54 protein-coding genes (2 of these 54 running past the window's edge) are annotated in these 56,547 nt (G+C 70.4%); 15 read left to right on the forward strand and 39 right to left on the reverse strand.

The features are described 5' to 3' along the window. A protein-coding gene (pdxH, locus tag DPQ65_RS10660) for a pyridoxamine 5'-phosphate oxidase (RefSeq protein ID WP_238146786.1) crosses the window boundary here: on the reverse strand, window positions 1-153 show its start. 540 nt of this gene lie to the left of the window's left edge; only the first 153 of its 693 coding nucleotides appear in the window; the start codon lies at window positions 151-153; the stop codon falls past the left edge of the window. Window positions 154-214: 61 nt separating this feature from the next. Here pdxH and DPQ65_RS10665 point away from each other — a divergent pair, with 61 nt between their 5' ends. Continuing rightward, window positions 215-733 (forward strand): hypothetical protein, encoded by a 519-nt coding sequence (locus DPQ65_RS10665; protein WP_114907309.1) that lies wholly within the window; start codon window positions 215-217, stop codon window positions 731-733. Here DPQ65_RS10665 and DPQ65_RS10670 read toward each other — a convergent pair. The 5 genes from DPQ65_RS10670 to DPQ65_RS10690 form a co-directional block, all read right to left on the reverse strand. After that, window positions 702-2,120 carry an MFS transporter gene (locus tag DPQ65_RS10670; RefSeq protein ID WP_238146787.1) on the reverse strand — a complete coding sequence of 473 codons (1,419 nt, stop codon included), beginning with the start codon at window positions 2,118-2,120 and terminating at the stop codon, window positions 702-704. The genes DPQ65_RS10665 and DPQ65_RS10670 overlap by 32 nt on opposite strands. A gap of 136 nt (window positions 2,121-2,256) precedes the next feature. After that, window positions 2,257-4,104 (reverse strand): gamma-glutamyltransferase family protein, encoded by a 1,848-nt coding sequence (locus DPQ65_RS10675; RefSeq protein WP_114907310.1) that lies wholly within the window; start codon window positions 4,102-4,104, stop codon window positions 2,257-2,259. 90 nt (window positions 4,105-4,194) lie between these two features. Beyond that, window positions 4,195-5,469 carry an MFS transporter gene (locus DPQ65_RS10680; RefSeq protein WP_114907311.1) on the reverse strand — a complete coding sequence of 425 codons (1,275 nt, stop codon included), beginning with the start codon at window positions 5,467-5,469 and terminating at the stop codon, window positions 4,195-4,197. A gap of 5 nt (window positions 5,470-5,474) precedes the next feature. Further along, window positions 5,475-5,921: a MarR family winged helix-turn-helix transcriptional regulator gene (locus tag DPQ65_RS10685; RefSeq protein WP_238146788.1), complete on the reverse strand. Its 447-nt coding sequence runs from the start codon at window positions 5,919-5,921 to the stop codon at window positions 5,475-5,477. A 144-nt stretch (window positions 5,922-6,065) separates the two neighbouring features. Next, window positions 6,066-7,535 (reverse strand): NCS2 family permease, encoded by a 1,470-nt coding sequence (locus DPQ65_RS10690; protein ID WP_114907312.1) that lies wholly within the window; start codon window positions 7,533-7,535, stop codon window positions 6,066-6,068. 18 nt (window positions 7,536-7,553) lie between these two features. Here DPQ65_RS10690 and DPQ65_RS10695 point away from each other — a divergent pair, with 18 nt between their 5' ends. Beyond that, window positions 7,554-7,832, forward strand: a complete 279-nt coding sequence (locus DPQ65_RS10695; RefSeq protein ID WP_114907313.1) for a DUF2530 domain-containing protein — start codon at window positions 7,554-7,556, stop codon at window positions 7,830-7,832. Window positions 7,833-7,904: 72 nt separating this feature from the next. Here the strand turns inward: DPQ65_RS10695 and DPQ65_RS10700 are convergent, their stop codons facing one another. From DPQ65_RS10700 to DPQ65_RS10715, 4 genes are all read right to left on the reverse strand, one after another. Next, a complete protein-coding gene (locus DPQ65_RS10700) occupies window positions 7,905-8,648 on the reverse strand; it encodes a DUF3027 domain-containing protein (RefSeq protein ID WP_114907314.1) in 744 nt (247 codons plus the stop codon). Continuing rightward, complete coding sequence (locus tag DPQ65_RS10705) at window positions 8,648-9,049, reverse strand: cold-shock protein (protein ID WP_114907315.1); 402 nt, start codon at window positions 9,047-9,049, stop codon at window positions 8,648-8,650. Before DPQ65_RS10705 ends, DPQ65_RS10700 begins: the two co-directional genes overlap by 1 nt. Window positions 9,050-9,196: 147 nt before the next feature. After that, window positions 9,197-9,625, reverse strand: coding sequence for an iron chaperone (locus tag DPQ65_RS10710; RefSeq protein WP_114907316.1), 429 nt, complete (start codon window positions 9,623-9,625; stop codon window positions 9,197-9,199). 109 nt (window positions 9,626-9,734) lie between these two features. Then, the gene (locus DPQ65_RS10715) at window positions 9,735-11,600 is read right to left on the reverse strand and encodes an ABC transporter ATP-binding protein (RefSeq protein ID WP_114907317.1); all 1,866 of its coding nucleotides are present in this window, start codon (window positions 11,598-11,600) and stop codon (window positions 9,735-9,737) included. A 179-nt stretch (window positions 11,601-11,779) separates the two neighbouring features. Here DPQ65_RS10715 and DPQ65_RS16345 point away from each other — a divergent pair, with 179 nt between their 5' ends. Continuing rightward, a complete protein-coding gene (locus DPQ65_RS16345; RefSeq protein WP_114907318.1) occupies window positions 11,780-12,265 on the forward strand; it encodes a MarR family winged helix-turn-helix transcriptional regulator in 486 nt (161 codons plus the stop codon). Window positions 12,266-12,348: 83 nt separating this feature from the next. Here the strand turns inward: DPQ65_RS16345 and DPQ65_RS10725 are convergent, their stop codons facing one another. Together DPQ65_RS10725 and DPQ65_RS10730 are read right to left on the reverse strand one after the other, a co-directional pair. Further along, window positions 12,349-13,629 carry an ammonium transporter gene (locus tag DPQ65_RS10725; RefSeq protein WP_114907319.1) on the reverse strand — a complete coding sequence of 427 codons (1,281 nt, stop codon included), beginning with the start codon at window positions 13,627-13,629 and terminating at the stop codon, window positions 12,349-12,351. A 321-nt stretch (window positions 13,630-13,950) separates the two neighbouring features. Beyond that, window positions 13,951-14,946 carry an o-succinylbenzoate synthase gene (locus DPQ65_RS10730; RefSeq protein WP_420330091.1) on the reverse strand — a complete coding sequence of 332 codons (996 nt, stop codon included), beginning with the start codon at window positions 14,944-14,946 and terminating at the stop codon, window positions 13,951-13,953. An 84-nt stretch (window positions 14,947-15,030) separates the two neighbouring features. Here DPQ65_RS10730 and DPQ65_RS10735 point away from each other — a divergent pair, with 84 nt between their 5' ends. The 6 genes from DPQ65_RS10735 (at window position 15,031) to DPQ65_RS10760 (ending at window position 19,677) form a co-directional block, all read left to right on the forward strand. Then, window positions 15,031-15,444 (forward strand): VOC family protein, encoded by a 414-nt coding sequence (locus DPQ65_RS10735; RefSeq protein WP_114907321.1) that lies wholly within the window; start codon window positions 15,031-15,033, stop codon window positions 15,442-15,444. Window positions 15,445-15,510: 66 nt separating this feature from the next. Then, on the forward strand, window positions 15,511-16,440 hold the full coding sequence (locus DPQ65_RS10740) for a 1,4-dihydroxy-2-naphthoyl-CoA synthase (protein ID WP_114907322.1): 930 nt from the start codon (window positions 15,511-15,513) through the stop codon (window positions 16,438-16,440). A 195-nt stretch (window positions 16,441-16,635) separates the two neighbouring features. Beyond that, the gene (locus tag DPQ65_RS10745; protein WP_114907323.1) at window positions 16,636-17,304 is read left to right on the forward strand and encodes a hypothetical protein; all 669 of its coding nucleotides are present in this window, start codon (window positions 16,636-16,638) and stop codon (window positions 17,302-17,304) included. Between the two features lie 87 nt (window positions 17,305-17,391). Beyond that, window positions 17,392-18,516: an AMP-binding protein gene (locus DPQ65_RS10750; protein ID WP_114907324.1), complete on the forward strand. Its 1,125-nt coding sequence runs from the start codon at window positions 17,392-17,394 to the stop codon at window positions 18,514-18,516. A gap of 26 nt (window positions 18,517-18,542) precedes the next feature. Continuing rightward, window positions 18,543-18,797 carry a PLD nuclease N-terminal domain-containing protein gene (locus DPQ65_RS10755; RefSeq protein WP_337589686.1) on the forward strand — a complete coding sequence of 85 codons (255 nt, stop codon included), beginning with the start codon at window positions 18,543-18,545 and terminating at the stop codon, window positions 18,795-18,797. 4 nt (window positions 18,798-18,801) lie between these two features. Further along, on the forward strand, window positions 18,802-19,677 hold the full coding sequence (locus DPQ65_RS10760) for a 1,4-dihydroxy-2-naphthoate polyprenyltransferase (RefSeq protein WP_114907326.1): 876 nt from the start codon (window positions 18,802-18,804) through the stop codon (window positions 19,675-19,677). 220 nt (window positions 19,678-19,897) lie between these two features. Here the strand turns inward: DPQ65_RS10760 and DPQ65_RS10765 are convergent, their stop codons facing one another. The 8 genes from DPQ65_RS10765 to DPQ65_RS10800 all read right to left on the reverse strand — a co-directional run bounded on the left by DPQ65_RS10765 (window position 19,898) and on the right by DPQ65_RS10800 (window position 26,819). Beyond that, window positions 19,898-20,158 carry a DUF4229 domain-containing protein gene (locus DPQ65_RS10765; protein ID WP_114907327.1) on the reverse strand — a complete coding sequence of 87 codons (261 nt, stop codon included), beginning with the start codon at window positions 20,156-20,158 and terminating at the stop codon, window positions 19,898-19,900. Window positions 20,159-20,161: 3 nt separating this feature from the next. Next, a complete protein-coding gene (ccsB, locus tag DPQ65_RS10770) occupies window positions 20,162-21,130 on the reverse strand; it encodes a c-type cytochrome biogenesis protein CcsB (RefSeq protein ID WP_114907328.1) in 969 nt (322 codons plus the stop codon). Continuing rightward, window positions 21,127-22,734 (reverse strand): cytochrome c biogenesis protein ResB, encoded by a 1,608-nt coding sequence (resB, locus tag DPQ65_RS10775; protein WP_114907329.1) that lies wholly within the window; start codon window positions 22,732-22,734, stop codon window positions 21,127-21,129. Before resB ends, ccsB begins: the two co-directional genes overlap by 4 nt. Next, window positions 22,735-23,475, reverse strand: coding sequence for a cytochrome c biogenesis CcdA family protein (locus DPQ65_RS10780; RefSeq protein ID WP_114907330.1), 741 nt, complete (start codon window positions 23,473-23,475; stop codon window positions 22,735-22,737). Continuing rightward, window positions 23,472-24,089 (reverse strand): TlpA family protein disulfide reductase, encoded by a 618-nt coding sequence (locus tag DPQ65_RS10785; protein ID WP_202863085.1) that lies wholly within the window; start codon window positions 24,087-24,089, stop codon window positions 23,472-23,474. The genes DPQ65_RS10780 and DPQ65_RS10785 overlap by 4 nt, the downstream gene beginning before the upstream one ends. Then, a complete protein-coding gene (locus DPQ65_RS10790; RefSeq protein WP_114907331.1) occupies window positions 24,086-24,733 on the reverse strand; it encodes a histidine phosphatase family protein in 648 nt (215 codons plus the stop codon). Before DPQ65_RS10790 ends, DPQ65_RS10785 begins: the two co-directional genes overlap by 4 nt. A 302-nt stretch (window positions 24,734-25,035) precedes the next feature. Then, the gene (hemL, locus tag DPQ65_RS10795) at window positions 25,036-26,352 is read right to left on the reverse strand and encodes a glutamate-1-semialdehyde 2,1-aminomutase (RefSeq protein ID WP_238146789.1); all 1,317 of its coding nucleotides are present in this window, start codon (window positions 26,350-26,352) and stop codon (window positions 25,036-25,038) included. After that, a complete protein-coding gene (locus DPQ65_RS10800; protein WP_114907333.1) occupies window positions 26,349-26,819 on the reverse strand; it encodes a MarR family winged helix-turn-helix transcriptional regulator in 471 nt (156 codons plus the stop codon). Before DPQ65_RS10800 ends, hemL begins: the two co-directional genes overlap by 4 nt. A gap of 159 nt (window positions 26,820-26,978) precedes the next feature. Here DPQ65_RS10800 and DPQ65_RS10805 point away from each other — a divergent pair, with 159 nt between their 5' ends. Next, window positions 26,979-27,530: a YceI family protein gene (locus DPQ65_RS10805; protein ID WP_114907334.1), complete on the forward strand. Its 552-nt coding sequence runs from the start codon at window positions 26,979-26,981 to the stop codon at window positions 27,528-27,530. 232 nt (window positions 27,531-27,762) lie between these two features. Here the strand turns inward: DPQ65_RS10805 and hemB are convergent, their stop codons facing one another. The 11 genes from hemB to DPQ65_RS10860 form a co-directional block, all read right to left on the reverse strand. Beyond that, complete coding sequence (gene hemB / locus DPQ65_RS10810; protein ID WP_114907335.1) at window positions 27,763-28,755, reverse strand: porphobilinogen synthase; 993 nt, start codon at window positions 28,753-28,755, stop codon at window positions 27,763-27,765. Next, window positions 28,752-30,389 carry a bifunctional uroporphyrinogen-III C-methyltransferase/uroporphyrinogen-III synthase gene (locus DPQ65_RS10815; protein ID WP_114907336.1) on the reverse strand — a complete coding sequence of 546 codons (1,638 nt, stop codon included), beginning with the start codon at window positions 30,387-30,389 and terminating at the stop codon, window positions 28,752-28,754. Before DPQ65_RS10815 ends, hemB begins: the two co-directional genes overlap by 4 nt. Window positions 30,390-30,393: 4 nt before the next feature. Further along, the gene (gene hemC / locus DPQ65_RS10820; protein ID WP_114907337.1) at window positions 30,394-31,347 is read right to left on the reverse strand and encodes a hydroxymethylbilane synthase; all 954 of its coding nucleotides are present in this window, start codon (window positions 31,345-31,347) and stop codon (window positions 30,394-30,396) included. Continuing rightward, entirely contained in the window at window positions 31,344-32,675 is a 1,332-nt protein-coding gene (locus tag DPQ65_RS10825) for a glutamyl-tRNA reductase (RefSeq protein ID WP_114907338.1), read from the reverse strand. Before DPQ65_RS10825 ends, hemC begins: the two co-directional genes overlap by 4 nt. Beyond that, window positions 32,672-33,367: a redox-sensing transcriptional repressor Rex gene (locus tag DPQ65_RS10830; protein WP_420330087.1), complete on the reverse strand. Its 696-nt coding sequence runs from the start codon at window positions 33,365-33,367 to the stop codon at window positions 32,672-32,674. Before DPQ65_RS10830 ends, DPQ65_RS10825 begins: the two co-directional genes overlap by 4 nt. A gap of 163 nt (window positions 33,368-33,530) precedes the next feature. Beyond that, window positions 33,531-33,833 (reverse strand): glutaredoxin family protein, encoded by a 303-nt coding sequence (locus DPQ65_RS10835; protein ID WP_114907339.1) that lies wholly within the window; start codon window positions 33,831-33,833, stop codon window positions 33,531-33,533. Between the two features lie 22 nt (window positions 33,834-33,855). Then, entirely contained in the window at window positions 33,856-34,824 is a 969-nt protein-coding gene (locus DPQ65_RS10840; protein ID WP_238146790.1) for a lysophospholipid acyltransferase family protein, read from the reverse strand. Then, window positions 34,821-35,834 (reverse strand): NAD-dependent epimerase/dehydratase family protein, encoded by a 1,014-nt coding sequence (locus tag DPQ65_RS10845; protein WP_114907340.1) that lies wholly within the window; start codon window positions 35,832-35,834, stop codon window positions 34,821-34,823. Before DPQ65_RS10845 ends, DPQ65_RS10840 begins: the two co-directional genes overlap by 4 nt. A 61-nt stretch (window positions 35,835-35,895) precedes the next feature. Continuing rightward, window positions 35,896-35,994 (reverse strand): 30S ribosomal protein bS22, encoded by a 99-nt coding sequence (locus tag DPQ65_RS10850; protein WP_003792170.1) that lies wholly within the window; start codon window positions 35,992-35,994, stop codon window positions 35,896-35,898. Between the two features lie 120 nt (window positions 35,995-36,114). After that, window positions 36,115-36,315, reverse strand: coding sequence for a helix-turn-helix domain-containing protein (locus tag DPQ65_RS10855; protein ID WP_202863086.1), 201 nt, complete (start codon window positions 36,313-36,315; stop codon window positions 36,115-36,117). Window positions 36,316-36,643: 328 nt separating this feature from the next. Continuing rightward, the gene (locus DPQ65_RS10860; RefSeq protein WP_114907342.1) at window positions 36,644-37,831 is read right to left on the reverse strand and encodes an acetoin utilization protein AcuC; all 1,188 of its coding nucleotides are present in this window, start codon (window positions 37,829-37,831) and stop codon (window positions 36,644-36,646) included. On the opposite strand from DPQ65_RS10860, the gene DPQ65_RS10865 reads away from it, so the two are divergent. Further along, on the forward strand, window positions 37,830-38,546 hold the full coding sequence (locus DPQ65_RS10865; protein WP_238146791.1) for a potassium channel family protein: 717 nt from the start codon (window positions 37,830-37,832) through the stop codon (window positions 38,544-38,546). The two genes, DPQ65_RS10860 and DPQ65_RS10865, sit on opposite strands and share 2 nt — an antisense overlap. Before the next feature lie 415 nt (window positions 38,547-38,961). Here the strand turns inward: DPQ65_RS10865 and DPQ65_RS10870 are convergent, their stop codons facing one another. From DPQ65_RS10870 to DPQ65_RS10890, 5 genes are all read right to left on the reverse strand, one after another. Next, complete coding sequence (locus tag DPQ65_RS10870) at window positions 38,962-39,495, reverse strand: GNAT family N-acetyltransferase (RefSeq protein WP_114907343.1); 534 nt, start codon at window positions 39,493-39,495, stop codon at window positions 38,962-38,964. Window positions 39,496-39,566: 71 nt separating this feature from the next. Continuing rightward, a complete protein-coding gene (proC, locus tag DPQ65_RS10875; RefSeq protein WP_114907344.1) occupies window positions 39,567-40,370 on the reverse strand; it encodes a pyrroline-5-carboxylate reductase in 804 nt (267 codons plus the stop codon). A 3-nt stretch (window positions 40,371-40,373) separates the two neighbouring features. Continuing rightward, window positions 40,374-41,339, reverse strand: coding sequence for a proline dehydrogenase family protein (locus tag DPQ65_RS10880; protein WP_114907345.1), 966 nt, complete (start codon window positions 41,337-41,339; stop codon window positions 40,374-40,376). Between the two features lie 148 nt (window positions 41,340-41,487). Next, the gene (locus DPQ65_RS10885; protein WP_114907346.1) at window positions 41,488-42,276 is read right to left on the reverse strand and encodes a sugar phosphate isomerase/epimerase family protein; all 789 of its coding nucleotides are present in this window, start codon (window positions 42,274-42,276) and stop codon (window positions 41,488-41,490) included. After that, entirely contained in the window at window positions 42,276-43,202 is a 927-nt protein-coding gene (locus tag DPQ65_RS10890; RefSeq protein ID WP_114907347.1) for a Ppx/GppA family phosphatase, read from the reverse strand. The genes DPQ65_RS10885 and DPQ65_RS10890 overlap by 1 nt, the downstream gene beginning before the upstream one ends. A 59-nt stretch (window positions 43,203-43,261) precedes the next feature. Here DPQ65_RS10890 and DPQ65_RS10895 point away from each other — a divergent pair, with 59 nt between their 5' ends. Then, window positions 43,262-44,077, forward strand: coding sequence for a DUF3109 family protein (locus DPQ65_RS10895; RefSeq protein ID WP_114907348.1), 816 nt, complete (start codon window positions 43,262-43,264; stop codon window positions 44,075-44,077). Between the two features lie 87 nt (window positions 44,078-44,164). Here the strand turns inward: DPQ65_RS10895 and DPQ65_RS10900 are convergent, their stop codons facing one another. Then, window positions 44,165-47,932 carry a S8 family serine peptidase gene (locus DPQ65_RS10900; protein ID WP_114907349.1) on the reverse strand — a complete coding sequence of 1,256 codons (3,768 nt, stop codon included), beginning with the start codon at window positions 47,930-47,932 and terminating at the stop codon, window positions 44,165-44,167. A gap of 217 nt (window positions 47,933-48,149) precedes the next feature. On the opposite strand from DPQ65_RS10900, the gene radA reads away from it, so the two are divergent. From radA to DPQ65_RS10915, 3 genes are all read left to right on the forward strand, one after another. Then, window positions 48,150-49,520 (forward strand): DNA repair protein RadA, encoded by a 1,371-nt coding sequence (gene radA / locus DPQ65_RS10905; RefSeq protein WP_238146792.1) that lies wholly within the window; start codon window positions 48,150-48,152, stop codon window positions 49,518-49,520. Between the two features lie 173 nt (window positions 49,521-49,693). Beyond that, entirely contained in the window at window positions 49,694-50,770 is a 1,077-nt protein-coding gene (gene disA / locus DPQ65_RS10910; RefSeq protein ID WP_114907351.1) for a DNA integrity scanning diadenylate cyclase DisA, read from the forward strand. Continuing rightward, the gene (locus DPQ65_RS10915; RefSeq protein WP_272947647.1) at window positions 50,767-51,657 is read left to right on the forward strand and encodes an HhH-GPD family protein; all 891 of its coding nucleotides are present in this window, start codon (window positions 50,767-50,769) and stop codon (window positions 51,655-51,657) included. Before disA ends, DPQ65_RS10915 begins: the two co-directional genes overlap by 4 nt. Window positions 51,658-51,669: 12 nt before the next feature. On the opposite strand, the gene DPQ65_RS10920 is transcribed toward DPQ65_RS10915, so the two are convergent. Together DPQ65_RS10920 and DPQ65_RS10925 are read right to left on the reverse strand one after the other, a co-directional pair. After that, complete coding sequence (locus DPQ65_RS10920) at window positions 51,670-52,137, reverse strand: winged helix-turn-helix domain-containing protein (RefSeq protein ID WP_162802162.1); 468 nt, start codon at window positions 52,135-52,137, stop codon at window positions 51,670-51,672. Between the two features lie 344 nt (window positions 52,138-52,481). Then, window positions 52,482-56,547 carry the 3' portion of a S8 family serine peptidase gene (locus DPQ65_RS10925; protein WP_114907353.1) on the reverse strand. Its footprint extends 260 nt past the window's final position, so only the last 4,066 of its 4,326 coding nucleotides appear in the window; the start codon falls outside the window, past its right edge; the stop codon is at window positions 52,482-52,484.

Genomic DNA, 56,547 nt, shown 5'->3' on the forward strand with positions numbered 1-56,547 from the left:
TTCGGGCACGTCCCCCTGCTCCTGCTGGCGGGTCCGCGCCTCCTCGACCCACCGGCTGATCTGTTCGAAGGGCGTCGCCGCGAGCTGGTCCTCCCCCAGGCCGGTCCCCACATAGTCGACTCGCTGCATCTGTCCCTCCGCACCCGTCGCCATGCTCTGAGTATGCCGCCCGCTTAGGCTGGGTGGGCAAGGTCCAGTCCCAGGGAGGTGCACGATGGCAGGCAAGGGCAAGGCAGCGGGCCGGCTGATCAAGTACGGGCCGATCGCCGTCACTGCCGCGCAGCGGTGGGGCCCGGTCGTCTGGGAGCAGGTGAAGAACCAGCGCGAGCCGGCCGAGAAGTTCGTCCAGGACAAGGTGGCCAAGGGCAACCAGAGGAAGAAGGCGATGGCCCACGCGGCCACCGTGATCGACGGCTCGGTGCTGCAGGTCTTCCACCTCAACACGGCGCACTGGGTGGTCTTCTCCGGTGACGACCCGATCGCGGTCCATCCGCCGGCCCAGGCCTCCTTCGAGGAGCTGCTGGACCGTGCCGACCTGGGCAAGCGGGTGCGCCCAGCGGAGAGTTCCGTCACGATCAAGGTCCCCAGACCCCGGCGACGCGCCAGGGGAGCCACCGCCTGGGTGCCGCGCGAGGAGCCGGCGAGCGGTCCGCATACGGCTGACTCTCCGGTGGCCCCCGGCCGGGTGCTGCGGGGCGAGCTCAGCGACGGGCCGGACGAACAGCCGAGCTAGTCGGGTCCTCCCTGCGGTTGGGCGGCACCTTGATCAGCATGCTCAACACCGCACCGAGGGCAGCCAGCAGCATCGGATAGACACAGACATAGACCCGCCAGGCCGTGTCGGCCCGCGTGCCCGGATCGTCCCCCGAGTAGTAGCCGAACAGGGCGCCCAGCGAGGCCAGGGCAAGGCCCGCCACAGCGCCGGCGAGCCGACCGAAGAAGCCGAAGGCGGCCAGGAAGACGCCCTCCCGGTGTGCCCCGTGGACGGCCGTGTCCTCATCCAGGACCCGGGCGATGACCAGGTCGTTGCTGGCGAGCATGCCGCTGTAGCCCACCCCGACGCAGAGGCCCGCCAGGATCGCGGTGAGCAGGTCGTGGGCGAGATAGAGCGGGACGAATCCCGCGGCGAGCAGAACCAGGGACAGCCGCCAGGCAAACGGCGCACCCTTGGCCCGGACCACCGTCGCCCACCCGGCCAGGAACCCGACGGTGGCCAGGATGACCACCCCCTGCAGATAGAGGGCGTAGGCGACCTCCAGGCCCAGGGAGTAGCGCACGTAGAGCTGGACGCCGGTGAGCACGAGGCCCATCGCGCTGAGGTAGCAGGCGCTGACGACCCCGATCTGCCAGAACCGCGGGTTGGTGAGGATCGCGGTCACGGTCGGCAGGAAGGGCGGTCGGCGGGCGTGCACCGCCCTGGGGTCCTCGCGGACGCCGAGGCTCATGTAGAGGATGACGGCGCACGCCAGCACGCCGTAGAGGATCGCGGTGACCGTGAACCCCTCGGTCGTCTGCTCCGTCCCGAAGACCGAGGTCGTCAGCCACGGGGTGAGCGCCAGGGAGACGACGAGGGCGAGCAGTTGGAAGCCCTGGCGCAGTGCGTTGGCGACGGCCCGGCGGCGCTCGTGCGGGAACAGCTCGGGCAGCAGGGCCCCGTAGTTGGTGTTGATCATCGAGTCGCTGGCCTCGCACAGGATGGCGAAGGCCGCGAACCACACGACCAGGCCGGCACCCTCGAGCGACTCAGGCACCGAGAACAGCGCGATGGTGCCCAGCGCGAGGACCGGCGCGCCGACCAGGAGCCAGGGGCGCCGTCGCCCCCAGCGGGTGCGGGTGCGGTCGGACAGGTAACCCAGGACCGGGTTGTCGAGGGCGTCGATGATCGCGTAGGCCACCATCACGATCCCGTAGAGGCGCACATCGAGGCCGAGCAGGTCGACGTAGAACAGGATCAGCGAGCCCTTGATCATGTTGATCGGGATCGAGGTCCCGAACATGCCGACGGCATAGCGCGCCGGGTGGGTCGCGCGCGGACCGTCACTGGTGGGCTCCGGCGCCCGCGCGGAGTGCGCTTCGTGCGGTCCAACGGCCCCGCTGGTGGTGGGCTCCGGTCCGGTCACGTGGTCAGCCTGCCAGACACGCGCCGGGTGGCCGCACCGCTCGGCGTGAGAGTGACCCCGCTTTCGTAGTGTGGCCGCGCTTTTGTGTGCACGGGCACGCATTCCAGCGGCCAGACGCGGGGCGAATCCCGCGCGGTCAGCGCCCGACGGCGTAGCCCTGCATGCCGCGGGGATTGGCTCCGGCGCTGAGCAGCCCGCTCTCCGGGTCCTGGGCGACCGCGCACATCCGTCCCAGGCTCCACGGACCCTGCTCCAGCACGTCGTGCCCGCGCGAGCGCAGGTCGGCGCGCACCGTGTCGGACAGCCGGTCCTCGACCACGAGCACCCCCGGCTCCGTGATCCGGGGGTCGAAGGAGCCCGGGAAGCTGGTGGTGTGGAAAGCAGGGGCGTCGATCGCCTCCTGCAGCGTCGCTCCGTGCGCGAGGTGGCGCAGGAGGAACAGGGACTGCCACTGGTCCTGCTGGTCTCCGCCGGGTGAACCGCACGCCAGCACCGGCCGCCCCTCGCGCAGCACGAGGGTGGGCGTGAGGGTGGTGCGGGGGCGCCGACCGGGCCGCAGCGAGGAGGGCAGCCCCTGCTCGAGCCACATCATCTGCAGCCGGCTGCCCAGGGGGAAACCCAGCTCGGGGATGACCGGGGAACTCTGCAACCAGCCACCGCTCGGGGTGGCCGAGACGATGTTGCCCCAGCGGTCCACGACGTCGAGGTGGCAGGTGTCGCCGCGAGTCACCCCGTCGGGGCCGACGTCCGGCTCACCCTGCTCCTCCGGTGGCGCCTGGACAGGCTGCCGCGGCCGCTCCTCACGGGTCACCGTCGGCTCGCCGACGCCGGGAGCGCCGCCGACCACCTCGGTCAGCCCGGCGAAGGCGGCCATTCGTGGCGGGCGACCGCCCGGAGACCCGGGCCGCACGATGCGATCGGCGCGGTCACCGATGAGGCCTGCGCGCTCCACCAGGTAGGTCGGGTCGAGCAGGTCCTCGACCGGCACCGGCTCGTCGCCGGAGTCCCCGAACCAGGCCTCACGGTCGGCCATCGCCAGCTTCCACGCCTCCGCGATGACGTGCACTCCCTCGGCGGTGTCCGGGTCGGGTGCCTCCCCGAGGGCGTCGAGCAGGCCCAGCACCTGCAGCAGCGCCGGCCCCTGGCCCCAGGGCCCCGTCTTGGCGACGGTGTGCCCCTGCCACTCCCGGGTCAGCGCCGGCTCCCAGGTGGCGGAGTAGTCGGCGAGGTCCTGACCCGTGAGCACCCCGGGCAGCACCTGCCCGTTGGAGTGCCGGAAGGCCCGGCGGGCGAAGCGGTCCACGGCCTCGGCGACAAAGCCCTGCGACCAGGCGGCACGGACCGCGTCCACCTGGGCCTCGCGGTGGCCGGCACCCTCCCCCGCGGCCACCAGTCGGTCCAGGGTGTCGGCCCAGGTCGTGTTGCGGAACAGCTCACCTGGTCGCGGCGGCCGCCCGCCGGTGAGCCAGAGGTCGGCCGAGGTGGTCCAGTCCGACTCGAACAGCTCCTGGACCGCTGCGACCGTCGCGCCCACGCGGGCGACCAACGGGTGGCCGTGCCGCGCATAGTGGCGCGCTGGAGCCAGAACTGTCGCGATCGGCATACTGCCGTGGTCCCTCAGCAGGAGGAGCCAGGCGTCCACCGCTCCCGGAGTCGCCGCCGCCAGCGGCCCGGAGCCGGGCACCCGGTCCATCCCGTGCGCACGGAAGTGCTCGGCCGTCGCGGCCGCCGGCGCCGGGCCCTGGCCGCACAGCACCCGCGGCGTCGGGTCGTCGGCGGTGGCGATGATGGCGGGCAGGTCGCCGCCGGGGCCGTTGAGGTGCGGCTCGACCAGGTGCAGCACGAAGCCACCGGCGACCGCGGCGTCGAAGGCGTTGCCGCCCTGCTCGAGCATCGCCATCGCGGTCTGGGAGGCGATCCAGTGCGTGCTGGAGACCATCCCGAAGGTGCCGGTCAGCGTGGGGCGGGTGGTGAAGTCAGCCATGAGGTCAGTCCACCACGGCCGCGACGGCCGCCGCGACAATGAACAGGGCGAGCGCCACCAGGACGATGGCCCGACGCGAGCGTGGCGTCATCAGGTGACCTTCTCCGGCAGCGGTTCGGTCGTGCCGTACTGCACGCTGAGCCAGTTGCCCCGCTCGCGCTGCAGCCGGATCCTGATGTCATTGGTGCGCATGACATAGATGGTCGCAACAAGCACCGCGATCCCGCACGTCACGGTCGCGATCAGCACGGTCCAGCGGGCGCCGAACGTCTCCCCGATCCAACCGATGAAGGGTGACCCCAAGGGAGTCCCGCCCATGAAGACGGCCATGTACAACGCCATCACCCGACCCCGCACCTCGGGCGCGACACTGAGCTGGATCATCGAGTTGGCGGTGACCATGACGGTCAGCGCGGACAGCCCCGTCGGGATCAGCACCAGGGTGTAGAAGAGGAAGTTCGGGGCCAGTCCGACGAAGAGCGTGCACAGGGAGAACAACCCCATGGCCCCCAGCAGGTAGCGCAGCCGTGGCTTCTCCCGGCGCGCCGCCAGCAGTGCTCCGCCGAGGGAGCCGATCGCCATGACCGAGCCGACGATGCCGTACTCCTCCACTCCCTTGCCGAAGGCCTCGGTGGACATCAGGGCGTTGGTGAGCTGGAAGTTCATCCCGAAGGTGCCGTGGACGAAGACCAGCGCCATGATCAGGATGATGTCGGGGCGGTGCCGCACATAGGCGATCCCCTCGCGAATGCGGCCCTTGCCCTTGGCCACCGGCGCGGGGGTGAGTTGGTCCACGTCCATGAGGAGCAGGGCGCCGATCACGGCGACGAACGACAGGGCGTTGATCAGCAGGGTGGGGCCGGTCCCGACCCAGGCGATGAGCAGTCCCGCCAGCGCCGGGCCTATCAGGCGGCCGCTGTGGAAGGAGGCACTGTTGAGGCCCACCGCGTTGGTGATCTGCGTGGGCGGCACCATCTCGGACACGAAGGCCTGCCGAGCCGGGCCGTCGACGGCGGCCGAGCAGCCCTGGATGAAGGCCAGCAGGTAGATGTGCCACAGCTCGGCCACCCCGGTCAGCACGAGCACGGCCATGGTCAGCGCCGTGAGTGCCATGAGCGACTGGGTCACGATCATGACCTGGCGCTTGGCGAACCGGTCGCTGACGGCGCCGGCGATCGGCGCGAGCAGGAGCATCGGGAGGAACTGGAGGCCGGTGACGATGCCGAGGGCCTGGGCGGAGTTGTTGGTCAGCTCGGTGAGCACCAACCAGTCCTGGGCGACGCGGCCCATCCAGGTGCCGGTGTTGGAGACGATGCCGCCGGCGGCATAGATGCGGTAGTTCTTGATCGACAGTGAGCTGAACATCGCGCTCACTGGTCAACCACCCGGTTCAGCAGCTCGCTGGCACGCGCCAGAAGGTCCTGCTCCTCATCGGTCAGGCCGTCCAGGCGCTCGGTCATCCAGGCATCACGACGCGCGCGGTGCTCGTCGAGCTGCCGCTGCCCGGCGGGGGTGAGTGAGAGCCGGACCACCCGGCCGTCCTCGCTGTCGGAGGCGCGCTCCACCAGGCCGAGCTCGACCAGCTTGCCCACGGTTCGGCTCATGCTCGGCGCACTCACCCGCTCGATCGCGGCCAGCTCGCCGGACGTGCGGGAGGACTCGGCCAGGCGGATGATCACGCTCATCTGGTGAGGGGCGACACCGCCGGTGGTCGTCTCGAAGCGCACCCGTCGCGAGACGCGCATGCAGGCGATGCGCAGGTCGTGCGCGAGCCGGGCGATGCGCTCGGGCGAGGCAGGGTCTGGCTGAGCGGGCACGGCGGTCCTTGGCTGGTGGCAGGGGGAGTCTGGCCTTTACCTTAACTCATTACCTGTGCTAACCATTCCGCCGGCCCGACGGAGCGTGACCGCGTCGCCGAGGCGCTGACCCGGGTCAGGCGCCGAGCAGCAGGCTAACCCGGGTCAGGCGCCGAGCAGCTCGCGGATGGGCTCCAGGGTGAAGTAGATCAGGAAGAGCACCGCGATGAACCACATCAGCGGATGCACCGTGCTGGCCTTTCCCCGGACCAACTTCAGGAAGACGAACCCGAGGAAGCCTGCTCCGATGCCCGCCGTGATCGAGTAGGTGAACGGCATCAGCACGATCGTCAGGAAGGCGGGGAAGGCGATCTCCAGGTCGTCCCAGGAGATCTCCTTGACCTGACGCATCATCAGGTATCCGACGACGACCAGCGCCGGTGTCGCTGCCTCGTAGGGCACCATCGTCACCAGTGGTGAGAAGAACGTCGCGAGCAGGAAGAGGCACCCGGTCACGACGGAGGCGAGCCCGGTGCGCGCCCCCTCGCCCACGCCGGTGGCGGACTCGATGTAGGAGGTGTTGCTGCTGACGCTGGCCGCACCACCGGCGGCCGCGGCGATCGAGTCGACGATCAGGATGCGGCGGGTGTTGGGCGGGTTGCCCTCCTCGTCCAGCAGGTCACCCTCGGCGCCCACCGCCACCATGGTGCCCATCGTGTCGAAGAAGTCGGCCAGCATCAGACTGAAGACGAGCAGGATCACGGTGACGATGCCGATGCGCTCGATCGAGCCGAGCAGGTTGAACTCCCCGAGCAGCCCGAAGTTCGGCAGGGTGAGCCACTGGTCGGGCACCGCAGGGATGCTCAGGCCCCACCCGGTGGGGTTGGTGACCTCGCCCTCGGCATTGGTCTGACCGCCGATGTTGAGCGTGCTCTCCAGGATCACGGCCAGCAAGGTCGCGCCGATGATGCCGTAGAGGATCGCACCGCGGATCTTCCTGGCCTGCAGCACGAGGATCGTGCACAGCCCCAGGACGAAGACGAGCGTTGGCCAGCCCGCGAGTGAGCCGGCGATACCGAGCTCGACCGGCGGGGCGCCGGCGGGCTTGCGCACGATGCCGGCGTTCACCAGACCGACGATCGTGATGAACAGGCCGATGCCCACGCTGATCGCCATCTTGAGCTGGGTCGGCACCGCGCGGAAAACCGCCTCGCGGAATCCGGTGAGCACCAGCACCAGGATGATCAGGCCCTCCAGGACCACCAGGCCCATCGCGTCGGCCCAGGTCATGCCGGGCAGGCCCGCGATCCCGAAGGTCACCACGGCGTTCAGTCCGAGTCCCGCAGCCAGACCCAACGGATAGTTCGCCACGACACCCATCAGGATCGTCAGCACGCCGGCGACCAGGGCCGTGGTCGCGGCGATGACGGCGATGTCACCACCGGCGAGGAACTCGCCCGTGCTGTCGGGCACGCTGGTCAGGATGAGCGGGTTGAGCACGACGATGTAGGCCATCGTGAAGAAGGTCGCGATGCCACCGCGGACCTCAGCCCCGACGCTCGACCCCCGCTCCCGGATCCGGAAGTAGCGGTGCAGGCCGGACTCGTTCGACGCCTTTTCGGCGGTGACAGACATGCCGCATAGATTAGGCCCATGCCAGACCAGCGCAACAGCGAGGCTGTCGGACCCGGGGACGGCCTGCCGCCGGGCCAGGCGCCGGTCGTGGCACCGGAGGCACGGATGCCGACGATCCGGATCGTGCACTGGGGGATGGTGCTCTGGGCCATCGCCCTGCTGGTGGTGCTGCTGGTGCCCGCTCTGCACCAGGGCGACCGCGCCTGGTGGGTCTGGGTCCCCGTGGCCGGCTTCAGCCTGGGAGCCATCGGGCACATCTACCTGGCCAGGGGGCGCGGCAACGCCGCCGACGCCTGACCCTCCTGGTCGGGGCGACGCCAGAGCGACGCCCAGACGGTCGGGACGACGCCAGCGCGCCGGGCCCACGCGTCAGTGCTCGACGATCTCCAGCACGCTGTCGTCCAGGACCGGTGGGTCGATGCGCTCCGGCTCGGAGCGCTCCACGTCGACCTCGCTGTGAGCACCGCATCCGTGGTCCAGGCTGACGACGCTCCCGTCGCTGGGCGACCACTCGTTGGCGCACACACCGAAAACGCTCCGGAGAGCGCCGGCCATCGGCACGAAGTAGCCACACGAGCTGCACGGGGCCGGTGCCTTACGGGCGGTGTCGGTGTCCGGCCCGTGCTCCCCGTCATACCAGCGCTGCGCGGCGGCGTCGCGGCCCTCCGGGGACAGGACGCGGGGGCGTCCCAGGCCGAGCTCGAAGAAGCCGAGCTGGTCGACATCCTCCTCGCCGGTGGCCTCGAAGCCACCCTCCAGGAACGGGTCGTCGTCGTTCTTCGGGGTCACGTCGCCGGGGCCGATGTCCCCGGGAGCCAGCCGCTCGGCATACGGCACCCAGTGCGGCGACAGGAGCGCATCCTCCCCAGCAACCAGGTGAGTCTCACTGAGCAGGGCCGAACGACCCCGCGGCGGGCGGGTCAGGGTGATCGCCCAGCGCCACCCGGGATAGGCGACGGCGGTGCAGTCGAAGTAGTGCGTGCCGACGCGGTCCTCGTCCATGACGAAGCCCACGTGGTCACCGACAGTGCCGGGCTCGGCAATGGCGACGGCGGCCTCGCGGGCCGCCTCCTCGGCGGCGGCCAGCACGGCGTCCCGCTTGGGGGATGCCATCAGGCGCCCGCCTCAAACTGGTCGGCGACGGCGCGCAGGCTCTTGGCGAGCGCGGCAGACAACCGCTTGTCGGGATAGTGGCCGCGGCGCAGGCTGTTGGAGGAGTCGTCGAGCAGCTTGATCAGATCCTCGATGACCACGGCCATCTCATCAGCAGGCTTGCGGTCGCGGACCGCGATCGACCGGGAGACCGACGGCGAGGGTTCGAGCAGCCGGACGTGCAGCGCCTGGTCACCGCGTCGCCCCTGGGCGATGTCGAACTCGACCCGTGCGCCGCGTGGCAGCGTCGTGACGCCGGTCGGGAGGACCGAGGCGTGGACATAGACGTCCTGACCCTCGTCACTGGAGAGGAAGCCGAAGCCCTTCTCCTCGTCATAGAACCTGACCTTGCCCGTGGGCACTGTGCACCTCTTAGTTCGCGTTGCATGGGGGAAGCGCTCCCAGGTTATCGTCTCGCGGCCATAAGTCCCGCCTCGAAGCCACTCTGCTTCCGTCCATCGAGCGCGTGGGACCGGAGAACCAACACCTCGGGGCTGGCGAGGACCCGATCAGGTCACGGCTCTCCGGACCAGGTCGACGATCCGGTCCTCGACGTCGGGGGTGAGCTCGGTGATGGCGAAACCGGTGGGCCACATCGGGCCGTCGTCCAGATTGGCTCGGTCCTCGAAGCTGAGCGTGGAGTATCTCGTGTCGAACTTCGACGCGGCCTGGAACAGGATCACCGTCTTGCCGTCCCGGGCATAGGCGGGCATGCCATACATGGTCTTCGGGCCCAGTTCAGGTGCCACCTCCTTGACGATCGCGTGCACCCTCTTGGCGATGACCTGGTCGTCCTCGGACATGGCCGCGATCGCCTCCAGCACGGCCTGCTCGGCCGCGGCCCCCTTCTTGGCCGCCCGCAGCTCCCTGGCCCGGTCCTTGACCGCCTGGCGCTCCTCGGCGGACAGCTTCGTCGTGTCCTCGCCCCTGCCTGCCATGATGCTTCCTCTCGTGTGGTGGATGTGGTCCCTACGCTAGGGCGACCGACCGACGGCTGCTTCTCGGATCCTGATCGACCGCTCACGCGCGGGTGCGCGCCGGTCCACCTCAGGCGGCCAGCGCCGCGTCGAGCACGTTCTCGTCCACCCGCTCGCTGGCCCGCACCAGGGCCGCATAGGCACCCCCGGCAGCCATCAGCTCGTCGTGGGAGCCCCGTTCCTGGATCTCACCGTGGTCCAGCACCACGATCTGGTCGGCGGTCCGCACCGTCGAGAGGCGGTGGGCGATGGTGATGACCGTGCGCCCCTCCCCCAGCTCGTCCAGGGCCCGTTGCACCGCAAGCTCGGTGCGGGTGTCCAGGGCACTGGTCGCCTCGTCGAGGATCAGCACGCGCGGGTTGCGCAGCAGCGTGCGGGCCAGCGCCAGGCGCTGCTGCTCGCCACCGGAGAAGCGGTGCCCGCGAGCGCCGACCACCGTGTCGTAACCCCGGGGCAGGGCCTCGATCACCTCGTGGATCTGCGCGGCCCGCGCCGCCGCCTCCACCTGCTCGTCGGTCGCGTCCGGGTTGCCGAAGCGCAGGTTCTGCAGGACGGTGTCGTGCAGCAGATAGGTCTCCTGCGAGACCACCCCGACCACGCCCGCACGCTGCTCGGAGGTCAGGTCCCGCAGGTCGATGCCGTCCAGGGTCACCCGTCCCTCGGTCGGGTCATAGAGCCGGCTGACCAGGGAGGCGAGCGTGCTCTTGCCCGAGCCGGTGGCTCCGACGATCGCCAGGTGGGTGCCGGCTGGGACCGTGAGGTCGACGGCCCGCAGGGCGTCGTGATCCCCGTCCGTATGCCGAAAGGTCACCTTCTCGAGGCAGACCCGGCCCTCGGCATACTCCCGTGGGTAGTGCGCCGGCTCCGCCGGCTCGGGGACCTCGGCGGTGAGGTCCAGGTATTCGAAGATGCGGCTGAACAGGGCCATCGAGGCGGTCACCTGGACGCCCATGGTCAGCAGCCCCATGACTGGGCGGAAGATGCCGGCCTGCAGGGCGATGAAGGCGACCAGCGTGCCGATGGTGATGCCCTCTGAGGTGACCGGCAGGCCGGCGATCAGATAGATCAGTGCAGGGATGACCGCGAAGATGATGCCCATCGTCGCAGTGCGCCATCGGCCGGCGATCTGCGCGGCGACCTCCAGCTCGAGCAGGTCATCGGAGGCACGGAAGAAGCGGTCGGCGAGGGCGGGTCCGGCACCGAGGGTCTTGCTCAGGCGGGCGCCGCTGACCGACAGTGACTCCTCGACCTGGCCGTGCAGGCCGGCGAGCGCCTTCTGCCGCTGCTCCGTGGCCCGACGGCGCAGCCTGGCCACGGAGCGGCTGAGCAGCACCGCGGGCGGGATGACCACGAGGGAGAGCAACGCAAGCTGCCAGCTGAGGGCGACCATCGCGATGAGCGTGCCCACGACGGTGGCGATATTGCCGGCCAGGTTGGTGGCGGTCGAGGTGACCACGCCCTGCAGCCCGGAGATGTCGTGGGTCAGGCGCGACTGCACCTCTCCCCCACGGGTGCGGGTGAAGAAGGACAGTGACTGCTGCTGCAGGTTCCTGAACACCGCGGTGCGCAGGCTGTGCATGATCCGCTGGCCGACGGTCGTGGACATCCAGGTCTGCACGACACCGAGCACGGCGTTCACGGCTGCCACCCCGATCATCGCGGCGACCAGGACGAGCAGCAGCCGGACGTCCTGGTGCGGGATGGCGTCATCGACCAGGGCCTTGGCCAGGAACGGGGTGGCCAGGCCCAGGACGGAGCTGGTCACGATGATCGCCAGCACGGTCAGCAGGGTGAGGCGGTGCGGGCGGAAGAGGGTGAGGACCCGGGCGGCGCTCACCGGGTGGGCGGCCAGCTGGGCGGTGTCCTTGGGGTCGCGGCGGGCGCCGCCGTGGCGGCCTCCCCCGGTGCGGGGTGCGGAGTCAAAGGTGGCGTCCATGGGCACCCCTCCTTTCATCTCTGGTGGCCGGTCATCGGTGCCGGCCCGGTCGTAGACAGATGATGAGGTTACCACATTATATGTCTGCCTCAGAACTCTGCTAGGGTTCTCGGTGGCGCCGACCCTGGCGTGCGGCCGGGCCGGGCGCCCAGCCACGGGCCCGCAGAAGGAAGACACAGATGCGTCACCACGAGAGCAACCCGATCGACCCGGAGGCCTCCGAGCTGGAGCTGATCCAGCACCTGGCCCGCCACCTGCGCCGCGGGTCCGCGGTGGAGACCGCACCTTGGGGCCTGTCCCCGCACCAGGCGCGGGCGCTGGGCGTGATCGCCCGCACTGAGGGCCGGCGGCGCCGATCGCCCGAGGGCGACCAGGGGCGCGGCCTGCGCCTGGGCGCCCTGGCGGAGTGGTTGCACATCGCGCCCCGCTCGGCGACCGAGGTCGTGGACGCACTGGAGGAGCTCGGCCTGGCCCTGCGGGCTCCGGACCCCGCGGACCGACGGGCGGTGCTCGTCGGGCTGACCGACCGCGGCCGCCAGGTCGCCCACGAGATCCGGGCCGCCCGCAGGGCCCAGACCGAGACGATCCTGGACGAGCTCAGCGCGCAGGACCGCGCTCAGTTGCGTGCCTCACTCCTCACCCTGCTCGAGGCGGCCACCCGCTGACCGGAACCCGCGCGCGACGGCCGAGTGACGGCATACGGCCTGGGCCCCGCACCCCGATCGGTGCGGGGCCTCGCGCTCGACCCTCAGACGCCGACCTCGTCCTTGGACACGGCGCGGTCACCGTCCGCGCTCAGCCCGCCGAGCGGGCCGAACTCGTAGGCCAGCTCCGAGTGCTCCGACAGGTCAACCCCGCGCTCCTCGTCCTCGGCGGAGACGCGGAAGCCGACCGTCCGGGCGATGGCCAGGGCGATCAGGAGCGTCATGACACCGGTGAAGGCGACGGTGAACACGGTCGCCACCACCTGGGCGGTCAGCTGCTCGATCCCGCCGCCATAGAACAGCCCACCACCGACGCCGTCGACCGGCATGGCCAGGAAGCCGATCCCGACCGTGCCGATGAGTCCGGCGACCAGGTGCACACCGACCACGTCCAGCGCGTCGTCATAGCCGAAGCGGTACTTCAGACCCACGGCGAGGGCCGCTCCCGCGCCCGCGACAGCACCGAGGGCGAGCGAGCCCAGCGGGCTCAATGAGGCACACGCCGGGGTGATCGCGACCAGACCGGCGACGACACCGGAGGCGGCGCCCAGCGAGGTCGGGCGACCGTCGCGCACCCGCTCCACCAGGAGCCAGCCGAGCATCGCCGCAGCGGGGGCGACCAGCGTGTTGACCCAGATCAGGGCGGCCTCCCCCGTCGAGCCGGCAGCCCCGCCGTTGAAGCCGAACCAGCCGAACCAGAGCAGCGCGGCACCGATCATCACCAGCGGCACGTTGTGCGGGCGGTGGAAACCCCGGGCCCAGCCGGCCCGGCGTCCGAGCACGTAGACCAGGACCAGCGCCGCCACGCCGGCGTTGATGTGCACCACGGTGCCGCCGGCGAAGTCGATCGCCTCCCCGAACCTCCGGCCGATCGCGCCGTCGGCCGAGAGCAGGCCACCTCCCCACACCATGTAGGCCAGCGGGCAGTAGACCAGCGTCACCCAGACGGGGACGAAGGCGACCCAGGCGCTGAACCGGGTCCGGTCGGCCACCGCGCCCGAGATCAGGGCGACGGTGATGATCGCGAACGTGGCGGCATACCCGATGCCGATCAGGTCGCCCGTGCCGACGTGCTCAGACAGGCCGAGGTCGGCCGTCGGGTCGCCGACCAAGCCGCCGAGGATCTCCGGGGCGGAGGTCATGCCGAAGCCCCACAGGACCCACACCACCCCGACGAGCCCGATCGAGACGAAGCTCATCATCATCATGTTGAGGGCGGCCTTGGCCCGCGCCATGCCGCCGTAGAAGAACGCGAGCCCGGGCGTCATCAGCAGCACGAGCGCCGCGGACACCATCACCCAGACGTCTGTCGCCGTCAGTTCCATGTCGTGCCTCCAGATCCGGGGCGCGACCTGGAGCCGCGCCGGTGGAGGCAGTCAACGGCCTCGGTGTTTCCGCCGCGCGGCGATCCTGTTTCGGCCGTGTGTCGATCGTTACGGCCGTGTGAACGCCTCGGGCGCCCCTGCGCTCGGTCAACAAGAAACGCGGGTCACCGTGCGCTCGGTCACCGACAAACTCGGGTCACCGTGCGCTCGGTCAACAAGAAACGCGGGTCACCGTGCGCTCGGTCACCGACAAACTCGGGTCACCGTGCGCTCGGTCAACAAGAAACGCGGGTCACCGTGCGCCCGGTCGGGTGGGAGTGGTCAGGAGAGGAGGGCGTGGCAGCGGGTGAGGCGGTCCAACCACCAGTCGCGCCGTTCACCGGTGAGTTCTCGCCCCGCCAGCCCAGGCTGCTCGTCGGCGCGGACCATCGCGAGGGCGTCCGCGACGGTGATCACCCCGCCCGACGGCAGGAGCGGGCGCTCGGCGACGTCCGCGTCAAGGAGGCCGACGGTGCCGAGCCCGCAGGCAAAGTCCAGCTCGGGCAGTGCCGCGGCCAGCGCCACGCCGGCAGCGATCCCGACCGAGCTGTCGATCGCGCTGGACACGACCGCGGGCAGTCCGCACTGAGCCACGATCTGCAGGGCGGAGGCCACCCCGCCCAGCGGCGCGACCTTGACCACGACCAGGTCGGCCGCGCCCTCGCGCGCCACCCGGAGCGGGTCCTCGGCCTTGCGGACGGACTCGTCGGCGGCGATCGGCACGTCCACCCCGTCGCGGGCCAGCAGCAGCCGCAGCTCCGCGAGCTCGCTCACCTCGGCGCAGGGCTGCTCCGCATACTGCAGGTCGTATGCCGACAGTCGGCTCAGTGCCTCCCTCGCCTGGTCCACCGTCCAGGCCGCGTTGGCATCCACCCGGATGTGTGCCGACGGCCCCAGCTGGGCTCGCACCTCAGCGACCCGGGCGACATCGTCGTCCACGCTCTGCCCGCGCTCGGCGACCTTGACCTTGGCCGTCCGGCAGCCGTCGAAACCAGCGAGCACCTCCGCCACCCGCTCCGGCGGCACGGCGGGCACGGTGGCGTTGACCTCGACCCGGTCCCGAACCGGCTCCGGCCAGGCCTCCCAGGCCGACTCCAGGCCTGCGGCGAGCCACCTGCGGGCCTCGGCGTCGGCATACTCCGGGAACGGTCCGAACTCGCCCCAGCCGCTCGGCCCCCGGAACAGGACGGTCTCCCGCACCTCGATGCCCCGGAAACGGACGCGCATCGGGAGGGCCACCGGTGTCGCGACAGCAAGCAGCTCGGGCAGGTCAGGGATCACGCACACAGCGTAGGACCGGCGATCGGGGACGGGTGTCGGTGGTCCCTGCCAGCCTGGTGGGCACCAACGAGAGGTGAGGACATGGCACTGAAGTGGTACACAACCGTGATCGACTGCGCAGACCACCGGGCACAGGGCCGCTGGTGGGCGCAGGTCCTGGACTGGGTGATCGCCTTCGACTCCGAGGACGAGGTCGTGCTCGTCCCCCAGCACGCGCTCGAGGAGCCGGCCGCGGTCCCCGACCTGGCGAGCTGGATGCGGCGCGGACAGGGGCTGGTCTTCGTCCCGGTGCCGGAGGGCAAGCAGGTCAAGAACCGTCTGCACCTGGACCTGGCGCCGCACTCCAGCCAGGATCGGGACGCCGAGATCCAGCGGCTTCTCGACCTGGGCGCGCAGACGGTCGAGGTCGGGCAGGACACTAGCGAGGTCACCTGGACCGTGCTCGCAGACCCCGAGGGCAACGAGTTCTGCGTCCTGTCCAGCCGCGACCAGTGAGGGCGTGCGGGGTCATGGCGCGAGCCAGGTGCCCGCCGGTTTGCCGCGCTGGCTAACCTGAGCCGCGTGAGCGAGCAGACGAGCCAGCCAGCCGACGCGTTCGACCCGACCCGGTGGGAGGTCGTCGAGGGCTTCGAGTTCACCGACATCACCTACCACCGAGCCCGCGAGGTCGGGGCGGTGCGCATCGCCTTCGACCGGCCGGAGGTGCGCAACGCCTTCCGGCCGCACACGGTGGACGAGCTCTACCGTGCGCTGGACCACGCCCGGATGACCCCGGACGTCGGCGTCGTGCTCCTCACCGGCAACGGGCCGAGCCCGAAGGACGGCGGGCACGCGTTCTGCTCCGGAGGGGACCAGCGGATCCGTGGTCGCTCGGGTTATCAGTATGCCGAGGGAGACACTGCGGACACCGTGGACCAGGCGCGGGTCAAGGCTGCCGGGGGGCGTCTGCACATCCTGGAGGTGCAACGGCTGATCCGCACCATGCCGAAGGTCGTCGTCGCCGTCGTCAATGGGTGGGCCGCCGGTGGCGGGCACTCGCTGCACGTCGTCTGTGACCTCACCATCGCCTCGCGCGAGCACGCGCGTTTCAAGCAGACCGACGCCGACGTGGGCAGCTTCGACGCCGGCTACGGCTCGGCCTACCTCGCGCGGATGGTGGGCCAGAAGTTCGCCCGGGAGATCTTCTTCATGGGTCGCACCTACGACGCCGAGCAGATGCACCAGATGGGTGCGGTCAACCTGGTCGTGGACCACGCCGACCTGGAGCAGGAGGCGCTCACGGTCGCCAGGGAGGTCATGGGCAAGTCGCCGACGGCGCAGCGGATGCTGAAGTTCGCGTTCAACCAGATCGACGACGGCCTGATGGGGCAGCAGGTGTTCGCCGGCGAGGCGACCCGACTGGCCTACATGACCGATGAGGCCGTCGAGGGCCGGGACGCCTTCCTCGAGCGCCGGGATCCGCAGTGGGGCCCGTTCCCGTGGTACTTCTGAGCCGCCGGTCACCGATGGTGATCTGTCCGGTCGCCGATGGTGGCCGGTCCCGTCGCCGACCGATGGGCAAACCCAGGGAACGTTTCCGCAGCTGATGAGGTTTTGAGGGCTGGTGGGATCTGTCATCGGCCGTGCGTCGTGGGACAATCCTGGATAAGGAACCCGTTTTTTCATCGTTTGGGGAGGAACCCGATCATGCGCCGTGCCCTTGTGACCGCCCTGGCTGTCCCGGTCCTGCTGCTGTCCGCGTGCGGCAGCGATGAGCCCGAGGTCGAGGACGCCACGACCTCGGAGACCGAGGAGGTCACGGAGGAGGCTCCGGCCACCGAGGAGCCCGCGGAAGAGACCACCGATGCGGCTCCCACGACCGAGGAGCCGACCGATGCGGCTCCCACGACCGAGGAGCCGGCCGAGGACAGCGAGACGACTGAGGCTCCCGGCGACGACGCCGAGACCACGCAGGCCCCCGGTGCCGGCGGCGAGGGTGAGGGCGGTGCCGACGGTCAGGCCGCAGCGGACCGTGCCAAGGAGTGGCTGGTCGCGTTCGTCAACGCCGAGGAGTCGGTCTGCGACATGATGATGGACCTCGACAGTGAGGGCCCGATGGTGGACAACCAAGCGCACTATGACGTGTGCGTCTCGACCTTCCCCTCCCAGGCCGGAGAGCTGTTCGGTGACACCCCGGAGCTCGCCGGCATCATCGAGTCGATGGAGATCAAGGGTGCCGATGTGCAGGGCGACACCGCGGTCATTGACAAGGACAACTTCTCCCAGCTCTTCGCCGAGGGCATGGGCAACCAGGTCATCACCCTGCAGAAGTTCGACGGCGAGTGGCTGATCGACATGAACGAGAGCTTCAACTGATCTGCTGACACCAGTTGATCGGCGCGCTGTGAGCCGGACCTCCGTGCGGGATCCGGCTCACTGCTGCGTGATGCGTAATCTGGCCACGTGACTCCCCTGTCCCCCGCACCACCCCCTGCACCTCGTGGTGCTCTCCCCGACCTGCTGCAGTCCGTTGAGCAGTCGCTAGCCGGAGCCGGGGTGACCCTGACCACGTCCGGGTCCACGGGCCACCCCAAGCGGGTCGCGATCTCCGCGGAGGCCCTGCACGCCTCGGCCCTGGCCACCGCTGAGCGGGTCGGCGGGCACGGTCACTGGCTGCTGGCGCTGCCGACCGACCACATCGCTGGCTGGCAGGTCGTGGCCCGTTCGGTCCTGGCGGGCACGGTGCCGGCGCGGTTGGACGGTCCGTTCACGGTCGAGGCGTTCATCTCGGCGGCGGCCGGCGTCACCGGTGCCCCGCGCCTGGTGTCGCTCGTGCCCACCCAGCTGCTCCGACTCCTGGATGATCCGGCGGGCCGGTCCGCCGTGGCCGACTTCGACGCCGTGCTGGTCGGAGGAGCCGCGCTGCCCACCCCGGTGCTGCAGCGCGCCGAGGCTGCCGGGGTCTCGATCCACCGGACCTACGGCATGACCGAGACCTCGGGTGGGTGTGTGTATGACGAGACTCCCCTGAGCGGGGTGCAGGTCACCCTGGACGAGGGCCGGGTGCTGTTGGGCGGTCCGGTTCTGGCCCGTGAGTATCTCGGCGACCCCACCCTCACCGCGGAGCGCTTCACCACCGACAGTTCCGGACAGCGCTGGTTCCGGACCGACGACGTGGGCGAGCTCGACGTGAGCGGCCGGCTCCGACTGCTGGGCCGGGCCGATGACGTCATCAACACCGGAGGCCTCAAGGTCGCGCCCCGCCCCGTGGAGGACGCCCTGACCGGCCTGTCCGAGGTCCGGGAAGCGCTGGTGCTCGGCGTCCCGGACCCGGAGTGGGGCCAGCGGGTGGCGGCCGTGCTCGTCCCCCAGCTGCCGTCGGCTCCTGCCAGGCGACCGAGCACCGAGGCGGTCCGTGACCTGCTGCGTGACCAGTTGCCGACACACGCGCTTCCGCGGCAGGTGGTGTGGCTGGAGCAGCTTCCGGTGCTGCCCTCCGGCAAGCCCGACCGGGGGGCGCTGAGGACGTTATGTGCAGGTGAGAGTGGCACAATGGGCCCCTACCGCGGTTCCGCGGGCGTGAACTGAATCCGGAGGGAGACCCGTTGCTCAGGGTGGCGTTGTCCGTGGCCGTGCTGGCCTTCACCGTCTACTGCGTCGTGGACGCTGTGCAGACGGAGGAGGACAAGGTGCGGGGACTGCCCAAGCTCGTGTGGGTCGTGATCACGCTGCTGGTGCCGGTCGCCGGTGGACTCAGCTGGCTCATCGCAGGCCGGCCACGCGGCATACTGCAGCCCCGGTCGGGCAACAGCGGGCCGCGCGGCCCCCGTGGGCCGGACGACGACCCCGACTTCCTGCGGGGCATCTGAGCCGGTGGCGAGTTACGCACAGTGGGCCGCCGGATCGCGGCCCCGGACCTTCCCTGCCGCCGTTGCCCCGGTCGTCGTCGGCACCGGCTCGGCGCACGCGCTCGGCCACTCAGACCTGGGTCTGGCGCTGCTCGCGCTGCTGGTCTCACTGAGCCTGCAGATCGGCGTCAACTACGCCAACGACTACTCCGACGGCATCCGCGGCACCGACGAGTCCCGGGTGGGACCCATCCGCCTGGTCGGGCAGCGCCTGGCCGATCCTGCCAATGTCAAGCTCATGGCGTTCCTGTGGTTCGGCGTCGCGGCCGTGTGCGGGCTGGCGCTGGTCGCGCTGTCCACCACGTGGGTGCTGCTGCTGGTCGGCGCGCTGGCGATCGTGGCAGCCTGGCGCTACACCGGTGGTTCGAAGCCCTATGGCTATCGCGGGCTGGGCGAGGTGATGGTCTTCATCTTCTTCGGGCTGGTCGCGGTGCTGGGCACCACCTGGACCCAGGTCAAGGACCTCGACCTCGCCTCGTGGGCGGCTGCGACCGGGGTCGGCGCGATCACCTGCGCGATCCTGGTGGCCAACAACCTGCGTGACATCCCCGGCGACACCGCCGCGGGCAAGCGCACGCTGGCGGTCCGACTCGGCGATGGCCGCACCCGGGTGCTCTATGTCGTGCTGATCACGCTGCCGCTGCTGGCCACCGCCGCGGCGGCCCTGGTCCACCCCTGGACCCTCTTGGCCCTGGCGGCTGCACCGCTGGCCTACCTGACGGTCCGGCCGGTGCTGCAGGGGGCCCGGGGCCGTGCCCTAGTGCCGGCGATCGGCCGCACCGGGCTCTACCAGATGGGCTTCTCCACGCTGCTCACGATCGGTCTGGCCCTCTCCGCCTGACCGGGCACTGCATCGCCTGCTCGCGTCAGCGGCCGCCCTTTTGCGTGCCGCGGCACTCATTTCAGCGGCCCCCCTCGCGTCAGCCACCAGCCGCCTCACTCAGCGCCCCCCTCGCGTCAGCCACCAGCCGCCTCACTCAGCGGGCCCCTCGCGTCAGCGGCCGCGCTTTTGCGTGCCATGGCACTCATCTGGGCGGCCAGGGCCTCTGCCGGCGGGGTCCTCAGCGGTGGTCCTCGTCCTCGGCCTCTTCGTCGGTGCGTTCGTCGTCCAGCTTGCGGGCCTTGCGGGCACGGTTCTCCTCGACCCTGGCCTCGATCTTTCGGGCGGCCTCCTCACGGGGGCCGGCCAGGACGAAGAACGAGGTCACCATCGAGATCATCGCGGCGCCCACGGCGGCCAGGATCGGATCGAGGCCAACCAGGACCAGGATCAGCATCACGACCAGGAACAGGCCGAGGCGGTAGATCGAGTACTTGAGCACGGCTCAGATCCCCGAGTAGGAGTGCCAGCCGACGAAGAAGGTGTTGACGATCGTGTAGTTGATCAGGATGCAGCCAGCACCGGCGACGGCCAGCCAGGTGGCCTTGCGCGGGTGCCAGCCGGACGTGGCCCGAGCGTGCAGGTAGGCGGCGTAGACCACCCAGATCACGAAGGTCCACACCTCCTTGGGGTCCCAGCCCCAGTAGCGGCCCCAGGCCTGCTCGGCCCAGATCGCACCGGCGATGAGCGTGAAGGTCCACAGCGGGAAGGCCACGATGTGGATGCCGTAGGTGATCCGCTCCAGCGAGGGCGAGGAGGGCAGGGCGGCGAGCCAGCCGGGGACCTCGCCCTTGTGCTCGGCGCGGTCCTTGGCCAGGTAGAGCAGCGCCAGCGCACAGCCGATGACGCACAGCGCGACGGACAGGGTGGCGACGGAGACATGGATGACCAGCCAGATCGAGTTGAGCGAGGGCATCAGCTGGGAGGCCTCGGTGTACCAGCTCAGCTTCGCCGCGCCCAGGATCAGCAGGACCGGCAGCGTGACGAAGAGCCCCAGCCACAGCCGATCCTTGCGCAGCGCCCACGCCGAGTAGACGACGAGCGTGAACATCGCCGCAGCCACCGCGAACTCGTACATGTTGCCCAGCGGCGCGCGGCTCACCGACAGTCCACGCAGGGCGATCCCGGCGATGAGAGCGAAGGTCGCCAGCCAGGTCACCTGCAGCCCGATGACGCCCCAGCGGCGCGATGGCGCCGGCTCCACCTCGGGCGGAGTCAGGACCGCGACGGATCCGCTCTGCTCGGCGGATCCGACCGCGGAGTCCGCCGTTGCCTGGGCGTCGGTGGACCGGCTCCGGGCACGTGTGCCGGTCACGGCGAGGTGGCCGGCGAACGCCAGCATCGCCACAGTGAGGAGCACCATGCTCGCCCACACGGCGATGTCGGAGGCCTGCGCCAGGGTCTGGTTGGTCATGCGGTGTCCTTCGTCGCAACAGCTGTTTCGATGTCCTCGACGATACGGTCGAGATAGTCCTGCAGGTTGGGGTCGGAGCCCTTGGCCAGGCCCGCGATCGTCAGTCCAGTATGCCGCTCGCCGGGCCCCCCGCCGCCCTCACCCGGGCGGGTGACTCGCACGAAGACGCGGCGGCGCTTGACGGTGAGCATGGTGATCAGTCCGCCCAGGAGCACGATCGAGCTGATCAGCACCGGGATACGCCCGGGATCGTGGCGCACCACCAGGCCTCCCCAACGGATCACATCCTCGAAGACGATGGTGCCGCGATCGCCGGGCAGTTCCATGGTGTCGCCGGGCCGCAGCAGGAGGCGGGAGAGCTCGTCCTCCTCGGTCACCAGCTGTTCCATCTGGGCGGTGTCCAGGGTGTAGACCGACTGCGGCCGCCCGCCCGGGAACAACGTCCCCTCGTAGACGCCGAGCAGCAGGGCGGGGTCGACCAGTCCGGGGAAGTCCGACACCGGTCCCGCGTCGGCGAACCGCAGGGTCGGGAGGAAGACACCGTAGAACCCGAGCTGCGGGTCGGCGGCCGGGATCTTGATCGCGCCGGTGGAGGCGTAGTTGTCGTCCTGGGGCAGGAAGGGGGTGGTGAAGGTGCCGAGCGAGGTGCCCTCCCCGTCCGTGACCGAGGTGACGGTGGCATAGCCGTTGCCGAGCAGGTAGACCGAGGTGCCCCCGAAGTGCAACGGGTTGTTGACCCCGAAGACCCGCTCCTGCTCGGGGGCGCCGGGCTCGGCCGTCGTCGTCGCCGTTGCCTCGAAGAGGCGGGGTGCACCGAACTGGGCGCCTCCGGCATCGGTCTCGAACTCCACGTCGAGCCGGTCGATCCGCAGTGAGAACGGGTCGATCGATCCCTCGTCCACCCAGGGCCCGGTCTGCAGGGTGTCGTAGCGCCCGGCCTGGCTGGTGAACGTCTCACCCTCGGGGAGGATCACCTCCGCGCGCCAGCCCCACAGGTGCCCGACCGCCACCGAGACGATCACGGCGAGCAGGGAGATGTGGAAGACCAGGTTGCCGGTCTCCTTGAGATAGCCGCCCTCGCTGGCCACCTCGCGCTCTCGGCCCTCCTCTGGCCTGCGTATGCGGAGGCGCCGCCTGCTTAGCACCGCGCGGGTGGCTGCCAGCACCACCTCGGGGTCTGCTGACAGTTCGGTGGTGGCGTGGGCCTCCAGCCGGGTCAGGTTGCGGGGTGCCCGCGGCGGGAGGGCACGCATCGCGCGCCAGTGCACCCCGGCCCGCGGGATGATGCAGCCGATGAGCGAGACCATCAGCAGCAGGTAGATCGCGGCGAACCAGGGCGATGAGTAGACGTCGAAGAAGCCGAACCGGTCCAGCCACTCCCCCAGGGTCGGGTTGTTGCGGATGAACTCGTTGACGCGGGGCGGGTCGACGCTGCGCTGCGGCCAGATCGAACCGGGGACGGCAGCGACCGCGAGCAGCATGAGCAGCATCAGCGCCGTGCGCATGCTGGTCAACTGCCGCCACATCCAGCGCAGCCAGCCCACCAGGCCGAGCCTCGGCTGGGTGATCGGCTCGTGGGCCGGTCCCCTCTTGGTCTGGGTCACCTACAGCACCGTCCGGAAGTCACTGATGAGTCTGGTCTGGATCCAGGTGGTGATGCCGTCCCAGACACCCGTGACCATGAGCAGCCCGAGAACGATCAGGATCGCGCCGCCCACGGTGGAGATGAGACGGTGCCGGTCCCGCAACCAGCGGGACAGCCGGCTGACCCACCCGAGGCCGGCGGCGACCAGCAGGAACGGGATCCCCAACCCGAGGCAGTAGGCGATAGCGAGCACCGTGCCACGCAGGATCGTGGCGCCGTCGGGCGCCAACGAGCCGCCCAGGGTCTGGATGGCCGCGAGCGCCGGGCCCGTGCAGGCCGTGAACCCGAGGCCGAAGACGACACCCAGCAGGGGCGCCCCGGCCAGACCTGCTGTGGGCCGCCAGCGCGGGCCGAGCGAGGTGCTGGGGTTGAGCACCATCACCAGGCCCAGCACGATCACCAGGGCACCTCCGACCCGCAGCAGCAGGTTCTGGTGCTGCTGCAGGCTCAGCGCGAGGCCGGAGATCACCACGCTCATGACGATGAAGACCGCGCTGAAGCCGGCCACGAACAGCGCCGCACCGAGCAGCAGACGACCGCGCCCGCCCCGCTCGGTGGCTTCGGGTGACATGCCGCCCAGGTAGCCCAGGAACCCTGGGACCAGGGGCAGCACACAGGGCGAGGCAAAACTGACCAGGCCGGCGAGCGCCGCCACGGCCAGCGCGGCCAGGAGCGGGCCGCTGAGGACGAGTTCGCTCACGAGTCGAGCACGTCCTCAACCAGCCCCTGCAGGGTGGCCTCGTTGACCTGGCCGGCGACCCGGGCCGCAACTCTTCCCTCGGCATCGAGCACCAGCGTCGTCGGCCGGGGATTGGCCATCCCCTGCAGGTCGAGCAGTGTCTGGCCGCCGTCGTCGGCCAGTGAGGGGTAGGGCATCTCGTAGGTGCGCTCGAAGGCCAGCGCAGCGCTCGCGGAGTCGCGGTCGTTTACGCCTATGAACTGCACCGGGGCACCCGCCTCCTCGAAGTGGGCGTGGGCGGCCTTCAGGTCGGGGACCTCGGCCACGCAGGGCGGGCACCACGAGCCCCACACGTTGATGACCAGGACGTCACCGCGGGCCTCCGTGGACGACCACGGCTCGAGCTGCACCTCCCCGGTCTCTGGGTCGGTCCCGGTGATCAGGTCTCCCTCGAGCTCGATCGTCATCGTCCGGTCCTCCGGCGCCACCTGCTCGACGGTGCCGTCGCCGGAGACGTAGCCCTCCTGGTTGCCGTCCCGCGCCTGCGCGCTGATGGTGTTGCCACCCTCACTGCAGCCCGCGGCGACCAGGGAGAGGGCGAGCAGGGCACCAGCCAGTCGGGTCGCCCGCCTCACGTCCCCGCCCCCGGGGCCGCGACGCTCAGCAGGTCACTAGCCGGCTCGGCGTAGTCGATCGCCGTCGGCTCGTCGTCCACATAGGTGAAGGTGGTGACCGAGGCGAGGGTGCACTGCCGCTGCCGCGGGTTGTGCCACAGCCGGCGGCCCTCGACGGCACGGCGCAACGTCTCGATGGGGAGCTGGTGGCTGACCAGCACCGCCTCGTGGCCACTAGCCGCCCGCCGAGCGGCCTCGACTGCAGCGAGCATGCGCGAGGCGATGTCGCGATAGGGCTCGCCCCAGGACGGCTTCATCGGGTTGGTCAGGCGGCGCAGGTTCTGCCAGCGCACCAACTGTCGCGGGTCGGAGCCGACCGTGCTGCCCTCGAAGGTGTTGCCAGCCTCGATCAGCCGCTCGTCGGACCCGATCTCGAGCCCGAGGACCCGTCCGGTCGGGGCCGCGGTCTGCTGCGCGCGCTCCAGCGGAGAGGCGCTCAGATGCACGACGTCGCGCCCGTCCATGAACTCCGCGACCCGCTCCGCCATCTGCTCTCCCAGCGGGGACAGGCGATAGCCAGGCAGACGTCCATAGAGGACTCGACCCGGGTTGTCGACCTCGCCGTGGCGCACCACGTGGACGAGGGTGCGGCTGCCTCCGATCATGCCCGAGATTGTCCCATGCGACCCTGAGCGAATCCGCAGTCCCCGACCGAGCGCACCCAGACCTGACATCCCACCCCACCGAGCGCACCCAGACCTGACATCCCACCCCACCGAGCGCACCCAGACCTGACAGGCGGTCCGGGCACGGCGCCCGGTCGAGTCCAAACTCAAGCGCCCACGCGCCCGGTCGAGTCCAAACTCAAGCGCCCACGCGCCCGGTCGAGTCCAAACTCAAGCGCCCACGCGCCCGGTCGAGTCCAAACTCAAGCGCCCACGCGCCCGGTAGGAGTTGGGGGGGGTGGTCAGCCGATGTCGGCCACGGCACCGGGCAGCGCCGCGAGGATCGTCTCCACGGCCTCGTCATCCAGCGCCGCTGACACGAACCAGGTCTCGAACGCACTCGGGGGCAGATGCACGCCGCGGCGCAGCATGCCGTGGAAGAACCTGCCGAAGGCGGCGGTGTCCTGGTCCTGGGCATCGGTGTAGTTGCGCACCTCGGGCTCGCGCAGGAAGACACTGAACATCGACCCGGCCCACTGGATGCGGTGCGGCACGCCGACGCGGGTAAACTCCTCGGTGACCGCCCCTGCGATCGTGTGCGCCACCTCATCCATCCGGGCATAGACCTCGGGTGTGCACAACCGCAGGGTGGCGACGCCGGCGGCGCTGGCGACCGGGTTTCCCGACAGGGTGCCCGCCTGATACACGGGGCCCTCCGGTGCCAGGAGCGCCATCACGTCCGCTCGCCCACCGAAGGCCGCGGCCGGGAATCCCCCGCCCATCACCTTGCCGAAGGTGAACAGATCTGGCGAGCCCTCGGCATACGGCCCCTCGAGACCGAACCATCCGGCCCGGCTGCACCGGAACCCGGTCATCACCTCATCGGAGATGAGCAGTGCCCCGTGCTCACGGGTCACCCGGCGCAGTTCCTCGGTGAAGCCCGGCTGGGGCGGGACCACCCCCATGTTGCCCGGGCAGGCCTCGGTGATGACGGCCGCGATCTCGGTGCCCCGCTCAGCGAACGCGGCCTTGAGCGCAGCGACGTCGTTGTAGGGCACCACGATCGTCTCGGCAGCGCTACTGGCCGGGACTCCCGCCGAGTCCGGCAGCGCGAACGTGGCCAGTCCCGAGCCGGCGGAGGCCAGCAGCGAGTCGACGTGGCCGTGATAGCAGCCGGCGAACTTCACGATCACGCTGCGGCCGGTGAAGCCACGGGCCAGCCGGATCGCACTCATCGTGGCTTCGGTGCCGGAGTTGACCAGGCGCACCTGCTCGACCGGCTCGACCCGGGAGACGATCTCCTCGGCGAGGGCTACCTCGTGCTCGCTCGGCGTGCCGAAGCTGAACCCGTCGGCCGCTGCCGTCCGCACGGCCTCGAGGACGTCGGGGTGCGCGTGGCCCAGGATCATCGGACCCCAGCTGGAGACCAGATCGACATAACGCCGGCCATCGGCATCGGTCAGCCAGGGGCCGGAGGCCGAGCGCATGAAGCGCGGCGTGCCGCCGACCGAGCGGAAGGCCCGGACCGGGGAGTTCACCCCTCCTGGGATCACGTGGCGGGCGCGGGTCAGCAGCTCCTCCGAGGCGGGGGCCTCGTCCGGATAGTTGGTGGTGCTCAACAGTCTCCCTCTGTCACGTCGATCGAGTCGACAACTCGTGTCATGGCGTGGCCCAGTGCCTCAAACTCCTCAGGCGTCAGCCGGTCGATGAGGATCCGCCGCACGTCCGAGACGTGCACCTCGGCCAGTTCCTCCAGCTTGGCACGACCTGCTGGGGTCAGGCTGAGCTCGACCCCGCGTCGGTCCTCGCGCACCGCGTGGCGCTGCACCCAGCCAAGTCGCTCCAACCTGGTTGCGGTGTGTGTCAACCGGCTGCGGGACTGGACCACCAGCTGCGCGAGTGCCGACATGCGCAGCCGACCGTCGGGGGCCTCGGAGAGCATGGAGAGGATCTCGTACTCGGTGAGGCGCGTGCCGTGTCGGGTCAGCCCCTCATCGAGGGCGGTCGCGATCAGGCGGGTGCCGCGCAGGTAGGCACGCCAGGAAGCCTGCTCCTGAGTCGTGAGCCACCGGACCTGGTCCTCCATGCTGACGCCGCCTTCCTGCACTCGCCCGATCGGCGGGAATGTGCTGGGCTTGGTGAGTAGGTGCTCTGGTGAATCGTAGCGACTGGGAATATGATTGAACTCTCAACAGTTCTCCACCTCGACACCCCACCGACAACATCCCACCAGAAGGAGTCCGCAATGACCGTTTTCAACAGCCTCGCCCCGGGCAACTACACCGTCGACCCGACCCACACCGAGGTGGGCTTTACCGCCCGCCACATGATGGTCGCCAAGGTGCGCGGCACCTTCTCCGAGTTCACGGCCAACGTGGTTGTCGGTGAGACCCTCGCTGACACCGCCGTCACCGCCGAGGTGCAGCTGAACTCGGTCGACACCCGCAACGAGGACCGCGACAACCACCTGCGCACCTCTGACTTCTTTGACGTCGAGAACCACCCGACGATGACCTTCCACTCCACCGAGATCACCGAGTCCACCATGACCGGCGACCTGACCATCAAGGGCACCACCCGCCCGGTGACCTTCGACCTGGAGTTCAACGGCGTCTCCCCCGACCCGTGGGGTGGCACCCGCGCCGGCTTCGAGGCGACCACCGAGGTCAACCGCAAGGACTGGGACCTGACCTGGAACGTGGCCGTCGAGGGCGGCGGCGTGCTGGTCTCCGAGAAGGTCAAGCTGCACCTGGACGTCGAGCTGGTCGCGCCGACCAGTGAGGACGCCCAGGCCTGAGCCCAGGCTCGCCCCTGACACCGCAGAACCCCCGTGCCGAGTTGCGGCGCGGGGGTTCTGTGCTGTCATCGGCGGGCGCCCACGCGCCCGGTCGAGGCAGAACCCAGGCGACCACGCGCCCGGTCGAGACGAAACCCGAGCGCCCACGCGCTCGGTCGAGGCAGAACCCAGGCGACCACGCGCCCGGTCGAGACGAAACCCGAGCGCCCACGCGCCCGGTCGAGATGAGGGGTCAGCGGGCCAGGAGCCTCGCGGCATGCACGGCGTAGTAGGTCAGCACGATCTGCGCGCCGGCCCGACGCACCGCGGTCAGGGACTCCAGCACGGTGGCGTCCCGGTCCAGCCAGCCGCGCTCGGCAGCCGCCTCGATCTGGGCGTACTCCCCCGAGACCTGGTAGGCCGCGACCGGCACGTCGGAGAGGTCGGCGACCTGGCGCAGGATGTCCAAGTAGGGCAGGGCGGGCTTGACCATGACCAGGTCCGCCCCCTCGGCCAGATCGAGCCTCAGCTCGCGCAGCGACTCGGTCGCGTTGGCCGGGTCCTGCTGGTAGGTGCGGCGGTCGCCCTGCAGGCTCGAGCCCACGGCCTCCCGGAAGGGCCCGTAGTAGGCGGAGGCGTACTTCGCGGTGTAGGCCAGGACGGTCACGTCGGTGAACCCGGCCCCGTCGAGAGCCTGCCGCACCACCGCAACCTGCCCGTCCATCATCCCGGACGGGCCGACCACGTGCGCTCCGGCGCGGGCCTGGGCGAGCGCCATCTCGGCATACCGCTCCAGTGTGGCGTCGTTGTCCACCCGGCCGTCGCCGTCCAGCACACCGCAGTGCCCGTGGTCGGTGAACTCGTCCAGACACAGGTCGGCCATCAGCACGGTGGCATCGCCCAGGTCGGCCCGGAGGTCAGCCAGGGCAACATTGAGTATGCCGTCAGGCCGGGTCCCCCAGGTTCCCTCGGCATCCTTGTGGTCCGGTGAGGGCACCCCGAACAGCATCAGCCCGCCGACACCCGCCTCGACCGCCTCCTGGGCGGCCTGCCGGAGCGACGCGCGGGTGTGCTGCACGACACCGGGCATCGAGACGATCGGCACGGGCTCGCTGATGTCCTCGCGGACGAACACCGGCAGCACGAGGTCGGCCGGCGACAGCCGGGTCTGCGCGACCAGGCGGCGCATGGCCGGGGTCGTCCGCAAGCGCCGCGGACGCTCGGACGGGGCGCCGATCTCGTTCATGCGCGGGCGCGAGCGGCGCCGCGTCGCCCGGTGGTGCGGCGCTGACTCGGTCGCACCGGCTCACCCGCCGCGCGGGCCGTCAGGGCGATCTCAGCGGCGTGCCGTGCCAGAGCATCCACCAGGACGGTGGAGTTCGGCTCGGGGGCGACCACGTCGACTCGCAGCCCGTGCTCCTCGGCGGTCCTGGCCGTTGCCGGGCCGATGCAGGCCACCACCGTGTTGGGGTGCGGCTTGCCCGCGATCCCGACCAGGTTGCGCACGGTCGAGGAGGACGTGAAACAGACCGCGTCGAAGGTGCCGCCCTTGATCGCGTCGCGGACCGGGGCGGGCGGCGGGGCGGCGCGCACCGTGCGGTAGGCCGTGACGTCGTCCACCTCCCAGCCCATCTCGAGCAACCCGGCCACCAGGGTGTCGGTGGCGATGTCGGCCCGCGGCAGGAACACCCGGTTGATCGGGTCCAGGACGTCGTCATACTCCGGCCAGTCGGCCAGCAGACCGCGTGCGGACTGTTCGGTCGTGGGGACCAGGTCAGGCTCAATCCCCCACTGTCGCAGGGAATCTGCCGTGACGCCACCAACTGCTGCAATCTTGAGTCCGGCAAACGCGCGGGCGTCCAGACCGATCTCCACGAACTTCTCGCGGACCGCCCGGACGGCGTTGACCGAGGTGAAACCGACCCACTCGTAGCGGCCGGTGACCAGGCCGCGGATCGCCCGGTCCATCTGCTGCGGCGTGCGCGGCGGCTCGACGCTGATCGTCGGCACCACCTTGGAGGTGGCCCCGTGCGAGGCGATGCGCCGGGTCATCTCGGTGGCCTGGTCCTTGGTGCGCGGCACCAGGACGTTCCAGCCGAAGAGCGGCTTGGTCTCAAACCAGCTCAGCTCCTCGCGCAGGTCGACGGCCCGCCCGACCACGACGACACCCTGAGCAAAGGTGTGCGTCTCCAGGATGCTGTCGACCTGGTCCAGCACGGTCACGGCGGTCTGCTGGTGCACCGTGGTGCCGTCCTCGGTCACGCTGACCGGCGTCTGCGGGTCGCGGCCGGCACGGCGCAGGCCGGCCAGGGCCTTGCGCACCGCGTCCGCGGCGCCGAGCAGGACGACCGTGATGTCGTCCGCGACCGAGGTGGTCCAGTCGGTCTTGCTGTCCGCGGCGTCGATGACGTGCACCGCGCCCGTGCCGGAGGTGAGCGGCACCCCGGCATAGGTGGGCACGGACCACGCCACCGAGACGCCTGGCACGACCTCGAACGACACGCCCGCGCTGCGGCAGGCCAGCGCCTCCTGGCTCAGGGTGGTGAACGCCCCTGGGTCACCCACCATCACCCGCACCACGAGGGTCTCGCTCTCCTTGAGGGCGCGGGCCTCCCGCACGAGGAGCTTGGCGCGGGCGGCAGGCGAACGGCGTGGCCCCCCGACCACACCGGTCTGCACGACGTTGACGTCCTCGCGGAGCAGGCCGCTGAGCCGCTCCGCGGTCTCGGGGTCGTCGACCACGATCGTGTCGGCGCTGGCGAGATAGTCCCTGGCTCGCACGGTGAGCAGGCCGGGGTCGCCCGGCCCGGCGCCGACGAACGCCACGCGGGCACAGACCGCGGGCGGGGCGCTGGGTGGTGCTGCTGTGCTGGTGCTCACGTGATCACGCTCCAGATTGTTGTGCTGTGGGGGTCTGAAAGGGGCTCCCGCCGTCCGGGGCCAGACGGTTGAGGAAGTGGTGCGCCATCTCGTGGCCCAGGTCCACGGCGCTGTGACCGCGGACGGTGTGCCGTAGGACGCCCTCCCCGGTGCCGACCACGGCGTCCAGCACCAGGTCGTCCCCGTCCCTGGCCGCCAGGGCACCGACCGGTGCGCTGCACCCCGCCTCGAGAGCGCCCAACAGGGAGCGCTCGGCGGTCACTGCCTCCCGGGTGGGCGCGTGGTCGAGCTGTGCCAGGAGCCGGGCGGTCTCCCGGTCGTCGTAGCGGCACTCGACTGCCAACGCACCCTGCCCGGGCGCGGGGAGCATCACCGATGGTTCGAGCACCTCACTCGCCTCGTCGATCCGGCCGAGGCGCCGCAGCCCGGCCGCGGCGAGCACGATGGCATCGAGGGTGCCGTCGGTGACCTTGCCGATGCGGCTCCCGACGTTGCCCCGCAGGCCGGTCACCGTCGTCTGCGAGGCGGCGGCCTCCAGCTGGACCGCGCGGCGCGGTGAGCCGGTGCCGATCACTGCGCCCTCAGGCAGGTCGGCCAGCGCCACACGGTCACGGGAGATCAGGGCATCGCGCGGATCCTCACGCTCGGGCACCGCGGCGAGCACCAGACCCGCCTCCTCGCCGACCGGCAGGTCCTTCAACGAGTGGACCGCCAGGTCGATCCGGCCCTCCAGCAGGGCCTCGCGGAGCGCCGAGACGAAGACACCGGTGCCACCGATCTGGGTCAGAGGCGCACTCGAGCGATCACCCTCGGTCTGCACGAGCACCAGTTCGACCTCGTGGCCGAGGGCGCGCAGCTTGTCGGCCACCCAGTCGGACTGGGACGTGGCCAGGTCGCTGGCGCGGGTGCCCAGCCGCAGCGGGCGGCCGGCGGGGGCGTCGGGTGCGCTGTCACTCATGGCAATCCACTCACTTGGGGCGGGGTGGTGACGGCCGCGGTCTCGCGGGCGTCGAGGTCGAAGAGCTCGCGCAGCAGGGCGACCGAGGAACCGTCCGCGTCGTGCGCCGCGAGCTGCTTGGCACGCACGGTGGGCGTGTGCAGGAGTTTGTCCAGGATCCGCCGGACGCTCTGCTGCACCTCGGCGCGCTGGGCGTCGGACAGGTCGGGCAGCCTCTGGTCGAGCCGCTCCAGCTCACCATCGGCCACCGCCGCCGCCCGGGAGCGGAGCATGGCCAGGGTGGGGCCGACCCGGGCCGAGCGCCGCGTCGCCAGATAGGCCGCGACCTCCCCGGCCACCAGCTCGCGGACCACGGCCAGCACCTGCTCGGTCTCATCCGGCCCGCCCCCGGCCTCTGCCGTGGCGGTGCCGTCCGCTCCGTCGCCATTGAGGTCGGCCAGACCCCACACCGTGACGCCGGGGACCTCGGCCGCCTCCGGCGCGACGTCGCGTGGCATCGCGAGGTCGATGATCACGAGGGGTCGCTCAGTCCGGTCGTCCGGGAGCAGGTCCCGGGTGACCACGTGATCGGTGGCGCCCGTGCAGGTCAGCACCAGATCGGCGGTGGCCAGTCCCCGCTCGAGCTGCGACCAGTCGTGGACCTGCCCCTGGTGGGCCTCGGCGAGCCGCTCCGCCCGTTCCCGGGTGCGGTTGAGGATGCCGAGGGTGCCGACCCCCGCCCGGGACAGCGAGGCGGCGGCCAGGCCGGACATCGCGCCGGCTCCGACGACTAGGGCATCCGCTCCGTCCAGGGAGCCGAGCACCGCTGCGGCCCGGGTGAGTCCGGCGCCCACCAGGGAGCGCGCGACGCGGTCCAGGCCGGTGTCGGTGTGGGCACGTTTGCCGACGCGCAGGGCCTGCTGGAACAGCGGGTTGAGAACGGTGCCCAGGTGGGCGTCCTCCTGCCCGGCACGCAACGCGTCCCGCAGTTGCCCGAGGATCTCGCTCTCGCCCAAGGCCATCGACTCCATGCCACAGGCGAGGGAGAACAGGTGGTCGACCGCCCGCTCCTCGTAGTGCACGTAGAGGTGCGGGGTCAGATCCTGCAGGTCCACCCCGGTGGCCTTGGCCAGGCTGTCCCCCACCTGGGCGACGGCACCATGGAAACTCAGCGCCTCGGCATACACCTCGGTGCGGTTGCAGGTGGTCAACACGAGCGACTCGCTGACGTCGTCGAGCCCCACCACCCCTGCCGCGAGCTCTCTCGAGCGCCGACCGTCCAGGGCGACCCGCTCGAGCAGCTCGAGCGGGGCACTGCGGTGTGAGAGACCAACGACGAGCAGGCTCATCCAATCGCCTCCGTGTCTGCCGCCGGTGAGAGCGGGTCGTGGGTGGAGATGGCCAGGAGCCGCCGCTGTTCGTGGAAGGCCAGGATCTGCAGCTCGGTGGCGAGGTCGACACCGCGGACGTCCACGCCGTCGGGCAGGACCAGGTGACCCGGTGCGAAGTTGAGCAGGGAGCGGACGCCGATCGCGACCAGCTCGTCGGCGACGGCCTGGGCAGCGGGGGCCGGGGTGGTGATGACCCCGATCGTCACGGTCGGCCCCTTGGTGGCCAGGTCGGCCAGCGTGGTGACCGTCAACCCCTCGACCACGGTGCCCACGACCTCCGGATCGTCATCCACCAGCGCCACGATGCGGAAGCCGCGCCCGGAGAACCCGCCGTAGGCCGCCAGGGCGCGGCCCAGGTTGCCCATCCCCACGATCACGACGGGCCACTGCTGGGTCAGGCCGAGCTCCTGGGCGATCTGGGCGGCCAGCAGCTCGACGTCGTAGCCCACGCCACGCACACCGTAGGACCCGAGGTGGGACAGGTCCTTGCGCAGTTGTGTGGAGCGCACTCCCGAGCGGGAGGCCAGCTCCTCGGAGGCGATGCTGGTGACGCCCTGGTCGTGCAGCCCGGTCAGCGCCCGGAGGTAGAGCGGGAGTCGGCCGACGGTGGCCTCGGGGACACAACCACGGCGCAGGGACTCGGGCACCACGTCGGCACAGGCTCCTTATGGCCACGACGGCTCCTATACCAGAACCAGTCAGGGGGACTCAGGGACCCCCCCACCTTATGACTTTGTGAACGCTTGCACAAAGTCGCGCCCAGCGGGTGTGACTTTACTCATGAGTATGCGGTTCAGCAGGTGAGTATGCAGGTCAATCACGCTGTCGCCGGCGTAGCGCGCGGGACAGGGAAACCTCGCTGATCGTCCAGTGTCCGACCTCGCGCCCGTCGACGAGCACGACGGGGACCAGATCGCCGAACCGCTCCTGCAACTCTGGGCTTGAGTCGACATCGACTCTCTCCCAGTCGAATCCGGTCGATTCAGACACTTTGCGGACCGTGCGCTCAGCCTCCAGGCACAGGTGACAACCGAGCCGGTCAACCAACGTGATCCGAGGACCTGCCGGCCGCTCGAGCGACCGGCGAAACCAGCGCTTCACCGCATCCTCGGCCATGTCGGTTTGTATATCGCCCGCATCAGAAGAACACCGAGCGACGGTCTCGCAGTAGGTCGTAGAGCGTGTGCTGGATCGTTTCGCGGACCCGATCGGAGATCTCGAAGACCACGGCGGGGTCGTCTGCGGCGCCCTCGCCACGGTCATCCGTGCGGATCGGGGTCCCGAACTCAATGAGCCACTTGCTGGGCAGGGGCACCAGGCCCAGGGGCCCGAGCCACGGGAAGGTCGCGGTGATCGGGAAGTAGGGAATGCCGAGCAGCCGGGCCAACGGGGCGGCGTTGGCCAGCATGGGCGCCATCTCCTCCGCCCCCACGATGGAGCACGGGATGATCGGGACCTCCGCTCGCAGTGCCGCCGCGACGAACCCGCCGCGGCCGAAGCGTTGCAGCCGGTAACGGTCCTTGTACAGCTTGCCGACGCCCTTGAAGCCCTCTGGCCACACACCGACCAGGTGCCCCTCGTCGAGGAGCCGCTGGGCGTCGGCGCTGGTCGCCAGCGTGCTGCCGGTCTTGCGTGCCACCGGGCCCACGACGGGGCTGCCGAAGACCAGGTCGGCACCCAGCATTCGCAGGCTGCGCCGGCCTGGGGTCTCGTCGTGCACGGCGAGCTGGGTCATCACCGAGTCCACGGCGATCGTCCCGGAGTGGTTGGCCACCACCAGGCCCCCGCCCTCGGCCGGAATGTTCTCGATGCCGCGCACCTCGACGCGGAACCAGCTGCGATAGAGCGGCCGCAGCAACGGCATGGCCACGTGCTCGGTGAAGTCGGCGTCATAGCCGAACTCGTCGATCGTGTAGTCACCACTGATGCGGCGGCGCAGGAAGGCCAGGGTCCGCGCCACGGACTCGTCGAGTTCGTCACCGGCGAGCCCTGCGGCGGCTCCGGCGGCGCGCAGCCCCTTGATCAGCAGCAGCACCGCCTGCTCCAGGTCGGTCTCACTCAGCTGCGAGAGGTCCGGCGCCCCCTGGGACGCGTCCTGCTCGATCACGTGACGTCCTCCATCGGCTGTTGCTCGGGACGGTCGTGGGCGGATCGGGCCGCCAGGAACGATTCGAAGGCCCCGCGCGAGGTGTAGGCCGGTGCGAACCCGAGCTCCTTGCGCATCCGCTGCGTGTCGATCACCCGACCGAAGGAGAGGAAGTCCATGTGGTCCGACGGCAGCGCAGCCCACCCGAGTTGCTTGGTCGCCCACAGCGACAGGCCGGCCGCTCCCGGCAGGACCGGAACCCAGGGGCGGCGACTGAGTGCGATCGCCTGCCCTAGCGAGAGGGCACCGTCCCCGGCAATGTTGACGGTGCCCGCGACCGGCCCGGTCGTGGCGTGCACCGCGGCGGCCACCGCGTCGTCCTCGTGCAGGAACTGCAGGCGTCCCTGCTGCCCGAACGGCACCGGCAGCACCGGCATCCGGAAGTAGTCGGTGAGCACCGTGCTGATGCTGGGCCCGATCACGTTGGCCATGCGCAGCATCGTGATGCCGATGTCGGGACGGCGCCGGGACAGGCCGCGGACATAGCTCTCGGCCTCCATGGAGTCGTGCGGGAAGCCGGAGCGCGGCAGGCGCTTTGCGGTCATCTCCTCGGTGAAGACCGCCGGGTCCTTCGGGGACGAGCCATAGACGCCGGCGGTGGACTTCACGACGACCCGTCGCACACCGGCCGACTTCTGACAGGCTGCCATCAACTGCATCGTGCCCAGCACGTTGATGTCCTTCTGGACCACGCGGCCGCCGGCGTCCCGGGGCGTGGCGATGACGCCCATGTGCACCACGGTGTCCACGCGAGCCTGCGTGATCAGGCGCGCCAGGAGGGGGCTGCGCACGTCGGCGCGGACATACTCGCCACGGCCCATCGGGTGCTTCGGCGGCACCAGGTCGACACCGAGCACGCGGTCGATGGACGGATCGTCAGCAAGCCGCCGGACGACGCGTCCCGCCAACTCGCGCGCCACGCCGGTGACGAGCACGACCTTCGGGCGTGATCCCTCGTCCACGAGCTCCACCCTCCCAGGATGCCGCGACGGCGCCGACCTCACCAGTGGGGGTCGGCGCCGTCGCGGAGGGTCACTTCTTGTTGCGACGCTGGTGGCGCGTCTTGCGCAGCAGTTTGCGGTGCTTCTTCTTCGCCATACGCTTGCGGCGCTTCTTGATCACAGAGCCCATTGGCTGAACGTGTCCTTTGTCTCTTGGATGTCGTGTCTACCTGACGGGCACACACGGGGCGGCCACCGGGCAGTCGGCTCAGCCTACCGCCAGCGCTTCACCGCTCCCAAACGCGATCAGTCAGGCGGTGCCGTGATAGGAGTCCCGGAGGTAGTCCTGCACAGCCTTCTCCGGGACCCGGAACGAACGCCCGACCCGCACCGAGGGCAGCTCGCCCGAGTGGACGAGGCGATAGACGGTCATCTTGGAGACACGCATCACCTCAGCGACCTCGGCCACAGTCATGAAGCTCATCTCGCCGAGTCGGCGTTCATCAGCCATTGATGTCATCCCGTCCAGTCCGCGCTACGGCGGCCAGGGTTGGTCCCATGGCTGCCCATCTGTCAGGAATGAACCATAGGGGCAGATGGTGCCTTTGCGAAAGTCGTGACGGACGAAAAGTCCAGCGGACACGCCGATGAGACCAAACTGTGACCTGACTGACAGTTCTCCGTGAGGCTGCTCCGAGCTCGCCCGACACGGCTCCACCACACGCCTCTCACCTGCGGGAACACCGCTCTGTCGGCCAGGGTGGCGGGCAGCGGTCCGCGCACCGCCGGAGCACGGCGGCACTTGCGCCAGGTCGGCATTGTGGGAATGGCCGCGTTTTCTAGTCGAACCACGGATCCAGGCCCCATCCGGGGAAGATCGCCCGGCGGGTGGCCATGATCGCGGCGTCGACCGGGCTCTCCGGCTCATAGCCTTCACCCCACTCGCCGAAGCGGATCGGCCGGCCGCCGAGGTCTCCCAGGCGCCGCGGTGCCACCTGACCGTAGAGACGTGCCACGTGCTCGCGCCAGACCTCCGGCACCTCCTGCGTCAGGGACAACGGGTGGTGGGCGGCGATGGCCACCAGGTGGGCCCAGGCGCGCGGGACCACCTCGATGAGTTCATAGCCGCCGCCACCCACGGCGACCCACCGACCGTCCGTGAGCTCGTGGGACAGGTCGTGGATCAGGGTGTATGCCGCGTGCATGGCGTCGATAGACACGGCCAGGTGGCTGAGGGGGTCTGAGTAGTGGGCATCACAACCGTGCTGGGTCACCAGGACCTGGGGGCGGAACGCCCGCAGCGCCTGGGGGATCACCGCGTGGATCGCGCGCAGCCACCCTCCGTCACCGGTGCCAGCCGGGAGCGCCACGTTGACGGCGCTGTCCGGGGCCCTGGGCCCACCGGTGTCGCCCGGGAACCCGGTGCCCGGGAACAGCGCCGTGCCCGTCTCGTGCACCGAGACCGTCATCACCCGTGGGTCGTCCCAGAAGGCCCTCTCGACACCGTCGCCGTGGTGCACGTCCACGTCGACGTAGGCAACGCGCTCGACGCCCTGGTCGAGCAGCCACTGAATGCCGACGGCGATGTCGTTGTAGACGCAGAAGCCAGCCACCTGGTCGGGCATGGCGTGGTGCAGCCCGCCGGCGATGTTCACGGCGTGCGCGGCCTCCCCTGTCCAGACTGCGCGGCAGGAGTCCAGGGTGGAGCCCACCGCGAGCGCGGTCGCGGCGTGCATGCCGCGGAAGCTGGGGGTGTCCTCGCCGCCGAGCCCGTGGCCGTTCACCGGGACGGTCGGGTCCTCGGAGACCGTCCGGACGGCCTCGACCAGTCCCGCGCTGTGCACGGTCCTGATCTGGTCGTCGGTGGCCTCGGTGGCGCCGACGACGGAGACTCCCGGCAGGGTGAGCAGCCCGAGGTCGTCACACAACCGGTGCGTGAGGCCCAACCGCAGCGGACTCATCGGATGTCCCGGCCCGAAGTCGTAGGACATGAAACGCTGGTCCCAGACGACGCGTGCCCCGATCATGAGGGCAACGCTAGACCACGAGCGCGAGGAGCCGGACATGGCCGGGTTGGGCAAGCACCGTTTGTTTGACGAGGACGTCCTGGTCATCGGTCTGGGACGGTTCGGTGCGGCCGCCGCCTTGGAGATGGACCGGCTCGGCTACCGGGTGCACGCGATCGAGTCCGACGGCCTGCTGGCCGAGCGGTTCTCCCGCAAGCTCACGCGGGTCATCGCCGTCGACGCCGCCGACCCGCAGCAACTGGCCGAGGCCAGGCCAGCTGACTTCCGCATCGCCGTGGTGGGCATCGGCTCCTCCATCGAGGCCTCGTTGCTCACGGCCGGCAACCTGGTTGATGCCGGGCTGCCCTCGATCTGGGCCAAGGCGGTGTCGGCCGAACACGCCCGGCTCCTGGAGCGGATCGGCGTGCACCACGTGATCTTTCCCGAGGCGGAGTCCGGCAGTCGGGTGGCCCACCTGGTCAATGACCGCATGCAGGGCTATATCGAGTTCGAGGACGGCTATGCCATCGTCAAGATGACCCCACCGCAGGAGATGATCGGCTTCACCCTCGCCGAGACCGACATCCGCAAGCGCTACGGAGTCACCGTCGTCGGCGTCAAGGCGCCAGGTGAGGACTTCACCCACGCCGTCCCCGAGACCAAGGTCGGCAGGCACCACATCATGATCGTGTCCGGCCCCAGCAAACTGATCGAGCAACTGGCCGCACGCCCCTAGAGCTGGGGCACCCTCGTCCGAGGCGGCAGGCACCCCCGGCTCCCGACCGCAGGGCCCAGTCTCAGGCTCAGAGCCACGCATCCACGCCCAAGAGGCGCACAACGACCGGAATCGTGGGCACATCCAGAAACCAGCAGGTCGCTGACCTGCACCTTTGTGAAACGGGCGGTGACGATTCCGGTTGGTGTGCGCGCCGGGCTCTCGAGAGTGAGCCTCACAGCACGCCAGCATCCCGCGGCGTGCGTCAGAGTGAGGTGGCCCCGGCGACCAGCGTCAGAGTGAGGTGGCCCCGGCGACCAGCGTCAGAGTGAGGTGGCCCCACCGACGTGCGTCAGAGTGAGGTGGCCCGGCGACCACCGTCAGAGCGAGGTGGCCCGCCGACGTGCGTCAGAGTGAGGTGGCCCGGCGACCACCGTCAGAGCGAGGTGGGAACCCCGGCGGAGTTGCTGAGCGGGAGCACCATGGCGAGCTCCTCGGCGTCCTCCGCGTCATCCACGCCGTGGATCTCCATCGGGCGCCTGCTGTCGGTCGGGCGGAAGCCGAAGCTGCTCGCGAAGGCCACGGCGCGGCCGTTGTCGGTGCCGACCCAGTAGACGAGCTGCTTCAGCTCGTCGGCGCGGGCCTGTGCCGCGGCGGCCTCCAGGAGCCTGCGGGCGACGCCGCTGCCGCGGCGGGCGGGGTCGACCCACAGCCCGAAGAGCTCTCCGACGCCTTCCTCGGCGATCTTGTGGCTGCCCACGCTGACCACGCCCAGGACGGTGCCCTCCTCCTCGGCCAGGAGGCGACGGGAGCGCTGCATCCGGTCACGCCAGCGCGACTCCTCGTAGGACTCCTCCTCCTCGGCAGAGGCGACGAAGGCCTCCGGGGATTCCTTCAGCGCACGCAACCGAACATCGCGGTACTCCGACCAGTTCTCTTCCTCAAGCAGACGCACGCTGATCTCACTCATGGGCTTTACTCTGGCACAAGCCACCGCCCGGACTCCATGGGGGCCGCGGTGAACACTTGGTGGCAACGGTGTCAGTCACCGGCCGAGAGCTCCCGAGAACGGCGTGCCGCCGCCTCGATCGCGGTCAGGAAAGCGGCCCTGACCTTGTGGTCCTCCAGCTCCCGCAGGGCCGCGACGCTGGTGCCGCCGGGGCTGGAGACCTGCTCGCGCAGGATGCTGGGGTGCTCGCCGGTCTCGCGGATCATCGTGGCCGCCCCGTAGAGCGTCTGGACCACCATCTCGGTCGCGGTGGACCGGGGCAGCCCCAGCAGGACGCCCGCCTCGATCATCGCCTCGGTGACATAGAAGATGTAGGCCGGGCCGCTGCCGCTGATCGCCGTCGCAGCGTTCTGGTGCTTCTCGTCCAGGATCAGCACCCGACCGAAGGTGCCCGCGAGACGCTCGGCCTGGGCCAGGTGCTCAGCGGTGCAGTGCCGTCCGGCGCTGAGGATGGACATCCCCTGGTCGACCTGGGCCGGTGTGTTCGGCATGACCCGCACGACACCGGTGCCCTCGGGCAGCCGGTTCTCCAGATACTCGGTGCTGATGCCGGCCGCGATCGAGATGACCAACGTGTCGGCGGCGACGCAGTCGTGGATCTGGGCCAGCAGCGCCGGCATGTCCTGGGGCTTCACCGCGAGCACCACGATCGCGGCGCCCCGGGCGGCCTCCTCCACGGGAGCCGACCCCACGGCATACTCCTGGGCCAGCCCCCGGGTCGTGGCGGCCATCCGCTCACTCAGCACAAGGTCCGAGGGCGCGTGGCCCGAGCGCAGCAGGGCAGAGAGCAGGGCTCCCCCCATCACGCCGGCGCCCAGGATCGCGATGCGGGTCACGGATCAGCCCTTCGTCGCGACGGAGCGCAGGAAGAAGAGCAGGTTGGCCGGACGCTCAGCCATGCGGCGCATCAGGTAGCCGTACCACTCGTCGCCGTAGGGCACGTAGACCCGCACCTGGTCGCCCTGCGCGGCCAGGCGCCGCTGCTCGTCGGGGCGGATGCCGAGCAGCATCTGGTACTCAAAACTCTCCGGGCCACGCCCGTTGGCCGCAGCGAGCACCCCGGCGATCTCGACCAGCCGCGGGTCGTGCGTGGCGATCATCGGGTAGCCGCGGCCCGCCAGCAGGATCTTCAGGCACCGCACATAGCTCTTGTCGACCTCTGCCTTGTCCTGGTAGGCGACCGACTCCGGCTCCTTGTAGGTCCCCTTGCAGAGCCGGACGCGGCTGCCCTCGTGCGCGAGGTCCCGGCAGTCCTGCTCGGTGCGGTAGAGGTAGGACTGCAGGACCGCGCCCACCCACGGCCAGTCCTGACGGAGCTCCCGCAGTATGCCGAGGGTCGAGTCGGTGGTCGTGTGGTCCTCCATGTCGAGGGTCACCGTGGTGCCCGCGTTGGCGGCAACCTGGCAGATCGTGCGGGCGTTCTCCAGGGCGATCTTCTCCCCGTCGGCGCCGAGGGCCTGGCCGAGCGCGCTCAGCTTCAGGCTCACCTCGACCTTGCCGCCCTGGGTCAGCCCGACGTCGGACAGAGCGGTGAGCAGGTCGACATAGGCGTCCTTGGTGTAGGTCGCCTGCGTCGGGTCGAGCGTGTCCTCGCCGAGGAAGTCGATGGTGGCCAACCGCCCGGAGTCCTCCAGCTCACCGCCCACCGTCACGGCCTGCTGGGTGCTGTCCCCCGCCACGAACCGCTTGACGACCGAGCGGCTCACGGGCGCCTTCTCCAGGACGTCGCGTAGCGCGGTGTTCCGGCTGAGCAGCAGCAGTCCCTGCTTCATCCACACGCTCGGGTCGAGGTCTGCGGCGTCCATGCGTTCTCCTTCGTCGGCTGGCCAGGGTCAAGGCTAACCGCGCGTGCCCACCGGTGCAGTCGGCGCTCAGTCTGGAGCTGCCAGGCCACGGCTCCGGTATGCCGAGGGTCGGGCGAGGAAGGAGCCGCACCTGATGGCCCTGGGCACCTCAGGGAGTGGGCTGGCCCAGGTGCTTGCGGGCGAAGTGCAGCGCCTCGGCCAGGTCCGCCTCGCGCTCCTCGACCGAGCGCTTGCGGGTGCCGACCTCCAGGCTCACGGCCCCGGCATAACCCCGGTCGACGAGCTCATGGAGCAGGCGGTCGGCCGGCTGGGTGCCCCGTCCCGGCACGAGGTGCTCGTCCTTGAACGACCCGGTGCCGTCGCCGAGATGGATGTGGCTGACCCGGCTGCCCAACCGGTGGAGGAGTTCGACACAGTCCATCGACCCGGTGGACGCGTGCGAGACGTCCAGCGTGACGTGCTCATAGGTCTGTGCCACGGGGTCCCAGTGCGGCCGGTAGGCCTGCATCTCCGAGGCGCCCGCCCGCCACGGGAACATGTTCTCGACCGCCAGCAGCACCGCGGTGTCCGCCTGCCGCTCGGCGATCCCCTCGACGAAACCCTCGGCATACTCCCGCTGCCAACGGAAGGGCGGGTGCGCGACGACCACGCCTGCACCGACCTCCTCGGCGAGCCGCACGGAACGGTCGATCTTGCCCCACGGCTCCCAGCCCCACAGTCGCTGGGCGAGCAGCAGCGTCGGGGCGTGGATGGCACCGATCGGCAGCCCGTGCAGCCGGGACAGCGCCTGCAACGCCCCGGCCTCCTGCGTCAACGGGTCGGTCCAGACCATGATCTCGACACCGTCATAGCCCAGTCGCTCGGCCAGGTCGAAGGCGTAGGCGCAGTTCTCCGGATAGACCGAGGACGTGGACAGCAGGACGGGCGGACCGGCCATCAGAGGCTGTCCATGCGGCGCAGGATGAAGCCCTCACGCAGGGCCCACGGGCAGATGTCGAGCTGGTCGACGTCGAACAGCTCCATCGCGGCCTCCACAACCATCGCCCCGGCCAGCATCTGGGGGCCCCGGGCCTGGGAGATCCCCGGCAGGTTGGAGCGGGCCTCCGGCGCCATCGCCGCCAGCTTGGGCACCCAGGCGGCGAGGTCTGCGCGGGCGAGGGACCGGGGCACGTGCTGCCCCTCCGAGGACGGGGCGGCTCCACACAGTCGGCCCAGCGAACGGATCGTCTTGCTGGTGCCGACGACGCGGTGCGGCGCCCCGACCTTGACCAGCGGGCGGTGCGCCGAGGCGATGTCCGAGCGGATGCGCTTGCGCAGCTCCTTCAGGGTCTGCTCCGACGGGTTGTCCCCGGCGAGCTGCAGCTCCCGGGTCAGGCGGCCGGCCCCCAGGGGCAGGCTGGCCACGGCGTCGGCCTCCTCGTCGATGCCGGCCGCCAGCTCGAGCGAGCCACCGCCGATGTCGATGAGGAACAGCCGCCCGGAGGACCAGCCGAACCAGCGCCGCGCCGCCAGGAAGGTGAGTCGCGCCTCGTTCTCGCCGGAGAGCACCTGGAGCTGGACGCCGGAGGAGGCACGCACCCGGTCCAGCACCTCGTCGGTGTTGGTGGCCTCGCGGATCGCGCTGGTGGCGAACCCGAGCAGCTCGGAGACCCCGCGGCTCTCGGCAACCTCGACGCAGTCCTGCACGAACCGGGCCAGCCGCTCGGCGCCCTCCTCGGAGATGGCGCCCTCGGGGGTGAGCTGCTCCGCCAGGCGGAGGTCGACCTTGTGCGAGTAGTCAGGGAGGGGGTGGGCGCCCGGGTGGGCGTCGATCACCAGGAGGTGCACGGTGTTTGAGCCGACATCGATCACACCGAGACGCATTCCCTCAGGCTAGTCCCTCCGGGCGGACCCGCCATCCGGTGGCCTCGTAGAGTGGCCGGGTGAGCAGCACGGGCGAGACCGACCTGGACACCCCGCGGGTGTGGGCCGAGTTCACCGATCCGGCCGAGCCGGCGCAGCGGGTCCGGGCCGACCTGACGTGGCTCACCTCGTCCTGGCACTGCATCTTCGGGTCCGGCTGTGCCGGCATCTACGCCGACCGGCCCGATGACGGGTGCTGCACCCTCGGGGCCCACTTCACCGACGAGGACGACGTGACCCGGGTCGCGGCCGTGGCCGAGCAGCTGGGCCCGGACGAGTGGCAGTTCCATGACCAGGGCCACGGCATGGTGGACGGCCGGCCCGGTTGGCAGGACGTCGATGACGACGGCGAGACGATCACCACCCGCCGGGTCGAGGGCGCCTGCATCTTCCTGAACCGCCCGGGACACCCGGCCGGAGCAGGCTGCGCCCTGCACAGCCATGCGGTCCTGGAGGGGACCGCTCCGCACCGGGCCAAGCCGGATGTCTGCTGGCAGCTGCCGATCCGGCGCTCCTACCGGACCGTCGAACTGCCGGACGACACGTCCTACCTGGAGATCAGCATCACCGAGTACGACCGTCGCGGCTGGGGCGCCGGGGGCCACGACCTGGACTGGTACTGCTCCGGCCGGCCCGAGGCGCACACCGCCCCCGAGCCGGCCTACCTGGGCCTGGCGGCCGAGCTCACCGAGTTGTTGGGCCCCGAGGCGTATGCCGAGCTGTCGGCCTACTGCGAGGCTCACCTCGCGTCGGTGGCAGCTCTGCGACAGGCGCCCTCGGGGCGGCGCCTGCTACCGCTCTACGTCCACCCGGCAACCCTGCGGACCGCCCGGTGACGCCGCTCGCTCGGTGAGGCGGGGGCCTCTCCGTGGCGAGCGACGTCAGCGGGCACTGCCACCCCGGTCGAGGTGACCGGGTCGCGGTCAGCCGGGCTGGATCCCGTAGGCCCGGATCACGGTCTGCTCGACGCTGTTGCCGTCCGCGTCCGTCGCCTCGACCCGCAGTGAGACGTGCCCCTCCCCGTCCGGGTGCTCCATCCGCGCCGTGAACTGCGCGCCGCCAGAGCCTCCTGAGAGGCTGGTGGCCAGCTCGGTCCAGGTGGCCCCGTCATCGACGGAGGCCCAGAGGCGTGCCTCCTCGACGGTCCCGCCCTGCGGCAGACCGTCCGGGTGCGTCACGGTCACGGCGATCTCCTCGTTCGAACCGGCCGGCACGGTGTTGTCGAGGCCGACCGGCACGTCGTAGTCGACACTCAGCAGCGGCTGCACCGCGCTGTCCTCACCGGCGCCCGTGGAGTCGAACGTCCACGAGGTGTCGGTGCGGGTCGAGTAGTCCCAGTTCGCGTTGCCCTCACGCACCACCGACAGGTCGAGCTGGACCTGACCGTCGCCCACGCTGTAGTCGCCCCAGGCCGCGTCGCCCTCGTGCAGCACCGCGCCGCCCTGGGACAGCGTCATCGTGGTGTCGGCCGAGCTGCTCCGCTGGGCCAGCGTCCCGTCGCCCGTGGCGAGCTCGGGGATGCGCAGGGAGAGGGTGTCGCCGGTGCGGACGGGTGCGCTGGCCTCGGTCACCGTCGGCCGGACCACCGCCCGGTGCCAGTCATAACGCACCTTCTCCCCCGGCTCGTAGCTCCGGATCTCGTGGAAGGCACCGTCCCGGATCGGGTTGAGGCTGTCCCAGCTGAAGTGGTCGAGCACGTGCTGGCGCCACAGGGTGTCGCCAGCGGAGACGATCTCGGTCCGCTGCTGCGGGGTGTGCAGCTCCTGCTGGGTCTCCACGATCGTGGACCGCTGCCAGGGGCGCCAGGCAAAGCGCTGCTCCTTGGTCCACTCCTCGCCACCGGTCTCGTGATAGCGCGCGGTGACCGTGGCGCTGTTGTGCCGGTTCACCGTGTGCACCACGTCCTCGGGGATCGCCCCCGAGGTCACCTGCATGACGTCATAGGTGACCGGCCGGTCCGGGTTCCCGGTGAAACGCATCCGGACCCTGCCCTCCTCGAGGCGCTCCAGGATCTCCTGGCCGTCGGCCGGGGTCAGCACGACGACCGGGAGGTCGAGGCGGTTGCCGCGGCCGGTGTACTTCGTCCACCACTGCGACTCGGGCGCGATCATGAGACCCGCGGCGCCGGCGGCAACGGCGGCGTCGACATCCTGCTGGCCCTTGCCGTCCAGCTCCACGACCGCGATCTTGCCCTCGACGTCCAGGTCCTCGTAGTCGGCCGGCGTGCCCGCCCCGGCGTCGACCAGCTCCAGCGGGCGCGCGGACGCCAGCTGCGGCGAGTAGCGCTCATACCAGGGGTAGACCTCCAGTGCGTCACGGCCGATCGTGCGACCCGTCAGGACCGGGGTCCCCAGCTGCCAGCGCGAGCTGAACTCGAAGGTTCCCTCCTGCGGCTCATCGGTCGGGGTGACCCACACGGACTGGGTCGAGTCGAACTTCATGGTGCTGTTGGACACGCTCCGCCCGTGGAACTCGCGGTGGGTGATGAAGCCCAGGTTGCCGCGGGTGGTCGCCGGGTCCGGGGTCTCGATCCGGACCTCGTTGGCCTCCCGCGCGTCCAGCACGACCTCCAGGTCGCCGGTGACCTCCAGGTCCGGGTCGGTCACCACGACCGCTGCGTCCAGACCGTCGACCTCGGGCGTCATCATCGCGTGCAGGAAGTAGTTGCCCTCACCGACGGTGAAGGTCACGGTCTCCCCCGGCCAGACGAAACCGAGCGAGTCGAAGCGCGGGTCCTCACCCAGCAGGACGATCGGGCTGACGAAGGCCGGCTCGCCGTCGAACCCGACCCCGGTGAGGGTGACCTCGTGAGTCGGTGCCACCTTGACGACGGCCAGGGTGGTGTGGACCTGGGTGTCACCGGCCTGCGCGTGCAGGAAGCCGGTGAACTGGCCACGCTCGAGCACCGTCGGGTCCACGGTCACCGAGACGGTGGCCGTCTCCCCGGCGGGGACGGTGACCGTGTCAGCAGACAGCGTGACACCGCCGTCGCTCGGGGCGTCGCCGCCGAGGTCGGACAGGTCCAGGTCGAGGCCGAGGACCAGCTCGTCCTCGCCGGTGTTGGTGTAGGTGACCTCGAAGGTGCCCGGTTCGGTGTCCTCGTCCTGGAAGGTGCCCAGGTGGACGCTGCCGGTCGCGGTCAGCTCCTGGGTCACGGCCCGGCTCAGGTCGACCCGGCCCCCTCCCTGCTGGTACGTCGTGAGGTCGGGGTTGGTCGCGGCGGTGCTGGTCAGGGCGTCCTTGAGCTGCTCACCGTCCCACTCGGGGTGCTGGGCAGCCAGCAGGGCCGCGGCTCCGGCCACGTGCGGCGCGGCCATGGAGGTGCCGTTGGCGGCCGTGTAGAGGTCGTCGAGCGGGCTGCCCATGCTGGTGCCGTCCGCGCGTGCAGCAACGATGCCGACGCCGGGAGCGGTCAGGTCGGGCTTGACCGCGAGGTCGGTCAGTCGCGGACCGCGGCTGGAGAAGTCGGCCAGCGTCTCGTCACGGTCGACGGCGCCGACCGTCAGTGCGGCATCAGCCGAGCCCGGGGACCCGATCGTGGAGCTGCCGGGCCCGTCGTTGCCGGCCGAGACGACGAACAGCGAGTCGCTCTCGCCGGACAGGGCATTGAGGGCCTGGCTCAGGGGGTCGGTGCCGTCGGTGGCGCCTCCACCCAGGCTCATGTTGATCACGTCGGCGTCCTGCGCCACGGCCCACTCCATGCCGGCGATGACGCCGGACGTCGCGCCGTTGCCGTCGTCACCGAGAACCTTGCCGGAGATGATCGAGGCACCCGGGGCCACTCCCTTGCGCAGGCCGTCCGACCCGTCCCCCGTGCCGGCCGCCGTGGCGGCGACGTGGGTGCCGTGCCCGACGTGGTCCACCAGGTTGCCGCTGCCGGAGAAGTCCTCCTGCAGGGTCACCTGGCCCGCCAGGTCCGGGTGGTCGGCGTCCACCCCGGTGTCCAGGACCGCCACCGTGACCCCCGTGCCGTCGATGCCGGCCTCCCAGGCGGTTGGCGCGCCGATCTGTGCCGTGCTCTCGTGGAGCACGGTCCGCACCGGCGCGTCCAGCCAGAGACGCTCGACCGAGGAGGTGAGACCCGCCTGGTCACCGGTGGCCGCGAACTCGGCGGCCTCGTCTGCGGGCACGCCCGTGAGGCTGGCCCAGAACTCCCCCGTGTCCTGCTTCGCCACCGACAGGGCGCGCCCGTCGATGCTCTCCAGCTCCACCCCGGGGTCGACCCCCTGGACCGTGGACAGTGGCGAGCCGGCGGCGCTCAGCCGGCCCTCGGCATACGTGGCGATGAGAGGCAGTGACCCGGACTCCGCGTCACCGTAGCCGGCCTCCAGGAGCAGGTCGATGTTGAACAGGTCGGGGTCGAGGTCGCCCTCGGCGACATAGGGCAGGGCGTCGAGAGGGAGCACGTGCAGCTCACCGTCGAGCTCCAGCTGGTGGATGGTGATGTCCTCCCGGCCCTCGCCGGGCTCGAGGGCCACTGTGCGGCGACCGTCACCGACCTCGGTCACGCGGAGGGTGTCTCCGGTGACCAGGGTGAGTGATGCGGTGGACAGGGCGGACTCCGTGGCGGTCGGTGCCTGATCCCCGGGGGCCGCATGGCCGGCAGAGGGCAGGGCTGCGGTGACCAGGCCCAGGGCCAGGGTGCCGCCGAGCGCGGCGCGGACGCCGGGATGACTGGATGGATGACGCATGGAAGGCGTGCCTTTCGTGGGATCGGGAGCATGGTGTCTGCCCCCTGTGGTCCACTCTGCGTCGGGAGGAGCCCGATTGTCAGGTCCTTGGCGTGCCGGGGTTGTGCCATGTCGCAACCACGACACGCATCTGAGCGCCGCCACGCCCGCAGCGCATCCACGCGCTCCACGGGCCGCGGTGCGCGACCTGTCAGCCCCGGCGCCTAGAGTCCCTGCCGTGGCAACCAAGAGCAAGGCCCCGACCTATCGGTGCACCGAGTGTGGCTGGGGGGCGATCAAGTGGGTGGGCCGCTGTGGTGAGTGCCAGGCCTGGGGCACCCTGGTCGAGGCCGGTGGCCAGACCGCGGTGCGCACCGCAGCCTCGGCTCCGGGCCGCCCCGCCGTGCCCATCGCCGACGTCGACGCGACTCTCGCCCTGGCGGGGAGCACCGGCGTCAGCGAGTTCGACCGGGTCCTGGGCGGCGGGCTGGTGCCGGGCGGGGTGATCCTGATGGCCGGTGAGCCCGGGATCGGCAAGTCCACCCTGGCCCTCGACGTCGCCGCCCGCGCAGCCCGTGAGGGGCGCCGCGTGCTGTATGTCTCCGGTGAGGAGTCCGCGGCCCAGGTGCGGCTGCGCGGCCAGCGCATCGGCGCCCTGGCAGACACCCTCTATCTGGCCTCCGAGACCGACCTCGGCTCCGTCCTGGGCCACCTTGAGCGCACCGAGCCGGCGCTGGTCGTCGTCGACTCGGTGCAGACCATCGCCAGCAGCGAGGTCGAGGGCGCACCCGGCAATGTGGGGCAGGTCCGGGAGGTCGCCTCGGCACTGATCCAGGCCGCGAAGGCCGCCAACATCGCGGCCATCCTGATCGGCCACGTCACCAAGGACGGCGCCATCGCCGGCCCGCGTGTGCTGGAGCACCTGGTCGACGTGGTCGTGCAGTTCGAGGGCGAGCGACACTCCCGTCTGCGCCTGGTCCGGGCGGTGAAGAACCGGTTCGGCCCGACGGATGAGGTGGGCTGCTTCGACCTCGGCGACTCCGGCATCGTCGGGCTCCCCGACCCCAGCGGCCTGTTCCTGACCAGCCGGGACCGGCCCGTCCCGGGCACCTGCGTGACGGTCACCCTGGAGGGGCGCAGGCCCCTGGTGACGGAGGTCCAGGCGCTGGTGACCGAGAGCTCTGGCGGCTCGCCGCGGCGCACCACCAGCGGTCTGGACTCCTCCCGGCTGGCCATGGTGCTCGCCGTCCTGACCCGTCGGGCGGGCGTCAGCGTGGCCGCGCACGACTGTTATGCCTCGACCGTCGGTGGCGTCCGGCTGGCCGAGCCGTCGGCCGACCTCGCCCTGGCCCTGGCCGTGGCGGGCGCCCAGCGGGACGCGCCACTGCCCCAGGGGCTGATCGCCGTCGGTGAGGTCGGTCTGGCCGGCGACATCCGGCCGGTCACCGGCCTCCCCAGGCGCCTCAGCGAGGCCGCCCGGATCGGTTTCACCCGGGCTGTCGTGCCGGCCGGCTCCCTCACGGAGGGGCCACCGCCGTCCGGCGTGCGGGTGCGTGAGGTGAGCACCCTGATGGAGGCCGTTGACCTCGCGCTCGGCTGGCAGGCCTGAGGCGCCTGGTGCGGCGCGCGACCCAGCTCTCCGGACGCTCAGCCTGGGGCCCACCTGGGCCCCGGGCATGTCCTTCATCTCGGTACGGTAAAGGTTCTGCGGCACACGTCAGATCCGACCCCTCGCCTGGATAGACTCCGGCACGTCGGATCAGGGCACGGACGGAGCAGCAGGTGGAGCGCAGTGATGAGGAGTCCTTGCGCTCGACCCTTGCCGCCGTCGCTCCCGGCACCGAGCTGCGCGACGGCCTCGAGCGGATCCTGAGGGGTCGCACCGGCGCCCTGGTGGTGCTCGGCTACGACCGGAGCGTCGAGGCGGTCTGCTCCGGTGGCTTCGAGCTGGACATCGAGTTCTCCAGCACCCGTCTGCGCGAGCTGGCCAAGATGGACGGCGCCATCGTGCTGGAGCGCGACGGCACCCGGATCGTGCGCGCGGCGACGCAACTCGTGCCCGACCCCTCGATCGAGACCCGGGAGAGCGGCACCCGCCACCGCACCGCGGAGCGAGTGGCCAAGCAGACCGGTCACCCCGTGGTCTCGGTCAGCCAGTCGATGGCGATCGTGGCCATCTATGTCGGCGGGCTGCGCCATGTGCTGGAGGCCTCCACCGCGATCCTCTCCCGTGCCAATCAGGCGCTGCAGACGCTGGAGCGCTACAAGTCCCGGCTCGATGAGGTCAGCAGCAACCTGTCCGCGCTGGAGATCGAGGACCTGGTCACCATCCGCGACGTCACGGCAGTCCTGCAGCGCCTGGAGATGGTGCGCCGGATCAGCGAGGAGATCGCGCAGTACGCCCTCGAGCTGGGCACCGACGGTCGCCTGATGAACCTGCAGCTCGAGGAACTCACGGGGGGCCTGGGCAACGACCGCGAGCTGGTGATCCGCGACTACGCCGAGCACGTCCAGGATGAGCCGTCCGTGCAGGCCGTCCTGCACTGCCTGTCCACGATCAGCGGCACCGAGTTGCTCGACCTGACCTCCTCGGCCAGGTGCCTGGGCTTCACGGTGGTCGGTGACGGGCTGGACGCCAACGTCAGCCCCCGTGGCTATCGCCTGCTCTCCCGGATCCCGCGTCTGCCCTCGGTCGTGATCGACCGGCTGGTCGACCGCTTCGAGACCCTGCAGGCCCTGCTGTCGGCAAGCCTGGAGGACCTGATGACGGTGGACGGTGTCGGTGAGGGCCGGGCCCGGGCCGTGCGCGAGGGACTGTCCCGGCTGGCCGAGTCGAGCATTCTCGAACGCTACGTGTGAGTGCCTCACCCGACCCCGACGGCATCCTCGTTCCCCTGCTGGACTGGTATGCCGAACGCGCCCGTGATCTTCCCTGGCGCCGACCCGACTGCTCCCCCTGGGGTGTGCTCGTCTCCGAGGTCATGCTGCAGCAGACCCCGGTCGCTCGGGTCGAGCCGGTCTGGCGCGAGTGGCTCGCGCGGTGGCCAGAGCCTGCCGACCTGGCTGCGGAGACCGCGGGCGAGGCGGTCCGGGCCTGGGGCCGGCTGGGCTACCCACGGCGGGCACTGCGGTTGCACGCCTGCGCCGCCACCCTGACCGCTGAGCACGACGGGCAGGTTCCGAGCGACCTCGGTGCCCTGCTGGCGCTGCCCGGCATCGGCCAGTACACCGCGGCGGCCGTCGGAGCCTTCGCCTTCGGCATCCGGTCCGCGGTGGTCGACACGAATGTCCGCCGGGTGCAGGCCCGGGCCGTCACCGGCGAGCCGCTGCCGGCGCAGTCGCTGACCGCCGCCGAGCTGCGCCTCGCCGAGAGTCTTCTGCCCACCCACCCCAGCGAGGCGGCACGCTGGAGTGTCGCGGTCATGGAGCTCGGTGCCCTCGTGTGCACCGCGCGGTCCCCCGACTGTCCACGCTGCCCGATCCGCGACCACTGCGCCTGGGTGGCTGCGGGTTCCCCGCCCTACACCGGTCCGCCACGTCGTGGACAGGTCTGGACCGGCACCGACCGACAGTGTCGCGGTCGCATCATCGGGGCGCTCCGGGAGGCTCCGGGCCCTGTCCCGGTGTCGGAACTGCGTGCACTCTGGCCCGACGAGGAGCAGTTCGTGCGGTCACTCGACGGGCTGCTGGGCGATGGTCTGGTCGAGCCGGCCGGCCCGGACTGCCTCCAGCTGCCCGGCGGCTAGCCAGCGGACCGGTCACGCCGTGCGAGCCTCCGGCCGCACCGCCCGGAAGCCGACGCCACGGACGGCCTCGATCACCACGGGGGCGTGCTCGCGCGCGAGCTTGGCCCGGAGTCGCTTGACCACGGCGTGGACCTGGCTCGCATCGCCCAGGTGATCGGTGCCCCAGACCTCGCGGACGATCTCATCGAAGCGCCAGACTCGGCCCGGCTCATTGATGAGCCGGCGCAGCAGCGAGAACTCCAGTGGTGTCAGGGTCACCTCGACGGTGCCGAAGCGCACGGCACGACGGTCCTCGTGGATGCGCACACCGGCGGCTGCCGGTCGGTCCGCAGCAGCACGTCGCGAGGTGGTGGACCGGGTCAGCTGTTGCCCGGGCTCCAGGAGTCCCTGCGCGACCTCGACCGAGGGGACGACCAGGACCGAGCTCGTGGGGTCCAACTGCGCGAGCAAGGAGTTGCGTTCCTCCGCGGTGGGTGCCACCAAGACAACTAACGAAGCTGATCGGGATGACTGAATGTTGTCGAGCGGCTCCGTAGCTGCTACCTGGGTCATGCACCTGCTCCTCGCCCCGCCGCGACCCTCGCGGTCCTCGACCAACCTTTCGCGTACTTGGCAGTAAGGCAACCCACTTGTCCAAGGCTTTAACGAATGCGTACGACAGTGTTATCGCTCCGCAACATCGCCGGGTCCTGCGCATGACGAACTCGCCTGGTTGTGCCGCTGTCGTTGGTCCCAGGACCGCGTCTGTCGGACAGGGAACGGCCCCGCCCGGAGCGTCTGCTCCGGACGGGGCCGCCCGTCATGCATCTCCGTCAGTCAGCTGCTCAGCAACCGATCTTCGGGAGGGAGAAGTCCACCGTGCGAACCGTGCCCCGTGCGGGGTTGGTCTCGGCGAACTTCGGACGCCAGCCGTCCTTGGCCGCGATCAGCTGCACGCCGCCACGCGTGTCCTGGGTGTTGATCCATGTGGCGTACGCACCGTCCGCGTTGGTGGCCAGCACCCAACCGGGGTGGTCACCGCGCTTGGGCGTGATGTCCACCGTCGCACCGTCGATGCCGACGGTGGCGCTGTCGCAGTCGACGCCGGAGACGGTGCCCATCAGCTTGCCCCAGGGGCGGGGCGGCGAGACGTTCATCGTCACCGGGATGGCGTCGAAGGACTGCGGGGTGTTGGTGCTCACCTTGATGCCAGCGGTGTAGACGCCCGGCTGGGCGACATTGGCATCGGTGGTGACCTCAACGGTGACGCTGTCCCCGGCGGGGACAGTGACCTCGGTGGCACCCAGCGAGAGCCACGTGACGTCGGTCCCAGCAGAGCCACAGTCGTCGAACCCGGGCAGGTACTCGGCATCAGCCGTGGCGTTGAAGTTGCCCGAGGAACCACCGAACTTGCCCAGCCCGCACGCCATCGCACCGCGGTAGACCGCCGTATTGGAGTTGGGCAGGTCGGTCCACTCGTCCGTGGTCGGGTCGTAGGCGAAGGTGGCGTTGGTGATCGTGCCGCCCTGCACACCACCGTTCACGACGAGCATCCCGTTCGCCGCGGCATACTGGCTCGCCCAGGTGTCGACCGGGGCATCCGCGATAGCGGTCCACGTGTCGGAGTCCGGGCTGTACACGTAGCTGGCCGCGGTGCCGGCGGCACCGCCGTTACCACCGGTGCAGAAGACCTCACCGTTGATACCGGCGCAGGAGGCGAAGGCCACCGACTCCGGGTAGTCGGCCAGGGTCTCCCAGGTGTCACTCGCCGCGTCATACGCGCTGACCGCGTTCGTCATCGGCGTGCAGCTGGCGGTGGTGCAACCACCGACGGAGTACAGCTTGCCGTCAGCCACTGCCTGGCCCGCCGCGGAGACCGCGTTGGGGTTCTCGGCCACTGCGGTCCAGCTGTCGGCGCCCTCGTCGTAGACGAGGGTCTCACCGGTGACACCGGAGTCGACCCAACCGCCGGTGACGACGATCTCACCGTTGACAACACCCGTCGCGACCGCATTGCGCGGGCTCGGCAGGGATGCCACCTCGGTCCAGGTCATGTCAGCCTCGTTGTAGCGCTGCACGGTGTCGTAGGACGCCGAGCCGGAGCCACCCGAGATGAGGTACCAGGTGCCGTCCAGGTTCACCGCACGGCCGTCCATGTTGACCGAACCCAACTGGGTCAGGTCGGTCCACGGGTCGGCCGAGACACCACGGGCAGCAGGCTCGCCCGCCGTGCCGAACCGCAGGGAGGCGTGCTGGGCGACCGAGACCTCAGCCTCGATCTCCTGCAGCGGGGCGCCCTGCGTCTCGTGCATCTGGCTCATCAGGTCCTTCGTGCCGTTGGCACGCAGGATCTCGAAGTCACCGCCGACCTCGGACAACTGCACCTCGGCAGCGCCGGAGCCGGAGTTGGTGATGGTGAGCGTGTCGGTGATCGACTCGCCAACCTCCAGGTAGGTGGTGATCGCCGTGGGGTCGATCTCCACAAACCCGGAGCCGAGGGTGAAGTCGGCCTGAACGACACCGCTGGCGGCGACGTCCACACTCTGGGTCTGGTTCTCATAGCCGCGGGCGGTGGCCTCGAAGTCGTGCGCACCGGTCAGCGTGGAGAAGATCCAGTAGAAGCCGTCATCCAGGTTCTCGTCGTCCGGGGTGGCGACCGAGGTGCCGCTCTCCTCCGGGTTGTCGACGCTGGTGACAGAGGCGCCGACGACGCCTTCGCCACTGTCGGTGCCACTCACGGTGCCGACGACGTAACCGCCCTCGATCGTGGGGTCACAGGAGCGGTTGCCGATGAACACGTCGTCCACCATCCACCACCAGTCATAGTCGGCGTCGCCCATGTGGAAGCGAACCTGCACGTCGGACTGCCCTGCGGCCTCCGGCATCGGGAAGACGTCCTCGCGTGGGCCGCGCAGGTCCTCCTGCTGGTGCGCCACGGTGATCCACGTCTCGCCACCGTCGATGCTGTAGTCGACATCAGCGAACTCGCCGGACAGGTAGTTCAGGTCCTGCTTGAAGCCGACGACCGGCTCCTCAAGGCCCGACATGTCGACCGACGGGCTGACCAGGGAGGTGTCCTGAGTTCCGCCAGAGCCGAAGTAGTCGCTGTCCATGATGGCGAAGTTGCCCTCACCACCGGTCAGGTTGTCCCGACCGTCCGGGTTGTCGAACAGCCAGACCTGGCCGCTGTCCGCGTGGTCCACAACGCTCCACCCCTCGGGCACGGTGGTGCCGTCGAAGGTCTCGATCACGCCGTCGCTCTGGAAGCCGTAGCCCGGGGCGACGCAGGTCTCGGCATCCACCAAGACCTCGAAGTCCTGGGTGGCCTCGGCGTCGTGAGTCACCTCAGTCGTCGTGGTCACGTAGCCCGGATACTGGGCAGTGACCTCAACGGTGTAGGTGGCTCCGGTCGGCAGGTCCAGGCTGTAGGAGCCGGTTGCCGGGTCCGAATAGGTCGTCACGTCACTGCCGGCCACGCTGATCTGGGCGTACACCGGGAAGCCGTGGCCGGAGCCATCGGTGACGGTGCCGCTCAGGGCGGCTGACGGCGCGGCCTCCAGCGCGAAGTCTGCGGTGACTTCGGAGTCGGCCGTGACGGTGACCGTCTGGGTCGCGGTGCCATAGCCGAACTTGCTGGCGGTGACCGTGTAGTCACCAGCGGTGACGAGAGCCTGGTAGGCACCCTCGTCGTTGGTGACCGTGTTGCGGCTGATCGGACCCTCGATCGCGACGTTGACGTCCGCGAGGGCGTCGCCGTTCTCGGCGTCGGTGACGGCACCGTTGATCGTGCCAGTGTCACCGGTCGGTGCAGCGTCGATCAGGGCCAGGGCGTCGAGTCGGCCCTCACCGAAGACGTTGTTGTCCGCAGCTGTGCCGCCACAGGAGGTGTCATCGGTGTCAATCGCGGTGCCGTCGAGCAGTGCTCGGGTCCCCTCGATGTCTCCGACGAGGGAGGGAGCAGCCGACCACAGGAGCGCTACCGCGCCGGCGGCGTGGGGCGCAGCCATCGAGGTGCCGCTGTAGTTGGCGTAGCCACTGCCCGGGACCGCGGAGCGCACGTTGCTTCCGGGTGCCGAGATGTTGGGCTTGATCTCGCCATCCTGGCCAGCGCCCTTGCCCGAGGTGTTCGAGATGGCGTGACTGATGTTGTAGTTACCGACCGAGTACGCGATGATCCGGCTGCCCGGGGAGCCTGAGGTGTTGCAGGCGGGCCCGCTGTTGCCGTTGGCCCACATGCTAAAGATGCCCGCGGCGTCCCAGGCCTCGATCACGTCCTCCATGAAGGGGTCGTTGCTCGGCAACGTGGTGCCCCAGGAGTTGTTGATGATGTTGGGCCGCTTGGAGGTGTCGGGGTTCTCCCCGTTCAGGTCCGTCGGCGCCAGCATCCACTCACCGGAGTCGATCAGTGCCTGGTCGGTCGGGCAGCACCCGTTGGCTGCGATCCAGGTCGCGCCAGGAGCGACACCCACTTGGTTGTCGCCGCCGTCGTCACCGACCATGGTGCCCATCGTGTGGGTGCCGTGGCCGTTGGTGTCAGCGGGTACGTCCGGCGACGTCCCGGCCGCGTCGAACCAGTTGTAGTCGTGGGTGAACGTGCCGTCACCGTTGTTGCCACGGTAGGAGTTCACCAGAGCTGGGTGGTCGTACTGCACACCGGTGTCGATGTTGCCGACCACGATGCCCTCACCGTCGACACCGTAGGTGCTCCACACGTCGTCGGCGTTGATGTCGTCGATGCCCCACTCCACGGCCGAGGGAGCCATCTCAGACTCACCCTTGACCAGTTCTGGCGCCTCATACGTCGTCGTCGGGTAGATTCCCTCGACGTCGCTATCCGAGGCCAGGGAGTTGACGAGAGTCTCGTCACCGCCCTGGATCCGGATCGCGTTGGTGGCCCAGAATGCCTGGTAC

Source organism: Ornithinimicrobium murale (genome assembly GCF_003352835.1).
Lineage (GTDB): Bacteria > Actinomycetota > Actinomycetes > Actinomycetales > Dermatophilaceae > Ornithinicoccus > Ornithinicoccus muralis.

What these genes read in the sequence shown, in the direction of transcription:
- hemC (WP_114907337.1), bottom strand. Translation starts at nt 31,347, where the DNA reads ATGAGTGACAGCGCACCCGACGCCCCCGCCGGCCGCCCGCTGCGGCTG.
- DPQ65_RS10805 (WP_114907334.1), top strand. Translation starts at nt 26,979, where the DNA reads ATGACCGTTTTCAACAGCCTCGCCCCGGGCAACTACACCGTCGACCCG.
- DPQ65_RS10715 (WP_114907317.1), bottom strand. Translation starts at nt 11,600, where the DNA reads ATGGACGCCACCTTTGACTCCGCACCCCGCACCGGGGGAGGCCGCCAC.
- DPQ65_RS10745 (WP_114907323.1), top strand. Translation starts at nt 16,636, where the DNA reads ATGCGCCGTGCCCTTGTGACCGCCCTGGCTGTCCCGGTCCTGCTGCTG.
- DPQ65_RS10870 (WP_114907343.1), bottom strand. Translation starts at nt 39,495, where the DNA reads ATGAGTGAGATCAGCGTGCGTCTGCTTGAGGAAGAGAACTGGTCGGAG.
- DPQ65_RS10865 (WP_238146791.1), top strand. Translation starts at nt 37,830, where the DNA reads ATGAGGGCAACGCTAGACCACGAGCGCGAGGAGCCGGACATGGCCGGG.
- DPQ65_RS10900 (WP_114907349.1), bottom strand. Translation starts at nt 47,932, where the DNA reads ATGCGTCATCCATCCAGTCATCCCGGCGTCCGCGCCGCGCTCGGCGGC.
- DPQ65_RS10735 (WP_114907321.1), top strand. Translation starts at nt 15,031, where the DNA reads ATGGCACTGAAGTGGTACACAACCGTGATCGACTGCGCAGACCACCGG.
- DPQ65_RS10890 (WP_114907347.1), bottom strand. Translation starts at nt 43,202, where the DNA reads ATGCGTCTCGGTGTGATCGATGTCGGCTCAAACACCGTGCACCTCCTG.
- DPQ65_RS10885 (WP_114907346.1), bottom strand. Translation starts at nt 42,276, where the DNA reads ATGGCCGGTCCGCCCGTCCTGCTGTCCACGTCCTCGGTCTATCCGGAG.
- DPQ65_RS10855 (WP_202863086.1), bottom strand. Translation starts at nt 36,315, where the DNA reads ATGGCTGATGAACGCCGACTCGGCGAGATGAGCTTCATGACTGTGGCC.
- ccsB (WP_114907328.1), bottom strand. Translation starts at nt 21,130, where the DNA reads ATGACCAACCAGACCCTGGCGCAGGCCTCCGACATCGCCGTGTGGGCG.
- DPQ65_RS10680 (WP_114907311.1), bottom strand. Translation starts at nt 5,469, where the DNA reads ATGTTCAGCTCACTGTCGATCAAGAACTACCGCATCTATGCCGCCGGC.
- DPQ65_RS10675 (WP_114907310.1), bottom strand. Translation starts at nt 4,104, where the DNA reads ATGGCTGACTTCACCACCCGCCCCACGCTGACCGGCACCTTCGGGATG.
- DPQ65_RS10850 (WP_003792170.1), bottom strand. Translation starts at nt 35,994, where the DNA reads ATGGGCTCTGTGATCAAGAAGCGCCGCAAGCGTATGGCGAAGAAGAAG.
- DPQ65_RS10700 (WP_114907314.1), bottom strand. Translation starts at nt 8,648, where the DNA reads ATGGCATCCCCCAAGCGGGACGCCGTGCTGGCCGCCGCCGAGGAGGCG.
- DPQ65_RS10880 (WP_114907345.1), bottom strand. Translation starts at nt 41,339, where the DNA reads ATGGACGCCGCAGACCTCGACCCGAGCGTGTGGATGAAGCAGGGACTG.
- DPQ65_RS10790 (WP_114907331.1), bottom strand. Translation starts at nt 24,733, where the DNA reads ATGATCGGAGGCAGCCGCACCCTCGTCCACGTGGTGCGCCACGGCGAG.
- DPQ65_RS10835 (WP_114907339.1), bottom strand. Translation starts at nt 33,833, where the DNA reads ATGGCCGAGGATGCGGTGAAGCGCTGGTTTCGCCGGTCGCTCGAGCGG.
- DPQ65_RS10710 (WP_114907316.1), bottom strand. Translation starts at nt 9,625, where the DNA reads ATGGCAGGCAGGGGCGAGGACACGACGAAGCTGTCCGCCGAGGAGCGC.
- DPQ65_RS10725 (WP_114907319.1), bottom strand. Translation starts at nt 13,629, where the DNA reads ATGGAACTGACGGCGACAGACGTCTGGGTGATGGTGTCCGCGGCGCTC.
- DPQ65_RS10665 (WP_114907309.1), top strand. Translation starts at nt 215, where the DNA reads ATGGCAGGCAAGGGCAAGGCAGCGGGCCGGCTGATCAAGTACGGGCCG.
- DPQ65_RS16345 (WP_114907318.1), top strand. Translation starts at nt 11,780, where the DNA reads ATGCGTCACCACGAGAGCAACCCGATCGACCCGGAGGCCTCCGAGCTG.
- DPQ65_RS10695 (WP_114907313.1), top strand. Translation starts at nt 7,554, where the DNA reads ATGCCAGACCAGCGCAACAGCGAGGCTGTCGGACCCGGGGACGGCCTG.
- DPQ65_RS10825 (WP_114907338.1), bottom strand. Translation starts at nt 32,675, where the DNA reads ATGAGCCTGCTCGTCGTTGGTCTCTCACACCGCAGTGCCCCGCTCGAG.
- hemB (WP_114907335.1), bottom strand. Translation starts at nt 28,755, where the DNA reads ATGAACGAGATCGGCGCCCCGTCCGAGCGTCCGCGGCGCTTGCGGACG.
- DPQ65_RS10690 (WP_114907312.1), bottom strand. Translation starts at nt 7,535, where the DNA reads ATGTCTGTCACCGCCGAAAAGGCGTCGAACGAGTCCGGCCTGCACCGC.
- DPQ65_RS10800 (WP_114907333.1), bottom strand. Translation starts at nt 26,819, where the DNA reads ATGGAGGACCAGGTCCGGTGGCTCACGACTCAGGAGCAGGCTTCCTGG.
- DPQ65_RS10860 (WP_114907342.1), bottom strand. Translation starts at nt 37,831, where the DNA reads ATGATCGGGGCACGCGTCGTCTGGGACCAGCGTTTCATGTCCTACGAC.